A 49,541-nucleotide genomic window follows, 5' to 3' on the forward strand; every position below is an offset into this window, starting at 1 on the left:
GGGTAGGACGATTTAGATTAAAAGAGTTATACAGCATGGGCCGACTATTCCCGGAAACCAGGGCATTTGCCAGCACCCCATGCACCAGTTTTATCTCCGCATCTTCATGGCTATGAAAGGTATATTCCTGGTTAATATGGGAAACGACTATCTTCCTCCGGTAAAGTTCCGCAGTCTTGCCCTTCCGCTTGAGGCTCCACTTCCCTTCCGGATTCAGAGGAAAAGCAGGGCTGACCCATGCCAGGCGCACCTGCTTCCCCTTTTCCGCCTTTTCCGATACGGGCTCCACCACAGCCTCCACCACCTTTCCATGGCTGTTTTCAAAATAAAATGAGCAGGATTCTTCCCGGATACTCTCCTTGCCAGCGGGATACTGAACCAGCAGGCCTTCTCCGCGCTCCAGTTTTCCATAATCCCCCAGATTCAGGAAATATTCATCGTCTTTCAGAGCCACCGCTCCTTCCTTCACCAGCAAAACTTCTTTTCCGGGCAGCGGATTTCCCCCGGCAAGGGGCATCCCCGCGCACACCCCCAGAATACCAATGAAACAAGTAATAAAGGCAACATTCATCATAGTGACGGATAAAAGGAGCGCGGCATATACACCCCCATTTTCCTGTTGTCAAATGGAACCTTTGGTTTTTTATTTCCCTGGAATATAATATTGTATTTACGACGATTCACCTTTCCTTCCACAAAAAGGAAAGAAACAACTTAACGGAGCGCCTCTCAAAAACCGACGAACCAGCCTGGCAAAATTCCATAACTCCCTCGCCGATCCCTCTCTGCAAAACAACATGGAAGGCGGAAAGGAACGACTGCCGCCGCCCGGGAAAAAGAACCTGGAATCAGGCCATCATATCCATATTCGGATCTTTCCAGGCCGGATCATATCCCTTGGCGTAGCTGAACACATGCTTGTGCATGTATTCAAAATACTGCTCTTTCTGCATGGGGGTAAGCCGCTCCCAAATGGCCACATTCAGGGCGCGGCACACCTTCTGCATCATCTTCAAGGTCAGCTGCCGTCCCTGCCGGGCTTTTTGAACCTGCTTGTGGGTCAGCTGTTCCGGGGAAATTTCCACCAGGTCGTGATTGGTCAGATGCCAGCGCTTCATCAATTCATCCAAAGGCTGTTCTCCATGGTTTCGTCCGGGATCTGCGGCTTCCTCTTCCATACGCCTTTCTTCGTGCCCTATTTCGCGGAAATAGGCAATACATGATTGCCCCATCGGCACTTTTTTTGCATTTCCAGTTGCCCGGCGTCCGGATACATGGTTCAATCCCGCTCTGTTGCAATAAGATGATTAGCGAGAAAGAGGAATTACTGGAATGGCGCAAGCGCGCCACCGCACAGCCCACGGGACGGGTAGTCCTGGACCTGGAGGCAGACAGCCTGCACCGCTATCAGGAAAAAATTTGCCTGATCCAGTACGCGGATGAGACGGGTTCCTGCCTGATTGACCCTCTCTCCATCGAAGACATGGGGCCGTTTTACAACTGGCTGAAGGAAACGGAAGTCTGGATGCACGGGGCGGATTACGACATGTGCCTCTTCCAGAACGCCTGGGAAACGCTTCCCGCCATGATCTGGGACACGCAGACGGCGGCACGCCTGCTGGGCTTCCGCCAGTTCGGACTGGCCGCCCTGGTGAAACATTTCCACGGCGTCACCCTGAGCAAGTCTTCCCAGAAGGCGGACTGGGCGCGGCGCCCCCTTTCCCCAACCATGGTCACTTACGCCCTGAACGACGTCAATTACATGCTGGACATGGCGGACAAGCTGACCGCCGCCCTCCGGGAAAAGGGACGCATGGGCTGGTTTGAAGAAATTTGCAGGCACTCCATGGACCGCGCCCGGGAACGCCACCTGGCCGGCCATCAGGACCCCTGGCGCATCCAGGGCTGCGGCAAGCTGAACAGAAAAGGGCTGGCCGCCCTCCGGGAACTCTGGACATGGAGGGATTCGGAAGCCAGGGCCTGGGACAAGCCGGCGTTCATGGTCTGTTCCAACGCGGACCTCATCCAGTGGAGCCTGGCCCTTCAGGAACAGCGCACCGTAACGCCTCCGCCCCGCTTCCACTCCCACAGGCGCAACCGGTTCATGGACGCACTCCAGAAATTCTATCTTCTGGACGAAGACGACTATCCCTGCCGCCCACGCATCCAGCGCCGGCAGCATTCCGACCAGTTTGAAGCCAATCTGGCCCGTCTGTGCAAAATCAGGGATGAAAAGGCTGAAGAACTGGGCATGGAAGGCTCCTTCCTGATCACCAGGGCATCCCTGGAAGCCATTGCTGAAGATGAGGAAAAAGGCATTTCCACCCTGCTGAACTGGCAGAAGGAAGCCCTGGGTTTTTAACGGAGCCCCGTTTTCCCGGCGAGCCTCCGCGCACTGCCAGAGTTGGGCTCTTCCGCAGGAGGCATGTGCCGCCGGCAGTTTCATGACTCAAACGGGGCCATTTGTCTCTTTTCTTCCACAACCCTCCTCCTCTAGGATGGGAGCATACCCTTGTTGCACTCTTTGCCTACCTTACCAGCCATGTACCGCCCCCTCATCATCCTCGGCCTTCTGGGAGCCTTCACCGCCCAGGGCAGACAGGCAGGAACTGAAATGCTCCGTCCGGACCAGCCGGAACCTCCCGCCCATCTTCTGACAGACATCAATTTGCTGGGCGGCGAATACGGGGACGAGACGGCTCCCATCCCCAACGACTCCCTCACGCAGTCTCTGACCGGCCTGCATGCCAGGGCGCACCGCGCCGGACTGGAATTCCTGGTGGAAAACGCCTTTTCCTACAACTCCATCCACCATCCCGCGCCGGACAAACCCGGCACCCAGCTCTGGTACCTCCTTCACGCCCATGCCAATTACCGCCTCATCCAGGCGCCCTGGAACCGGGAAACGTGGCTGAAGCTGGAACTTTCAGGTTCCACCGCCCTGACCGGGAAAACGTGGAGAGGCGGCAACATGAATGACGCCATCGGCCTGACGGGAGACACCCACACGGACATCTTCGGGGAAAGAATCTTTTTCCTGCCGGAAATTGCGCTCCTGCAAACCTTCAACCGGGGAAAAAGCGCCCTAGTGGCGGGCATAGTGAACCAGACAAATTATTTTGACACCAACAGCTACGCCAACTCCTCCTTCGGCCAGTTCTGCGCCTCCCCCTTCGTCAACAACCAGGTGATTCCCATGGCGGACTCCAACCTGGGCCTCATCTTCCAGCACCAGTTTCATGACCAGTGGTACGCCATGCTGGGAGGCAATTTTACCGGCTGCCCCCAGAACGCCTCCCCGCTGAAACATACGGACGGCAAGAATTTCAATATCCTGGCGGAGCTGGCATGGGTGCATGATTCCGGAGCCGTCAAGCTCACCCCCTTCATGGCCCGCACTAATGAACTGCCGGACGGGGAAGAGAGGAAAAACCTCCACACCGTGGCCGGCATTGCCCTGAACGTGGAGCAGCAGCTGGGCGGCAGCCCGTGGAAAGCCTTCTGCCGCGCAGGCTGGAGCGATTCCACGCGGGACAACCTCTGCGGCGCCGCCGTCCAGTGGTCCGGCGGTTTCGTGTGCAGCCAGCCCCTCCAGCAGCTGGGCGTCTGCGAGGAGGGGGAAGCCAACCAGTTCGGCATTGCCCTGGCCGTGACGCGCCCGGACGACGGGAGCATGGCGGAGGGACGCGCCAGGAATAAGAAAGAAGTGGTGATGGAATGCCATTATAACATTTCCGTGACTCCCTGGTTCCTGATCCAGCCCTCCCTGCTGTGGATTTCCAACCCGGCGGGACGGGACGACACGGGGAACGCCAGCGTCTTCCGGCTGCAAACCATCCTGACGTTTTAAAAGATGCTGGGAAAGGCGGGAAGGAACGCTCCTACGGCGCGATGTTTTTACCTCCTTATTTATATTGAATAAGTTCCTGCTTTTTCTATCATGCAGGGCAATCCATCCCCGTTATGCCCTCCACCCGCCATTCATACGCCACCCTGACGGCCGTCATTGCCTGTGTGCTCGTCTTCTGCTGCTTTCTCTTCTGGCAGAATCGGCAGAAGAAAAATAAGATGGCCCAGCAGTACGCGGAACTCTCCGCGCCGGGCGCCGCACAAGAGATCGCTCCGGAGCAGCAGAAGGCTCTGCTTGAACTACTCAGCAGAAACAAGGAGGACATTTCTCCGGAAAACCTCCTCTCCTTCCGGGGCGTCCCTTACATCATGTTTACCCGGAGTTCTCCGCCATGCCCGGTTTCCGATGAATCGACAGAAACGTTCTGCCTGTTTCCGGATGGCCGCGTCCTGATCATTTCCCAGGATCAGGACGGGCTGGACGATTATTCCCTGTCTGTGAGCAGGGACGAGCACGGAAAGGCAACAGACGGTGTTTACTTCCACAAGCTTTTCTGGGTAGGCTCCTGGGGCTGGGAGGGAGTGCGGCCCCGCCGGCTGGTTATCCGGTTAGAGGACCAGGAAAGATTTAACGGCAGCCTCTGCGCAGATTCCGCCAGCGTGCCCACGCTGGAGGAAAACGTTCCTCCGGAAATCGAAGATGATCCGGAAATCGTGCATCCAACGCATCAATACAGGGCGCAACACATTCCCCCGGAAACGGAAAAACTCTGCCAGACCGTGGCCCCTCTCCTGGATGCGCCGGAAATCTACCTTCCGCTGGAACACGCTACCCTTGCCATACAGGCCATGGCGCAAAAACTCCACGTGGAGGAAGACTTCCTGACCCTTTGCCTGATTCTCGACGGCGACTACCCGCCCGGCCTTTATGTGTTTAAAGAGGACAAGCCAGACGTTCTTTACAGGTTAACGCGCCAGGAAACGAAAACGAAGGTGGAGGAGCTTTCCCGCTCTTCACGGCAGCCGGTTTCCACCCCATTCCTGCTGGATGTCAATTATTCCAAATTGAATTCCGTTGTCCAGGACATGGAACAAGCCCTTCACGGCCTGCCGGCGCCGGATAGGGGAAACACGTATAACATCGGCATCAAAGTTTTTGATCAGAATACGGTGGAAATAACCGCCATGGACTGCCTTGAGAGCATGAGCGGCTCCGTGACCACGTACATGTTCCAGCGCCTGGACGGCCGCTGGAAACTGATCGGCAAATCAGAGATGGACTGCTGAACCCTCTCTCCCGGAACGGAGGAAGCCACCTTCCCGGAGAATCCTGCCTCCACCATCGGGAAAAACACGGAAAAGCCTCCGGGCCGGGAGCCGAGAAAAAATCTTTTCCCCTCCGGCGGTGCATGCTAGGGTGGGAGGCGATGAATCATGCCGATTTAGACCAGTTGCTGATCCTTCAGGAAAAGGACGTGCGGATTTCCAAACTCCGGAAGGAGCTGGCCTCCCTGCCGGAACAGAGAACGCGCCTCCTGCGCCAGATGGAGGCCATCAAACAGAAGGCCGTAGCTGCCAAGCAGGAAGTTGCAAGCGTTGAAAAAAGCATCCAGGACGTGGAAGCCACCGTGGAGACCAAGCGCGCCTACATCGGCAAGATGAAAACCCTCCAGTCCAACACCCGGAAAAACGAGGAATACCAGATGTGCATTCAGGAGATGGAAAAAACGGAAGCCGCCATTGACGTCCTGGAAACCACTGAACTGGAATTGATGGAACGCCTGGAAACCGCAAAAACGGACATGGCGCAGAAAATCCAGCGGGCGCGGGACGCCCAGCGGGAGATGGAGGAAACGCTGGCCCGCTTTGACCGGACAGCGGAAACGGACAAGGAGCTTCTGGACCATTTAAACGCGGAACGCGCAGACCTGGCCGCCGCCGTTCCGGAGGATTCCCTGGGGGAATACGAACGCATGACCAAAAGCAAGGGGGTTCCGGTCATTGTGCCGATGGATGAAAAAGGCCACTGCGGCGGCTGCCACATGGTCATCACGGACAACGCCCGCATGAAGGTGCTGGGCGGTCATGAAACCGTTTACTGTGACAACTGCCACCGCATTCTCCACTGACGGAGTTTCCGGGTACGCCGCCGGCCTATCATGAAATCCAGATCGAAAGAGTTTGAAGAGTGGGGAACGGAAGTCATCTTCGGCCGGGCCAAGGGGTTCCGTGCCGCCATGATGCGCATCGTTCTGCGCGGAGCCTCCTGGCTGTTCAGGCTGGTGGTGCTGATACGGCTGTACCTGTTCCATTCCAGTATTGCCAGGCAGGCCAGGCTGGGAACGCTGGTGGTCAGCGTGGGCAACATCACCGTGGGCGGCACGGGAAAAACTCCGGTGGTGGAACTGCTGGCCCGCACCTTGACGCAGCGAGGCCGCAAGGTAGCCATCCTGACCCGCGGCTACAAGAGCGCGGACCTGGACAAGCCGCAGGAATGGAAGGATGAACACGGGCACCCCGTGGCGCACCTGCCCAAGATCGCCAGCGACGGCGAGACCCGCTACCTGGGCCCCCTGCATTCCGGGGACGAACCTTTCATGCTTGCCAAGAATCTGGACGGCGTGGCCGTGCTGGTGGACAAAAACCGCGTCAAGTCCGGCATCTTCGCCATTGAACACCTGGGGTGCGACACCCTTCTGCTGGATGACGGCATGCAGTATCTGAAACTGGCGCATGAGCTGGACATCGTGCTGGTGGACTGCGGCGCGCCCTTCGGCACGGGGGCCATGCTCCCGCGCGGCACCCTGCGGGAACCGAAAGGGAGCCTGGCCCGCGCCAGCTACATCATTCTGACCAAATGCGGCGGCAAGCCCCAGGATGAACTGATCGCCGCCATCAGGAAATACAATCCCGTGGCGGACATTATTGTAAGCGACCACGGCCCCAGGTACCTGGAAAACGTGTTTACGGGAGAACGGCTGCCCCTGGAGGCCCTGGAGGGGAAATGGGTGGCATGCCTCAGCGGCATCGCGCGCCCGGAAAGTTTTGAAGATTCCCTGCGCTCCCTGGGGGCCAACGTGGAAATCTGCCGCAGATTCCCGGACCACCACTGGTTTGAGCCATCGGAACTTCAAGAATTTTACGACCGCTGCGCAGACCGGGCCATGGACATGATCATAACCACGGAGAAGGACGCCGTGCGCCTGGAAAAACCGGAGGAGGATCCGGAAGTCCCCATTTACTTCCTGCGCATCGAAGTGGAAATCTACCAGGGCCGGGAAGCGTGGGAACGCTGCGTGGACCGCATTTGCGGGATTTCCAACCCGCGCCCGCGGGATGAATGGATACCTTCTTCATCCTTTTGAGATGGGTTCCGTTTCCGGAGGTTCTCCGGAAATTCGCTGCTTTTATGCAGGGAAGGCCGCTTGACTTGCCCTGGAAATCATGTGAAACAGAAGGGCAGTATTTTTTCATGAAGGCATTTACCATCACTTCCATTCTGGCCGCCGCGTGCTTCTTGTCGGTCCATTCACCGGCCTCAGCCGCAGCAGAAAACAAGACCGTGTCCGCAACCGCCGTCCAACCGGCCGCGGGCATTCCCAAACAGGACCCGCAGCTGATTAAAGGGCAGCTTCCCAATGGCCTGACTTACTTTATCCGGCCGAACGCGGAACCCAAGGGCCGTTTCAGCATCCGCCTGCGCGTCAACACGGGTTCCCTGAATGAGACGGATGACATCCAGGGCATTTCCCACTTCCTGGAACATATGGTCTTCAACGGCAGCACCCATTTCAAACGCGGGGAAATGATACCCGCCATGCAAAAGGAGGGCCTGGGCCTGGGCGGCGATGCGAACGCCTACACCGCCTTTGACGAAACCGTGTACACGATGGACGTGCCCAGCATGAAGGAATCCACTGTCAACCTGGCTTTCACCATTATGAGGGATTTTGCGGACGGAGCCCTGCTGGAAGAAAGCGCCATTAACGCGGAACGCGGCATCATTACCAGTGAATACAAGGTGCGCGATTCCGCCGGGTACCGGGTCATGAAGGAAGTCTTCTCCATCATGCTTGACGGCACCAGGATTCCCGACCGCTACCCCATCGGCACGCTGGAAGTGATCCGCACGGCGCCGCGGGAAAAATTTGTGGACTACTACAAAACCCACTACGTTCCCAGCCAGATGCAGCTCGTCATCGCCGGAGACATCACGCCGGAACAGGGAAAAGCCTGGGTGGAAAAATACTTCGGCTCCATGAAGAAGGACAACTATTCCTTCAAGACGGACCGCGGCGCCCTCAAGGCGGCCACGGAAACCACTACCCACTGGATCACCAACAAGGAAGCCACCAGCACGGAAGCCAGCATCAACATCGCCCGGCCCTATGTGAAGAAGCCGGACACGATTGCCAACCGCAACAAGGAGATTCCCCTGAACATGGCTTACGCCATGCTGAACCGCCGCCTGGAAAAGATGGCCAAGAATGCGGACTGCCCCTTCATCTCCGCGGAAGGCGGCCGCATGGACGTGATGGAAGTGGCGGAAGTGGACGCCATCCAGACCCAGGCGAACTACAAGAACTGGAAGCAGGCCCTGGCCACCATTGAACAGGAGCTGCGCCGGGCCATTGAATTCGGCTTTAACCAGGAAGAACTGGCGGAAGCCCGCAGCAACCTTACTGCCGAAGCGGAAAACGCCATCAAATCCTGGCCCACCGCCAAGTCGGAAGACCTCGCCTCCGCCATTGCCCAGAGCGCGGCTCAGGACAAGGTCTTCACCACTCCGAAGGAGGACTGGGCCATTTCCAGGGAAGTCGTGGAAAACCTGACTCCCGAACAATGCCAGGCCGCCCTGAAGGAAGCCTGGACCGGAGCCTTCCCCCGCGTGATCGTCACCTCCAACAAGGAAAACGCCCAGGGCGCCGCTGAAATCATGACGACGTACAAGGAAGCCCAGGCTTCCAAGGTGGAACCCTACCAGGCGGACGGACGGAAAGACTTCTCCTACAAGTTCGGAGAACCCGGCCGGGTGACGGCCCGCACGGAAACCGCCGACCTGGGCGTCACCCAGCTCACCCTTTCCAACGGCGTGCGCGTCAACCTGAAGCCTACGGAATTTGACAAGGATTCCATCAACATCACCTTTGCCGTGGACGGCGGCCAGCTGAGCAGGCCGGAAAAAGCCTCCGGGCTGGAAATCTTCGCGGGAGCCGTGATGAACGGCGGCGGCCTGAAGGACCATTCCAACGATGATCTGTCCGCCGTCATGGCAGGCAAAAAGGTCGGCGTGAACTTCTCCATGACGGACCGCTCCTTCCTGCTGTCCGGGAACACCAATAAGAAGGACCTGGAAACGCAGCTTCAGCTCCAGACGGCCTACCTGATGTATCCCGGCTACCGCCAGGACGGCGTCACCCTGCTGCGCCGCGCCATCCCCATGCTTTACAACAAGCTGAACCATGAGGTGCAGGGGGCCATGAAGACGCAGGTGCCGGCCATCCTGTACAAGAACAACCCCCGCTTCACCTTCCCCACGCAGGAACAACTTAATTCCTACCAGATCAAGGACGTGCAGGACTGGGTGGACGCCCCCCTGAAAAACAACTACATGGAAGTGACCGTGACGGGCGACTTCAAGACGGGAGACATCATCCCCCTCCTGGAACGCACCGTGGGGGCCGTGCCGAAGCGCGCGGAAACCCCGGCCAGGCTGGATGAAAAGCTGCGCCACCCGGCCATGGCGGACTTCAACTTCTCCAAGGACCTGACCTATGATTCGTCTATTGACAAAACACTGGTCTGCCTCTTCTGGAAAACGCCCGGCGGAGAAGACAAGAAGCTGAGCCGCAGGCTGAACATGCTCAAGGCCGTCTTCTATGACCGCGTGTTCAAGGGGCTGCGCGAAGACATGGGGGAAACCTATTCCCCCTCCACCGGCATCAACATCAGTGAAACCTATCCGGACGAAGGCTACATCGTCACCCTCAGCTCCGGAGTGATGCGCAACAAGGAAGCCGTGCGCAACGCCATCGCCAGAATTGCAGATGACCTCGGCAAGGGAAACGTCACTCAGGAAGAACTGGACCGTGCCCGCAACCCCATCCTCAATTCCATGAGCCGCGCCCAGCGCGACAACGGTTACTGGACGTCCCTGCTCAAGGACTCCCAGGCCAGACCGGAACGCCTCGCCCAGCAGAGGGAAAGCATTCCGGATGTGAAAGCCATCACGGTGGAAGAGATCAACAAACTTGCCCGGGACATCTTCGGCAAGGGAGAACATCTCAACCTGAACATCCTGCCGGACCATCCGGCCGCGGAAGCTCCGCCTGCTGAAAAGCAGGCGGACAAATCCGATGCTACCCAGGCCGCCGTCTCCACGGCGGCTTTTTGCATTCACGCCACAGCCGTCAAAACCGTCAGCAAGGACTCCGGTAAAAACGACTACGCCATCATCATTTCCGAGGAAACCGCCGCCATGCCGGAATGGAAAGCCGTGGCGGACAAGCTGGCTGAAAAGCACGGGGGCGCCATCGTCACCGTCAAAGACTCCATGTTCGCCAAGCTGGACACGCTCAAAAAAATGGCTCCCCGCTTCATGGCCGTGGTCGCCCGCCCGGAAGAGATAGACAGGGTACTGGTCAATGACCTGCACCGCCTGACCCGACGCCTGGATGACGATCCCTACGGGGACTGCATCTGGGGCATCATCACGGGCTACACCCCCCAGGACGCCATGAGAATAGCCGCTGAAACGCAGCCGCTCGTCATCAGCCGCTCCATGGGGACCACGAATGTGGACGCCTCCCGCTTCAGCGACAGCATGAGCATCACGGACTGGCAACCCTTCCAGTATCTGGAAAAACACGGCTCCGAAGGCAAGGTGACGCCGGCCTTTTATACGAAAGGCCTCAAAGAGCAGGACCAGGGAGACGACGCCACGCTGGGCGTAACGCCCAAGCTTGTGGAATACTGGAAACAATACGCTCCCCAACTCTTTGTCACGGCTTCCCATGCCACCCAGTTCAATCTGGAAATGCCTTTCGGGAAAGGGCTCATTATCTCCGGCAACAACCGGTTCCATGTGCTGAACAAAAAGCAGTTCAGGGAATTCACCACCTTTCTGCGCGGCGTACTTTTCAGCGGGAAGGAAAACGACCTGCTCTCCTTCATTGAGAGGATCAAGGCTCCGGTGATTGAAGCCAAGCCGGTTCCGGCCGTCTGGGTGGCGGCGGGAAACTGCCTGGTGGGGGACACCATGAGAACAAAAAACTCCATGGCCGTCACGGCGCTGAGCCACTACGGCTTCAATCAGCTGGTGGGCTACACCGTCCCCTCCTGGTACGGCAAGGGCGGCTGGGGAACCCTGGGGCTCCTGTTCAGCAATCATGACGCTTCCAGCCTGGCGGAAGCCTGGTACCTGAACAACCAGTTCATTCTGGACGAAACCATGACCCGCTTCCCCAAGCTCATGAACGTCAATTTCAACGCGCCGGACATCAGCGGCATCAAGGACGATCCGGACTTTGCCAAAGGCATGAACTCCGCCGGCTACGGCATGGGCAAGGACCAGATGGGCCTCATCCATGACCGGGATACCGTAGCCTTTTACGGAGACCCCGCCTGGACGGCGCGCCTGGATGAATCCCGCACTCCGTCCCCGTGGCATATTGACTGGAATGACCCCGCGGACGCCTCCAAGGGCTTCACCGTCACGGCCAACAAGGATGCCAAGGGACGCCTGGGCGTCTGGTTCCCCAACCGGATCAGCGCCAAAAAAGCTACCGTCACCATAGGAGAAACCTCCATTCCCGTGGAAAAAGCCGGTCTGCTGACCAATGACTTCCTGCTTCTCCGCGAACTGGATCTCAAGAAAGGGGAAAAAGCCGTCGTGGACATGAAATAGGCCCGGAGTGGGAACAGCGGCGCCCCTCCCTCCCCCGGAATCTCCGCCTCCCGTTTCTTTTTCCATAGACAAGAGGTCTGCAAAGATGGATAATTCTTCTAATCAATCTGCCCTATGACTGATTACTCCATTTTCTTTATCATCGCCCTCGTCGCTACTGGCGTGGGAGCCCTTCTGTTTCTTCTGTCCCTGTTCGGCCTGGGAGAACATGACCTGGACTTTGACGCGGACTCCGGCGGCGCGGACGTAGGGCTGCTGTCCATTAAATCAGGCATCGGCTTTTTCCTCGGCTTCGGCTGGGGCGGCGTGCTGGCCCAGGGACTGGGCTGGGGAATGGCCGCCTCCCTGGCGGGGGCCCTTTTCACAGGCGTGCTGATGTTCCTGATCATCGGCATCTCCATGCGCTTCATCATGAGCCTCAAATCTGACGGGACCCTGAACTATGAAACCCTCAAGGGCATGACCGGCTCCGTTTACATCAGCATCCCCGGCAAGCTTCAGCGCGGCGGCCAGGTAACGATCGCCCACCCCAGCCAGCTTCTGTACCTTCCCGCCATTCAGGAAGGGGAGGAACCCCTACCCGCCGGAACCCCGGTGGAAGTGGTTGCTGTCAACGCCGGAGTCGTTACCGTCAAACCTCTTCATTAACCAACAAACCCAATCATACCACCTCATCCAACCATGGACAAAATCATCCCTATCGCCATTCTCGTTCTCTTTGTCATCCTGACGGCTTCCTGGCTGTTCAGCCGGTACCGCATGTGCCCGCCGGACAAAATCCTCATCGTCTTCGGCAAGGTGGGCACGGGGCAGCCGGCCAAATGCTATCACGGCGGCTCCACCTTCGTGCTGCCGGTGCTCCAATCCTACAACTACCTGGACCTGAACCCCATCAACATTGACGTCCCCCTCCAGGGCGCCCTCTCCTCCCAGAACATCCGCGTGGACGTTCCCTCCTCCTTCATCGTGGGCATCTCCACCCTGCCGGAAATCATGCAAAACGCCGCGGCGCGCCTGCTGGGCCGCTCCCGGGAGGAAATCCGCAACCTGGCCGCAGAAATCATCATGGGCCAGATGCGCGTGGTGATCGCTTCCATGACCATTGAGGAAATCAACTCCGACCGAGAAAAACTCATCAAGGGCATCACGGAAGGCGTGGACGTGGAACTGCACAAGGTAGGCCTCCATCTCATCAACGCCAACATCACGGACATCCAGGACGCCTCCGGCTACATCAACGCCCTGGGCAAGGAAGCCGCCGCGCGCGCCATCAATGACGCCACCATCAAGGTTGCGGAAGAAACCCGCCGCGGGGAAATCGGCAAGGCGGAAGCGGAAAAGGACCAGACCGTCCAGGTGGCGAATGCCCGCGCCGTCGCCATCGAGGGGCAGAACGAAGCCCAGATCAAGATTGCTGAATCCGCCGCCAAGCTGCAAGTAAAGCAGGCGGAAGCCAAAAAGCTGGCGGAAGTGGCCCAGAAGGTGCAGGAAGCCAAAACCCTGGAAGAAGCCTACCAGGCGGAGAAGGAGGCGGAACTGAAGCGCGCGGAACGTGAACGCGCCACGCAGGAAGCCAATATCCTGGTATCCGCCCGTATTGAAAAGAGCCAGCGTGAAGTGCAGGCCCAGGCCACGGCGGAAGTGCTCAAACTGGAACAGGAAGGCAAGGCCCAGGCCCTGCTCATCCAGCGCAAGGCGGAGGCGGAAGCCATCCGCCAGCTGGCGGAAGGCGAGGCGCAGGCCACCCTGCTGAAGAAAAAGGCGGAAGGGGAAGGCATGGAAATGGTGGGCCGCGGTGAAGCCGCCGCCATTGAAGCCGTGCTGGCCGGGAAGGCCAGCGGGTTCCGCCAGATTGTGCAGGCAGCCGGTTCTTCCGACGCCGCCTCCAACCTCCTGGTGACGGAACAGCTCACCAAGATCGTTGAACTCCAGTCCGGCGCCATTCATGGCCTGAAATTTGACAAGGTGATCGTCATGGGCAACGGGGGAGATTCCTCCGTGGGCGGATTCGTGCAGAATCTGGTAAAGGATACCCTGCCTCTCCATGAGCTGGGCAAGAGCGTAGGGCTGGAACTGCCTTCCTTCCTGGGCAAATCCACGGAAGAGAAAAAGGCCCCTGCCGCCACTGCTCCCGCAGCCGTTACCCAGGAGGCGACTACCGCAACTACCGTCAAATTAAGCTGACCCGCACATGAATATGGAAGCCGTCATGGGCGTTTTGCTCGGTATCGGGCTGGGTGCGGCCTGCGGCTTCCGTATCTTTGTGCCCCTGCTGGTAGCCTCCATCGCCATCCGGGCAGGCTTCCTCACCGTAACGCCGGAATTCGAATGGCTGGGAGGCACGGCCGCGCTCGTTACCCTTTCCGTAGCCACGCTGCTGGAAATAGCGGCGTACTACATCCCGGTCATCGACCATACGCTGGACGTACTGGGAGCTCCCGCCGCCATCATTGCAGGAACCATGTTGGCCGCCGGCTTCATCGGAAGCATGGACCCCATGCTTAAATGGGGGCTGGCCGCCATTGCCGGAGGCGGAGCGGCAGGCATCATCCACGGAGGCATGGCCGCCATCCGGGGAGCGGCTTCCGCCGCTACGGGCGGACTGGGCAACTCTGTCGTCTCCACGGCGGAAACGGCTGCCTCCTCCATCGTCGCCGTGCTGGCCTGCGTGCTTCCCTTCCTGGCCGTTTTACTGGTGGCCGCAGCCATTTACTTCCTGATCCGCACGGGCCTGACGTTGAAAAGAAAGCTGAGCCGTTCACCAGGTGGTCCGGAGGGAGAAATTTAGCCAAGGGGAAAAAGCCCTTCTCCCGGCATCCACCCAGCATTCCCGCCTGGGAATGAAGGCCTCCCGGCCTTCATCAACAACCCTCCGCAGGACTCCGGCGAAGATTCTTTACATAACTTCCGGATCCGGGCACGGCACAGTCATTCCCTCCCCCACCGGAAAGCCCCCGTATCCGGAAAAAGAGGCATGCCGGAAAGCATGTACCTCATTGACAAGGAAACGGAAGAAGGATAGGATGCGGCTTTCAGCTTCTCTTCCATCATGAACATCAAACTCGCTCTTCTGACGCTCACCGCTTCTCTCGCCCTGGCCTCCTGCAACACCATCAGCGGAATCGGAAAAGACGTGGAAGCCATGGGCAGCAAGATTGACAGCGCTTCCCAGGCCACCAGCAAGTCCATGGAGTAAAGCGGAAGGAATATCGGGCCGCCACCCCTCTTGAACCATCTTTTTTAGAAAAAGAGGTAAAGGCTTGCCTTGTTCCCATCATTGCATTGATGGTGGCTGCCTTCCATGAAAAATCATACAAGCCTTCAGGATAAATCCCGAGAAAAACTTTCCTCGTGAAATAGTGCTGAAATCCCAGGAAATGCGGAATTTTCAGACTGGGATTGCCGGAAAGTTTCCCGACTCTCCCCCAGCTTCTGCCGGCACTCTTCCCGGATAGGAAAACCGGGTTCCACACTTATCTCCCTGTGCTCCCTGTGCTCCCTGTGGAATCCCTGATCATGGGAATCCCCGCCTTCCGCCTGGCGCCGCCTAAGCCTCCCAGCGGACTGGAAAATTCCAGCTTCTCCTCCCCCTGCCCTACGACGATTGCGGGAACCATGCAAATGCGACGGCATACCCCAGGAGAACGTACCCGTGAAAATGCGGGAGAATACCAGGCATTCGTAAAAGACGGCTGGATGGACGTCTCCCCGGTCAATGGAGTGCCGGAACCTGCCATCATCTCCTACCGGAGCAGGAACAACCCTTTACACCGGAAAAACGGTCCTCCTCCGGCATCAAAGAAGGCCCCTTCACCCGGCAAGGGTGAAGGGGCCCACGTCCATGGTTACCGCACAACTTTGTTACATGGATCTGCTGGTAGCACGGGCAGCGGAATTGATATCGCTGCCTACGGATTCCACATCCTTGCCCACCCCGCCGATCGTATGGCAGGAAACACAGCCCAGCAGGGTGACGACACTTAGAATAATCAATCTGTTTTTCATCATTTTATTGGAAGGTTCCGAGGAATCAGACTCCATTCCCCGGAGCTCCGTTCAAAGAACCCGGCATGATGCCGCACAGATATTCCTGTCATTCTCCGCTCTTGCCATGCCGCTGTGCAACGCTTAAATAACATGCGTCAACGGGAGAAAAATATCAGACGGGCATTTCGTCCCTCCCCTCCTGGAACCATACCATTTACCACCAAGATGATCAAAGTAGCCATCGTAGGATACGGCAACATCGGGAAATACGCCGTGGACGCCTTGCGCGCCGCCCCCGATATGGAACTGGCGGGCATTGTCCGCCGCCCCGGAAGCGAACCCGTGCACGGCATCAAAACCGTAAGCAGCATAGAGGACCTGGGCCATGTGGACGCAGCCCTGCTCTGCACCCCCACCCGCAGCGTGGAAGAAACGGCCCTCCCCCTCCTTGCCCGCGGCATCAACACCGTGGACAGTTTTGACATTCACGGGGAAATCGTGAACCTGCGCCGCTCCCTGGGAGCCCAGGCGATCAAGCACGACGCCGTCTCCATCATTTCCGCCGGCTGGGACCCCGGCACGGACTCCGTCATCCGCACCATGATGCTGGCCATGGCCCCCAAAGGCATCACGTACACCAACTTCGGCCCCGGCATGAGCATGGGCCACAGCGTAGTAGCGCGCTCCAAGGAAGGCGTGGAAGACGCCCTCTCCCTCACCATCCCCACGGGCTCCGGCGTACACCGCCGCATGGTTTACGTGGTGCTGAAGGAAGGCGCCAAGTTCTCCGACGTGGAGTTCGCCATCAAGTCCGATTCCTATTTCAGCCATGACGATACCCGCGTGCAGCAGGTTCCCGACATCGACGTGCTGAAGGACATGGGCCACGGCGTGCTGATGGAGCGCAAGGGCGTTTCCGGCTCCACGCAGAACCAGATGTTCACGTTTGAAATGCGCATCAACAATCCCGCCCTGACCGCCCAGGTGATGGTAGCTTCCGCCCGCGCCAGCATGAAACTGGCCGCTGGCTGCTATACCCTGCCGGAAATCGCCCCCATGGACTTCCTGCCGGGCGACCGTGAAGAACTGATCTCCCAGCTGGTATAAGAACGTTTCAGCGCATCTTGCCCGGACGCCCGGCATCAGGAACGCCCCTGACATCCTTGCTCCCCGGCCACCTTCATCCTCCGGTCCATGACCGGGGGATTTTTATTGCTCCACGACGATCAGCCTGCCATCCACGGCATTCACACGGGCCGGAGAGTGGGTCCGCTCCGTCCACTCCCATGCGCGGGCCAAATCCGCCCAAAAAGCGGCATGGGGGGAATTCTTCTCCTTCCACAAACGGGCCGGAGTAGGCACAAAAGGATAAATCTGCACGGGAACGCTCTGCTGCCCGTGAAGCAGGGCCTGTTCCACCATGGTATAAATTTCCTCAATTCCAGGATCCGTCATTGCCAGGCAGCCAATGGAAACGTCCCTCCCATGCACCATGATCAAGCTTCCCGTCCGGTTCAGGGACCGGTCATAGGCATTCGGATAACCGATGTTGAAGGCCAGATGGTAGTTGCTGCGGGGGTTCAGCCCTGACGGCTCCACTTCATAAAAACCTTCCGGCGTTTGCTTGTCCCCTTCCTTTTCCTTGGGTCCCAGCTTTCCGGACCAGGCGGCAATCGGATAGCGTTTGGCCAGCACATAGCGTTCCGCATGGCCCGGCTTCACCCACAATTCCAGGATGGAATCCTCCTTAACGGCCCGCAAGAAGACAGGGTCTCCCACCCTGGCGCCGCAGAGGCCCAGGAAGGAATTCAGCACGGGCGTCACCCGTTCCCGGGCATCGTCCGCCCGGTTGACGGAATCCTCTGCACAAGCCATTTTAAGAATCACTGCCACGGAGGCCAGCAGAACCAACCCCAGCCCGGCCAGCAACGCGCTTTTCTTCATCAGTCATGTATAATGGAGGCATTCTTTTTGACAAGGAGAAAACCGCCGGCCTTTGCCGGAGGTGAAGAAACATGCCCTAAGGAAAAAAAGCCGCCGGAAACAGGTTTTCCGGTTTTTAGGAGGAAGGGGAAATTCCCCTTTCCGGCAAAGACTCCGCAGACCGGAAAACGCACCTGTGCTGGAAATACAGGTTCCGGGAAGGTATCATCACTCCGCAAGCCGCGCCCATGCCGTCATTCCCACCTCAACGGAATGCCATTCCGCAAAACGGCATCCGCGCCATCCGTCTTTCCGCTCCCCCTCCGCAGAAATGCGCGGCACCCACAGAACCGTCATGGAAATAACCCGTCTTCTCCCCATCACCACACGGGAGGAATTAAGAACATGGCTGGAACAGCACCACCGTTCTTCCTCCTGCTGCTGGGTTCCCACCACCAGAAAGCCCTCTCTCCAAGCCATCCTGTATCTGGATGCGGTTGAGGAAGCCCTGTGCTTTGGATGGATTGACAGCACCCGCAAAAAGACAGCTTCCGGCTTTCTGGCGCAGCGCCTTTCCCCCCGCGCCAGGGGAAGCAAATGGTCCGAGCTGAACAAGGAACGCGTGCGCCGCCTGGACAGACTGGGGCTGATGACGCCCCACGGAAAAAAATGCCTTCCGGAGATGGACCCGGAGGCCTTCCGGATTGACCCGGATATTTTGAAAGCCCTTCAACAGGACCCGCGCACCTACGCCAACTTCCTGGCCTTTCCCCGCCTGTACCGCCATGTGCGTCTTGACACCATCCAGATTAAGAAAAACCAGCCGGAACTATTCCGCAGCCGCCTGGAAAAATTCCTGGAGAATACCCGTGAAAACCGAATGTATGGGGAATGGAACGACGGAGGGCGGTTACTGGAAAAATGAAAGCGGAACTGCCCGGATTATAGGAGGCAACGGAAAAGGATGGAATGTTTTCTTACTACCTTCATATCTTCCCAACGCTCGCTCCACAACGCAACAGGGCCACTCCGGGATAACCCCGGAACGGCCCTGAAGAATGACAGTGCGAAGCTCCTTTCAGCTCCACTCTGTTCTCTTAACTCTCAACTCTCCTAGAAGTTATAGCGGTAGCCCACGCTTCCGTTAATGGAGTTGGCCCCGTTGCGGAAATCGGCGTTGCCGTCCACAAAGATCATTCCCTGCGTTCCCACAGGGACGCTCAACCCCACTCCGATTTGCAATGCCGTCATACCCACCTTGGCACCCCTCACCGTCTGCGTGTAGGCGGGATTGGCCAGCAGGCCTACATTGGCCTGTCCGCGGCGGTCGCCCATGTCCTGGGCCGCGTTGATGCGGAACTCCGCCAGCGCTTCACGTCCAAAGACGTTGCTGCCTACCAGCCCCATCCACCGGCCGCCCAGTGCTACCGTTCCCGTCGTCCATTCCTGCTTGCCTACATTCAGCCCCGCATTTCCGGCTCCCGTTTCCGTGTAGCCGTCCATGCTCGTTTTCACGATGGAGGCGTTGAACAAAGGCTGCAGCACACTGCTCTTGTCTTCGTTGAGGTAGATGTCATAGGTCAGCTCATACATCGCTCCGAATCCCCACCCGTTGGTGTCTCCCTGCGTGCTGTAGCTGCCTTCCCCGTAGTTGACCGTACGGTTGAGTTTGGCGTCGTTCCAGCCTCCCGTCAGGATCAGCGTGTGCGCCCAGCGCTTGCTCTGGTAGCGCCCGAAGAGGTTGGCGTAGTAGCTGTCCAGGTGGCCGTCGGCGGAGTCCGCCGCGCTGGCCGTCAGGTCACCGTAGTTGGCCGTGAAGGCCGCTCCCATGGTGAAGTGGTTGCTGATGTCCACATCCATGCCCACGGTACCGCCCCAGGTAGTGAGCTGGTAGCCGCTTTCATCCCCCTTGGTGTCCAGCTTGGCGTAGGACCCCGTGCCTTCCATCCACATGTGGAAGTAGGGCATGTCTTCGTTGACGTAGGAGGGGTTGACGCCCATCTGGTTGGTGCGGTTGCGGATCCAGTTCATCTGTTCGCGCAGGGCGTCGCGCTGGGCGATGGAAAGACTGGTCACCGTGCTGCCCGCCGCCGCAGCCAGAGAACGCCTGGCGGCGGAAGGATTATTCAGCATGTCGTCATTGAGGGCTCCCAGAAAATCCGTCAGAGCCTGGTCCACCACGCCGTGCCGCGCGGCATCCCACAGCAGGTTGGCGCCCGCCAGGGAATTGGCCGTATCGGCTACGTCGGCATAAATATTGTCCGTTTGCTCTTCCGCCTTGAGAACGACTTTATCCCCCTCCTGCACCAGATGGGCATTCTTGTAGTAGGTAAGGAAAAGACCGCCCATGGTCAGCGTGTTGTTCCCCAGCGTGATGTCTCCTGTTCCGGTGAGTTCCATCAGCGTGAGTTCCATGGGGTTGCCCGCTTTCCAGGTGATATTGATTCCCGGCAGAGTAGTCACATGGAAGGAAGCGCCGTTTTCAATGACGATATTGCCTGAGGACTGGATGAAACTGGAAGTCATGTCGGCGTCCGAGTTCAGGACAAACGTGGTGGTGGAACCGCTTCCGAAGGAGGCGCTGTCAACGCTCAGGGTTGTGTTGACAGCCGTCAGGGCGTTGTCACTGGCCTGGATGGTCAGATGGCCGTTATTCACCAAGGCACCATAGGCAAGATGCGCGCCGTCCGTCTCCGCCTTTCCCTGAAGAACCAGATTGCCGCCGCTGACGGTCAGATCCGTATCCGCGCCGGAACTGCGCAGAACCTGCGTCCCCGCGCCGGAAACATCCAGCGTTCCGGCCCCCAGCGTTCCTTCATACGTATGCGTTTGGCCGGAAGCCGCCTGAATATGCAGGGTCCGCCCGTTCAGCTCCAGGTCCCCGGAGCCATTCAGGCCACCGGCAGAGCCGTCCGCCGCCATGCTCAGGGAGCCGTCCAGGTCCAGCACCACACCGGAAAGCGTGCTATCCACCGCCAGCCCCAGGGAAGCGCCTTCCGCAATGTTCAGCGTTCCCGTTCCGCCGATTTCCGTGTGGGAAAGGCCAGCGGTAGCTCCCGTCAGGGTCAGTGTTCCGGAAGAACCGATATCCAGCTTCCCGCCGTTGGCGCCGGCCTCCAGCGTCTGGGCCGTCGTACGGCCTCCCACGCCAATCACCGCAAGGGAGCCCGCGTCCGTGGAATCAAGGCGCAGGGCTTCCACATTAGCCGTGCCATTGATCTGAAGCGTTCCCTGTTCCGCAATGATGTCCCCGGCCAGCGTCACATTCCCGGACAAGGTGAGCTTGTTGGCTCCCGTCTTGACCAGGTCCGTATTGGCTGCCGCACCGTCCACGCCGCTGATGTTTCCGGCAAAGGAGGTATCCACCCCCGTCCCTTCATGCACAAGGCTGTTTTGCAGCTCTATGCTGCCCTTGTTGTCCGCCGTGTTAGTGACGATGAGGTTGCCCGTGCCTGTCTGTCCCGGATCGGTGCCCGGCGCAGTCAGGTTCTTGATCACCATGGAGCCGTCCGACTGGACATAGAGATCCTTGTCCACGATCACGGCCTGATAGAAGTTGAGAGACTGGTTCGTGACGGGATCTTCCGCACTGCCCGAACCGTCCACAGAAGATACGTAAACCAGGCTGGTGTCACCAGACAGGACAATGTTTCCCCCATTGACGTCCACAACGCCGAAACCCAGGGCGGCAAAAAGAGGACTGGCCGTGATATGGCTCTTAAGTACGTCCAGACTTTGGGTAAAGCCGCCGTTGGTAAGCAGGATTTCCAGATTGCCGCCCGCCGTTTTCATGGCTTCCATGACGCTGGCAAGGTCCAGCGTGAGCGTGGAACCGTCTCCAAAGGAAATACTGCCCAGGTTGCCACCCGTTCCGTCAAATTGAATGAGGGCGTCAGCGCCCGCAAACGGGTCTCCGGAAATGTTGTCCGCACTCAGGGCCAGATTGTTGCCGGTTCCGCTGACAGTCCAGACAGATCCCTGTTTGAGGCCGGTAAGCTGTGTTCCCGCCGTGGTGGTGGCGACCGTTCCCAGCTTGGAGGCGTCCAACCCGCCCAGGGCGATCTTGCCCGAATTGGCAGCCGCATTGACATGGACCCTGTTCGCGTCCGTTCCCGCGTAGTTCCCGGCATTCGCCAGAGAACCGGATTGAATGAGAATGTTGGTGGTAGCGGCGGCATCGGAGAGATCCAGCGTTCCCTTGGCCAGCGTCAGCGTTCCCGTCAATCCGTTGGCCCGGTCTCCCACGGCAAAGGTTCCGGTGGTGCTGACGAGCAGGCTGCCCGCTCCCGTAATGGTTCCGGCCCAGGAGGCATTGTCCCCCGCGCCGTTGCCGAGCTGGACGGAGGAATTCTGCCCAATGCTCATTTCCCCCGTGCCGGTATTGGTGCCGGTCAGCACCAGCTTGTCCGTACCCTGCACGTTCAGCTTGGCCGTGTCAATGACGTTGCCGGCATAGAGAAGGTCCTTGCCCGTGCCGCTGTAGTTGACCCGGAAGGTGCCCGCTCCTCCCAGGGAGGCGGCCTTGAGGAATTCTCCGCTTGCCAGCGTGGTGGCCGCACCGCCGCTGCCGAAAGCCATCACGGCGTTTCCCTGCCCGGAATTCAGCGTTCCTTCAAAGCCGGTGAGGTTGCCCGTGAAAATAGCCGTCAGCGAGGGATCTCCCGCCAGCGTCACGCCCAGGTTGGCTCCCAGCCCGCCCGTCAGGGTTCCTCCAAACGTGACCGTCTGGTTGGAGTTGCCGTTAAGCCAGCTCCCGGCAGCCGCCACATGGATATTGGCATTGATAGGGTTGGCGGAATCGCTTACATAAAAACCGCGGCCGTCCAGTTCCAGGCTGGCGCCCCCGATTGCGGCAGCATTGGCAAAGCCCACTTCATTCCACGCGGCGTTGGTCCCGGCTCCCACCAGCTTGATGGTGCCCGTAAAACCGCTGTTGTCCCCGGTGACGGAGTAGCGGCCGCCTCCCGGATTGGAACCTCCTTCCTTGTGCCCCAACACCAGGGTGCCGGTCCCGGAAATACGGCCGGACAGCGTATCCGTCAGTATACTGTTATGAGCCCGGTAATCCCTGATCTGGAGGGTGGCATCCTGTGCAATGCTGATATCCCCGCTCCACGTACGGGTGCCGCTGTTGGCTCCGATGTCATAAAACAGGGTTCCTCCGCTGACGGAGATGTCCCCGGTAAAAGTTCCTCCCTGTATGGTGGAAATGGTCAGCATGCCTCCGCCGAGCTTGACGATGTCGCTGTTGCCCAGTTCCTGGGTGTAGGTGCCCCAGGAAACGTTGTTTCCATTGGTATCCACCCGGACGGCGGCCGTACTGGCGGTGGCGTCAATGAGGCCGGAGACATCCTGGGCGGCGCCTGTGCCGTAAACGAATGTGCCCCCTCCAAAGATGAGGCTGTTGGTCGCCACCAGCCCTGTCGTGCCGGCCGTGGTTCCGGTGGTGTTGAGCACCAGCCATCCACCGTTGAGGGTGACGGTGCCCGTGCCAAGTCCCTGGGCGGTGTTGAGGTTGATGGTGCCTTCCACAAGAGTCGTGCCTCCGGAGAAGGTGTTGGTTCCTGTGTTTTCAATGGTCAGCTCGCCCGTTCCTCTCTTGACCAGGCTCGTTGTTCCCGCCTTGTCCACAATGGCCCCGCCGCCCGAGAAAGTGTAGGCGGTGCCTTCTTCTCCTGCCGTGTTATTGACTGTGATGCGCGGCGAACTGACGTCTCCGCTGATGGTGACCGTGGAGGAGGCCACCCCCGTCAGGTTTTCAAAGCTGGCCGCCTTCGTGTCGTCATAGGCCACGGCTGTTCCGTCTTTGTTCTCCCAGATGGTGCCTCCCCCCGTGGCCACCCACGTACCCGCCGCTCCTCCGTTCCAGTTGAGGGCTTCCCCCAGCGCCTTGACGCGCAGGTAAAGGGTGTTTCCGGTCAATTCCAGGGCGTAAGTGTAATCGCCGGAAAGGCCGCTGGGATCAAAGGAGAAGTTGTTTGCTGTCAGCGTGCCGAAGCCAGCGGCTGTAATCAGCTTGTAGTCGTTTTCCACCGTCTGGTCCACGCCGCTGATGGTCAGGGTCAGGGTTCCCTCCGCATTGAAGGAAAGCGTGCCGCCGGACTGGATAATGGCGGCGTTGGAGGAATTCATTCCCGTCAGATCCAGCGTCAGCCCGGAAGCCGGGGACAACGTCATGTTGCCCGTAGAGGTCAGGCGCGCTCCTGAACCCATCGTGATGGAATTGCCGAAGGTTACGCCGCCGGCCAGACCGAAGCTGAGCTCTCCGCCGGATACCGTCAGTGCATTGGCAAAGCCGGTGGCGGCACTGAGCGTGAGCTTGCCCGTGCCGCTTTTGGTAAAGGCATTCCGCCCATCCAGTACCGTGGCGTTGGCAATGATTGCATCCGTGCCCGCTCCGGCGGATATTTCGTCAAACCCGGTAATGGTCGCGTTGGCAAACATGTCCGCTTTCGTCACGCCATTCAGGTTCAGCACGCTTTTTGTGACCACATCCCCGCGTCCCTGCCCGGAAAGAGTTGTCGTCCCGGTGAAGACGGCATCATTCCCTGTAATGGTCACATTAGCCTGAGCCGTGGTCAGAGAAGTGCCGTTGACCTTCTGGCCGCCCGCGTAAATGGCGGCGTTGTTGAATGTTCCGCCGCTGATGGAAAGGTTGGCTTCCCCAATCGTTAATGCGGAACTGGTGTTATTGCGTTCCACATAAGTGCCCAGGGATATTTGCGCCCCATCGAATGTACCCCCGGTAATCGTAATATTAGTGGAACCAATATTTCCGGCGATGGTAGCGGTAGCGTTTCCGTTAATGTAGGAGCCGCCCCAAATCTGGCCTGTATACGTGCCGGATTTGAAAGTCAGATTGGTTGAATCAGTAATATTGACGGTGCATGCTCCGGTTTCCACCCACGTGCCGCCCGCTATCATAGACGCTATGGAGCCAGTGCCCATATCCAACGTCATATTGGTGGAAGCCAGATTATGGTTGGACGTGCTGGTGACGGAACCTCCAAACAGCTTCTTCCCTTCCGCAAACGTGCCGCCTGAAATAGTAGTGGTAGCCCCCTGCGCAAATACGTTTTCATTAAAGGTGCCTCCGCTGATACCCAGAAAGACCGTGGCGTTCTGCTTGACGGAAATCTCATTACCCTTCCCCAGCCCCAGTACATTGGCATTGAAGATACCTCCGCTGATGCTCAGCCTTCCCTCATAATTTTTCCCCTCTTCCGTATCGCCGTAATTTACCTTTCCCATGCCCAGCAGGGATACATTGCTGCTGAATGTGCCTCCTGTAACGGTCAGGCTAACGTCGCCCAGAATGGTGGATGCGTCCACATAGCCGCGGGCAGACCCCGCTGAAACAGTCCCGGTAAAGGTACCTCCATTGATGGTGAAATTGACATCGCCGGTATGCTGGAATCCTTCCAGGCCCAAGGCAAAAGAGATAGTTTCTGCCGGAGCGCCAGTTGTCCAGCCTGTCCACTCTCCCCCATTGATGGTAGCGGTAACAGTACCTGTTGTAGTATACCTGACTCCGGCGCCTCCTGCATTTCCGTCACCCAGCAAGGTCATTCCCACCAGAGAACCTGCGTTTTCGTCTACATTCAGGGTAATGTCGGCTGTCACCGTACGCATCTGGTTTGCCCAGAACATGAAATGGAATCCTGAAGTCAGGGCAACACCCGCACCTATGTTGATTGTAAATTTGTTGTCTCCATTGAGCGTAGTTGCTCCGGTATCCCCCGCAACGTTCCATAATTTGACACTGGAGTATGTCCCTCCTTCCAGGGTCAGCGTGCGGTCATATCCCCCCTCGTAAGTACCGGCCGCCGTAATGTCCGTCAAATAAATGTCTCCGGGAGAATCAGCCTGTCCGGCAGAAGAACCGCCGGGGCTCGTGATCGTGTATTGTTCATCGGCAAAGGAAATGGTCGTTTCTCCATTGTCCGTTAACGTGTAAGCAGACCATGCCGGTGAAATAAAACAGACCAGAAGAGCGGATAAAAGAGGAAGAGGCAAATGAGGGCGCATAATAATATAACACGTTAACTGTTAATAATAAACAATATATAGACTATATCCCTAATAATTAACGGATTTGAAATCCGGAAATGTTTCTCAATAGATCCAGATAATAAATAACATATTGATAGTAGATGTATTTGACAATAACCTCCGGTTTTTGGTCATCTTCTCCTCTTACTCCATTCGGATATGTTAAAGCGCTTGGTACCAAAAATTATCATTGACTTCGGATTTCAAATCCGTGCAAGTATTTTACTTCTTTCCCCAACAGGCGGCGCATACATGAAAAAATGATTTCTTGTCTTGCATTACCTAGGGAGTGACTGTATAAGCCTCCACGTCCCCGCTGCAAAGCATGGACATCACTTCAAGGTCAAGGAGCGGTAGCTCAGTTCGGTTAGAGCGCCAGCCTGTCACGCTGGAGGTCGCGGGTTCGAGCCCCGTCCGCTTCGCCACCTTGTTGAAAGGAAACAACCGCCTCCGGGCGGTTTTTTTGTACCCGGAAAGCCTGATGCCCCGGATAACAGGCAGGCAGCCTGCGATGTTTTACTGGAAAAGGAGCGCGGGCTTGCTAGAATGCCTCCAGCATTACAATCATGAGCATACTTTCGGACCGTCTTTCCGAGGAAATACTGCAAGCCCGCCAGCGAGTCTATACCGTCGGCGAACCGACTCCTCTTCAACGATTGAATTTGCCGGGCATCCAGGCCCCGGTTTACGCCAAAAGGGAGGACCTGGGACCCATCCGGGCCTATAAATGGCGCGGGGCCTTCAACTGCATGGCGGCACTGAGCCAGGAAGAGAGGGACAAGGGCATTGTGGCCGCCTCCGCCGGCAACCATGCGCAGGGCGTCGCCCTGGCGGCCAGCGTCCTGAATTGCCAGGCCACCATCTTCATGCCCCGCTCCACGCCGGAAGTGAAACAGACGGAAGTGCGCCGCCACGGCGGCAAGCACGTGCAGATCATCCTCCATGGCGATTGTTATGACGAGACCGCCTCCGCCGCCCACGAGTATGCGGAAGCCCATGGAAGCACCTTCGTGCATCCCTATGACGACCTGGTGACCATGGGCGGCCAGGGAACGCTGGCGGATGAAGTGGTCATGAGCGGAGAAGGCCCGTTTGACCGCGCCTATGTAGCCATCGGCGGCGGCGGCCTGGCCGCATCCGTAGCCTGCTGGCTGAAAAAATTCTGGCCGCATATCAAGGTCATCGGCGTAGAGGGAGTGGACCAGGCCTCCATGAAAACCTCCATAGAACAAGGCCACCGGGTGAACCTGGACTACGTGGACGTGTTCTGCGACGGCACAGCCGTCCATATCCCCGGGGAACTGACCTATCCCCTCTGCCGGGAGCTGATGGACGAATTCGTGACCGTCACCAACAACGAGGTGTGCCAGGCTATCCGCGCCATGTGGGAATCCTCCCGCGTAGTCCCGGAACCTTCCGGAGCCATGAGCCTGGCGGGATTTTTGAAACAATGGAACCAGGGACAGGTGAAGCCTGATGAAAAAAGCTTCGTCGTCATCTCCGGGGCCAACATGGATTTCACCCACCTCACCCAGATCGCCCGCCAGGCGGGCATCGGCAACCATGAAACGCGCTATCTGCGCATCTCCATGGATTCCAAACGCGGGCAGGTGCTCAAGTACCTGCGCCACATTCCGCAGGATACCACGCTGGTGGACGTGCAATACGGCAAGACGGAAGGGGAGACCCAGTACCCCGTGTTCGGCATCGCCGCCTCCGATGAAGACCTGGACACCATCCGTACCACCCTGAAGAAAAAGGGAATTGAGTTTGAGGACATCAGCGAGGACGACGACGTGCGCTTCCGTATGATTCATTACCAGGCGGAACTGTGCGAGCACCCCCTCTTCGTCCACATTGAATTCCCGGAACGCGCCGGCGCCTTCCTGGATTTCATGGAACGTATCGCGGACCTGGCTTCCCTCTGCTATTTCAACTATACCTATACAGGGGAACGGGTGGGCCGCGCCCTGGTGGGCATGGAGTTTGAATCCGCTGAGGACCGGGAAACCATCCGGAAACGCATGGCCGCCTTTTCCAAGAATATCATCCGCTCCATCCGGGAGATTTCCCCGGAAGCGTTCCACCGCATTATGGGAAGTAAATAGTTAATAATTAATAGTGAAGAGTTAATATTCTCTAATCACTATTACCTTTTAATGATTAACTCTCTCCATGCTTCCCCCCGTCATCCTTGCCTCCCAGTCTCCCCGGCGGCGTGAGCTGCTGGCGAAAGCCGGCGTGTCTTTCTCCATCGTCGTACGCGATACGGAGGAGCTGAAGGACGCCGCCATGCCGCCGCAGGAACTCTGCCTGCACAATGCCCGGGCCAAGGCGGAAGCCGTTTTCCGGGAATATCCGGACGCCACCGTCATCGGCGCGGACACGCTCGTCTTTCTGGACGGACGCCCTCTGGGCAAGCCCCGGGACGAAGAAGAAGCACGCTCCATGCTCCGCATGCTTTCCGGGCGCATGCACCATGTCTGCACGGCGGTCTCCATCCTGTCCCCGCTGGGAATGAAAGATATCGCCGTTCTGACGGAAGTCACGTTCCGGACCCTGGAAGAAAAGGACATCCGCCGTTACATGGAACTGGTGGACGTCATGGACAAGGCCGGTTCCTACGCGTTCCAGGAACACGGGGAGATGATCATTTCCTCCGTCCGCGGAGACACGGACAACGTGATCGGACTGCCGGTCAGGGACGTCATGGAGTGCCTGCGCGGGTGGGGCTACTGATCCTTCATCAAAAAAGGGGCGGTTTCCTCTGAACGGTATGGCTATTTTCCGGAATCCACCCTGCGCAGCTTCCAACCAGTTGTCGACTCAATTTCATAATTGGAAAGCATTTTGAGCGTCCCGACGCATTTTCCCTTGCCGTTCACCAATTCAACGGCATTCGCTATCTCCGGAGAGACCCTGAATGATTTGTACCCCAGCCAGGCAACCTCTTTTCCATCCTTGGTGAGAAAGGCGGAATAATCATCATTCAAGTAAAGAAATTCATTCACGGAAGGCGCATTTCCCTTAACCGATCTCCATTTTCCGACAAACGCGGCCATGGTGCGAAGTGAGGATATCTCCTTTTGAATCTGCAGGGCTTCATTCATCTTTTTCAAATTTCCGTACTTTTTCTGAATTTTAAGCAGGCTGTCCAAGTACACCTTATCCATTTTTTTCCTCTCTTTCATCTTTTTCCCTGCCACTTCATCCTGAAGCGCCTTCATCTGCTTGACCACCTCCGGAGAAACCTTCTCCATCCGGAGCAGTTCGTCCCTGGCTTTAAATTCCTTGTCGGACAGGTGGGCCTCCAGATCCGTCACGACCTTCTGCAGTTCTGCCGCTGCCGCAAAATTATTCTGCGCGGCATATTTGTTCATGGCACCGCGGTAAGCTTCCAATTTGGACACCATGTATTTCCGATCCATCAATGAAACGAGGCCTTCATATTGTTCCTTCAGTTTTTGAGCATCCGGAGGCAGGGTTTGCCCCTCCACCGTGCACCACGACATCACCCCAAGCAAAACAATACACCATAACTTACTTATCATAATATTATTTATAATATATCCAACATATAGAATTCAAGAAGAAAGGAGGAATTCCTTTCAGATGACTGCATAGTTTCCTTGCAAGAGGCAGCAGATCAATCCTTCGCCAGAAACTGGCTGATCTTATTATAGAACGCCACAGGAAGCACGGCTTCCATCAGAGTGCCTTCCTCCACATACTCCGTGGAGAGAACCTTCCCTTCACTGTGCATGGCGGCCACCAAGTCACTCCGGGTATAGGGAATCAGGAACCGGGCACGCCTGACACGGCTTTCCAGCATTTTCACACACGCGTTCAACAGGTCTTCCGCGCCCTGCCCCTCCTGCACGGACATGGGCACCACCCTGCCGTTGAAGTGTGGTTGCAGCAGGGTTTCCAGTGTGTGGCGCTTTTCTTCCGGGACAAGGTCCACCTTGTTCAGAACCACGATCATGGGCTTGTCCCCCGCTCCCAGCTCGCCCAGCACTTCCAGGGTGGTTTCGTAATGGCGCACGGCTTCCGCATCGGAAGCATCCACCACCTGGATCAGAAAATCCGCCAGCACGGCTTCCTCCAGCGTTGACTTGAAGGCTTCCACCAGACGGTGGGGAAGGTTGCGGATAAAACCCACGGTATCCGTCAGCAGAAGAGGCTGACCGTGGGGAAGCTCTATTTTCCGGGTCGTCGTGTCCAGGGTGGCAAAAAGCATATCCTTCGCCATGACTTCCGAACCGGACACCAGGGAAAGCAGGGAAGATTTCCCCGCGTTGGTGTATCCCACAATGGCGGCGGTGGCAATCGCCTGGCGCTCCCGTTCCTTGCGCTGCGTGGCGCGCTGCCTGATGACCAGGGCCAGCTCTTTCTGGATGGCCTCAATCCTGGCACGTGCCAGGCGGCGGTCCACCTCAATCTGTTTTTCACCCTCTCCCCTGGCGGCTCCGCCGCCGCCCTTCCCGCCTCCGGAACCGCCACCCTGGCGGTCCAGGTGGTTCCACATGCGGGCCATGCGGGGCAGCGAGTACTGCATGCGGGCCAATTCCACCTGGAGGGTGGCTTCTCGCGTGCGGGCGCGCCGGGCAAAAATGTCCAGAATGACTTCTTCCCGGTCAATCACGCATTCGTCAATCAGCCGTTCCCATTCGCGCTGCTGGGAGGGGGAGAGCATGTTGTCAAACACCACGCAATCCGCACGGCAGTCCAGCGCCAGCTGCTTCACCTCCTGGGCCTTACCGGTGCCGCACAGGAATTTGGCGTGCACGTCACGGGATTTGACGAGATGTTTGCCCACAATGCCGATGCCGAGGTTGGAGACCAGGTCTTCCAGTTCGTCCAGCATGGCCTGCTTTTCCTCGGCCTCGGAAGGATCGAAATAAATGGAAACGAGCATCGCCCGTTCCACCATTTCCGGCTTTTCACGGATTTCAAACATAGGAAACGGTTAACGGAACTGCTTGCTGGAGGTGGGATTATAGTCCTTCAGCGCAAAGTCCGCGTGTTTATGGCAGTCACACCCGCAGGAAGAGAGGAAGCCAGCTACACATGCCAGCGTCAGAAAGCTGATCAGTTTCATGCAGTCATGAGACCTGCACAAGACTCCGGAAGCAAGTAAATTTTACTTCATACGCGGTGCTTTCCCTGCCGGATCGGGATCAGGAGGCCCTTCCAGGGAAGCTTTCCCTACGGTCATCACGGCTTTCCTCCCGGCCTCCGGCCAGGGCTGCCTGATATTAATGGAGAAAGGTACGTACAGATCATAATGCATATCGCCCAAGGTGCCTGATTCCCGGGCCGTTCCCAAGACTTTTCCATCTTCCAGTTTCAACGCGCTGCGCTGCACCACGCAATGCCCGATATAATCGTCTGGCCCCGGCTCAGGAAACTCGGCATCTATCGTGTCCAGAAGAACGGACATGTCAATGTCCACGGTGCGATTGGTTTCCAAGTCACACATTTTTAATGCAAAAGTGGCACCGTCCATCTGAATGCCCATGACCACGCGTCCGGAAATTTTATCCACGACGATCGCGCCGCGAGAATTACCGGAAGGCACTTTGAAACGGGCCACTTCCCGGTCTTTCCGGCAGAATACAACCTCATCCGTGGAATCCACCAGCTGGGAACCGAAAAAAGAAACGGTCCAGCCTCCGGGCAACACGTGGGAATAGTAGGGTTGCGGCGGTCCGGAAGTCTCAACGGACCAGGCGGACGGCCAAAGAAGCGAAAAAAGCGCGGTAAAAATAAGGATTTTTTTCATGATAGACAGGGTGGTTTCATAAGGATGCACGATCTCGGCCAAACAGAGGGGAAGGTTAAAGGAATTGCTTACTGGAAGTGGGCTTGCAGTCCTTCAGCGCGAAGTCCGCGTGTTTATGGCCGTTGCACCCGCAGGAGGAAAGGAAGCCGGCCGTCCAAACCAGCGTTAGAAAGCCAATCAGTTTCATACGGCTGTGAGACCCGTCCAAAGTATCTTAGGCAAGCAAGTTTTACTTCATTGCGGCGACTTTCCTGCAAAATCGGCATAGGGCTCTTTTTCCAGCCGGGACTTTCCCACCGTCAGCACGGCCTTTCCGCCCTCCTCCGGCCAGGGCTGTCTGAGATCCATGGAAAACGTTATGTAAAGCGTATACTGGAAGTCGCCCAGCCTTCCCGCATGATAAGGCGTCCCGGTCGCGAAGCCCGGTTTCTTTTCTTCCGCTTTCCACATGCCGCCCTGCCAGATCCAATGCCCAATGAACTCGTCCGTCCGCTGCGGTTTAGGCCAGTCGGAATCTATTCTGTTTTCCAAAGGCGACACGTCAACATCCACGGCTTTCCCGGTCTTGAGGTCAAATAACTTGGTCAACACGGTGGCGCTGTCCGTTTGAATGCCTACCAAGGCGCGGCCGGAAGCGTCATCCACTACAATTTTTCCGCAGGGATTGGCGTTAGGCACTTTGAACCGGACAGGCTCATGACCGTCTTTGCTGAACACGGCATCTGAACCGCGGAAAGTTACCGTCCAGCCGCCGGGCGCCGCATACTTTATCCATTCATCTCCACTATATGATACGAGGCCGGTTTCATTATCACAAGCCAAGGTGATTCCGAAAGCATCTATCCTATACTCCGCTTCCCAATAGCCGTCCTTCCAGAAGGAAAACCGCACCCGGCCTCCAAGGATGTCATATCCGGTTTCCCGGACAGGGCCGTCGGCATCAAAGGACCAGCCGGTTATGGGAAAAAGAGAAAGGCACGCGGCAAGAATAAAAAACGCTTTCATCAGCATCAATTCATTGCTTTCCGCGTACTACATTCCCTACCGGAAATCAAATTGATTTTTCACCATCTTCCGGCTGTTCCTCCGCCTTCTCCAGCGCCCCCATCCACAGGTTCCATTTTTCAATGAAGGCACGGTCCATCTGGAGCAGCACGTTTTCCTTCTGGGTGGGGGAAATGGTCTCCGTCAGACTGCCGAAAATAAGCAGGGGCTTGGAATACGTATCCGAGAGGGGGACAAAATCCGCAGGCTGCTTCTGGCGGCACTCCCGCGCCAGCGCATACAGGGAATTAAACGGCAGTTCATCCCAGCTGACCTGGTACGCGCCGCTGCCTTCCCGGCTGTCCTGCGGCTCCACCGTCAGCAGATGATCCTTTATTCCCGTCAGGCGTACCTTGGTGCCGTCTTTCAGCGCCAGGGGCTTTCCGGGCTTCTTTTCCAGCAGCCCCGGCAGAATTTTTTCCATGCGGGTGAACAGCGGCAGCATCTGGTCCGTCATTTCCCGCCGCACGGTCAGCCTGGCCTTGACGGCGGGAGAAGCAATGACCTGCTCCGCCGCGCCATAAGCAGCGGAAACCTTCTCATAATCACCGGTTTTCTTCATGACGGCGTCCGCTTCCCGGCAAACGTCTTCGTAGCTTCTGGATTGCTGGGCCAGCAGGGCTTCCCTCTTCTCTTCCTCCTCCCGTGCTTTTTTCCTTTCCTCCTCCTCCCTTATTTTGGCCATCCTTGCGGCTTCTTCAGCCTCCCAGTCCCGCGCCGTCTGATACTGCATCCTCAAATGGTCCAGCATTCCCTCCAGCGCAGCGTAGGCCGGAGGCATGGAGGCAACTTCCCCAGTCATCATCTGTTCCCGCAGAAAATCAACGGCGGAGCGTTTGGCCACCACCTCCGCCACCGTCTTTTCCGGCATGTCCTGGAGACGTTTCAGGCGTTCGTATTGAGCCGTGTATTCTTTCAGATTGCTAAGCCACGCGGAAGCCAGCTCACGAATATTCTTCTCCTGGTCGTCAGCGGCGCCAGAGGCCACCTGCTCCAGAAAAGCGCCGTATTCCGGCCATTTTCCGGCAAAGTACCAGGATTTCAACGCCATGCCCACATAGTAATGAATGGCTAAATCGGAGTTGGAACGCAGACCCGGCATTCTGGAAGACCAGTCCCCGGAGCTCAGATACATGACCAGGTTGCCTACGTCCCGGGAGCGTTCCAATTCCGCAGGATCCTTGCAGCCTTCCACTTTTTTGCCCAGTTTTTCCAGCCGTTCCACTCCTTCCGGGAACTGGCCGCGCACCCACATGCACAGGACCTGGTTCAAACCGGCCCAGAGAGAAGTGGAAAGAGGGCAGTCCGGCTGGTCCGCCAGATCACCGAACATGGCGGCGGCCCTCACCAGATCCCCCCGGTTCAGGGATTCCTGGGCTTCATTAAACAGGTTGCCGAAGCGGATGCTGCGCTCCAGCCGGGATTCCGCCGCATCCATGTCCTCCACGGTCGTTCCCTTTCCCGCGGTGGGAGGAAGCGCCGGAGGGGGCGTTCCCCTGGAGCCGCCCTTTCCCTGCTGCCATGCGGCCCAGCCCCAGATACCAAGCCCCAGCACGACAACGGAGGCAACAGAGGAAGCAACGATGATGCGGCATTTCCTGCGCCGGGTGCGGCGCATTTCCGCAGCGCGCCGTTCCGCCCAGGTGAGGCCGTCCTGCATGGCCCGGACATCTTCCTCCAAGGCCTGCTCCACGGCATCCATCAATTCAGGATAAGAGGAAAACCTGTCCTCCTTGTGGAAAGCCATCAGCTTGTCCACGATGAAGCAGGTCATCGGGGAAATGTCGTTCACCACCTGCTCCAGGGGAGGAAGATTTTTCTTGGTTTCCAGGAGGACATCGGAGGACTGGGAAGCGTCCACGCGCGGAGGAGCGCCCACCAGCAAATGGTACATGGTGGCTCCCAGTGCATACATGTCCGTCCGGAAATCCTCCTCTCCCCGCAGCAGCGTTTCCGGAGCGGCATAATAGGGGGTAACCCATATTTCCCGCTCCACGTCGGATTCACTTTGCAGCAGGGACAGGCCGAAGTCCACGATCTTGGCGACTCCGTCGGGAGACTGGAGAATGTTGGCAGGCTTGATGTCCCGGTGCATGAGGCCCGCATTCCACGCGGCATCCAGCCCGCGCACAATATCCAGCGTCAGGCGCAGCACCTTGTCTTCCGGCACGCGTTCCTCTGCGGTAATCAGGGAATCCAGGCCAGCGCCCTCCACCAGCTCCATGGCGATGTAAAAAAGGCCCTGGTCCCTCCCCACGGCATAAATCTGCACCAGGTTTTCATGAGAAACCCGGGCCATGATTTGGGCTTCCCGTTCAAAGCGTTCACTGCGCAGGGCATCCCCGGCGTAGGTGTCATTCAGCACCTTCAGGGCCACTTCACGCCCCAGCACGGTGTCTTCCGCCCGGTACACCACGCTCATGCCCCCCTTCCCCAGCTTGCCGGTGATCCGGTAGGGGCCCATGCGCGTCTTCACGCGCGTCAGCGCCTGGCAGCCGGGGCAGATGGCATTGGCATACGGCGGCAGCTGGGAGACGTCCATGGGCTGCCCGCATTCCGGGCAATCAATGATTTGGTCTTGCTGGGGATTCATGAACGCAGGAGGAGCGGAAAGGAAAAGAAGGGAGAAGGAAATCCGGCGCCGGAAAAATCCTTCGGCGCATCCGGTAACAAGCTCCCTCCGGATAAGAGCAAGGAGGGACCCCGGACAGGGCCCCTCCCGCAAATTTCATTCCGCCTGTCAGGCAAGGGCCGGCAGAGAAGCGGCCGCTACGGCCTGGCCGTGGCGCTTGGTCTTTTCATCCGGCACGCGAAGCTGGATTTTCAGCTCGGGGAATTCGGTGCGCAGCACTTCTTCCGCCTTGTCAATGATGATCTGACCGCCGTCTCCGGAAGCCACCCGGCCCAGGAAGAGCAGGTTGCGGATGTCATAAAACCTGGCGTAGTGGGCGATGGCATAGCCAAAGTGCACGCCGATGGTTTCATAAATCTTGCGGGCGCGTTCGTCGCCTTCCGCCATGGCGGCCTGAACCTTCTTGAGCTGTTCCGGGAAGGGCATGCCTTCAAACTGGAACCCGGCGCGGGGAGCCAGGCGGGCCACGGCCTGCTGGGAGAAGTAAAGGGCGCCTACGCCCATATCCTTGGACCATTCGTCCACGCCGCCTTCTTCGGAATAATCCACGGGAGCGAAAGCCAGTTCGTTCAGCCAGGGCTTGATGTGGCCTTCCGGGTCCACGTAGCCGGCGGCTTCGGAAGTGCCCATGGCCACGCCCAGTACGGCGTTGTCATTCATGCCCATGGCTCCGGCAAGAGCGGTCACTTCACCGTCATTCACCACTTCAAAGGGAATGTTATTCCACTTTTCCTTCTGGAGGGTGCGGAATACCTTGCCGAGGGTTTTTTCAATGTCTTCCTGGCTGACGCCGCGGAACAGGGAAGAGGTGCGCACTTCGCTGTTGATGATCACGCCGGCGGAGGAACCGCCGATGGCGTCTACGCGGGGAAGATGGGCGGCGGCGCGCTCCAGGGAGTCCTGGATGCCTTCAATATGGTACTGGGGGTCCTTCTGGAAGTAGGGGTCCCAGACCACTTCTTCGGAATACACCACTTCTCCGTTCACCACAGCGGCGCACTTGCGGTCGGAACCGCCCAGGTCAAAGCCGATGCGGTAGCCGTCCAGATTGCGGCCCAGGGTCATGGAGCCGGAGTATTCCTCAGGCAGTTCTTCCACGGACACCTTCTTCACTTCAATCGGGGAGCCGTAAATCTTCTTGCCGATGAAGTCCCAGTCAAATTCGCGGGCGCCGCCCTTGCAGTAGCGGGAGGCCAGCATGTCCGCAATGGCGTCATCCCCGGCGACAAGGATGATATTGCCGCCCTTCTGCCACAGCAGGAATTTCACGATTCGTTCCACATAGGTCTCATTCAGGGCAACATTTTCCCCGGTATGGGGAAGAAGCTTGCCGGACCAGCGGAAGCAGGTCCCGTCATTGCGGGTCAGGGCGATGTCCACTTGATGGGAAGAGGGATCGGCGGCGGCTTTGGCTTCAAAGGCTTGATTCCAAAGAACGGCCGGCACGAAGCCGGGATCCAGTATAGGCGTGATTTTGGGTTGAATATTCATGGCAATAATCCGTTGGAAACGTAGCATGCCTGCCTTTCCTTGAAAAGTATTCATTCCCTCTCTCCATGATTTTTTTTGGCGCTCGCGGGCCGATATCTCACTTTCTGCTGGAAAATTACCGTGTTTTCACTAAAGAAGCAGGAGCCCTTTTTCCGGCGTGGCGATCCGGAAGAGCACCTTATTCCACGCATACATGTTCCATGAATGAATTAACGGACCAGCTGATTACCCTGTTCTCTTCCGCCCTGATTGCCGCCATGTTCACCGCCGTGGCAATAGGCATTTTCCGCCAGGCACACGCGCCGGATATCCGGCGCCCCGTCAAATGGCGCATTCCCGTGGACCATCTGGACATGCTGGACCTCGCCATGTGCGGCATCATCGTCCTGTACTTCAGCATGGGAGCCCTGATGGCGGCGGCCACGCCTCCCGGGGCTTCCGCCCCCCCCACTACCACCAACATGGAGCTGGACGGCTACAAGATTTTCAACGGCACCTGCCTGAATCTCATCCTGGCCTTTGTCCTGCTGGTGCGCATGTTCCATACGGGCAGGATGGAGGCCCTCCAGCTGAAAAAACATTCCCTGAAAGCCCTGCTTTACGCCCCTGCCGCGGGCTATCTGCTGGTGCTGGTCATCCACTTCCTCCTGGACAGGGCGGGCCTGTTCCAGTGGATTGAACAAATCACGCACGCCCCGGCGGAGCAATCCATCGTCTCCGTGCTGCGGCATTCCAGCGATCTTCCCCTGATTACGGTCATCTGCTTCAGCGCCGCCATCGCGGCCCCGCTGGTGGAGGAGCTTATCTTCCGCGGCTACCTGTATCCCATCATGAAAAAGTACACGGGAGCCTGGTTCGCCCTCATCACCACATCCCTGCTCTTCGGCATCATCCACGTCAGCCTCGTGCCGTTCATTCCCCTGGCGGTCTTCGGCGCCATGCTGGTGCTGCTGTACGAATACACGGGCACCATCTGGACGCCCATCATCGCCCACTGCATTTTTAACACCGCCACCCTTATCAACATCCTGTATCCCGGCGTTCTTCTCCCTTATGGCTCCTGATCCCACCATCCGGCAGACGGGGGAGGACGCACTGGTGGCGCGGCTCCGGCCCCTCATGCCCTCCAACGCCGCCCTGGTTACGGGACCGGGGGACGACTGCGCCGTGGCGCGGAGCTCCGGCAACCACCAGCTGCTCCTGAAAACGGACTGCGTGGTGGAAGGCCTGCACTTCCTGCCCGGCACGGACCCCGAATTGATCGGCAGAAAAGCCCTGGCGCGGGCCGTTTCCGACATAGGGGCCATGGGGGGCACGCCCCTCCACGCACTGGTAACCCTGCTGGTGCATGCAGACCGCCCCGTCTCCCAGGTGGAAGGAATTTACCGGGGCATGGGACGGCTGGCGCAGCAGTTCGGCATCAGCATCGCAGGCGGGGAAAGCTCCGGACTGCCTGAAGACGGCCTGATCATCAGCGTGGCCCTGACCGGGGAGGTTCCGGAAGGAAAAGCCATCCTGCGCAGCACGGCACGCCCGGGGGACCTGGTAGCCGTCACAGGCGTCCTTGGCGGGAGTTTCCCCACCGGGCACCACCTTTCCTTCATTCCCCGCGTCAGGGAAGGCGGCATTCTGGCCGCCTCCGGCCTGGTTACCGCCATGATGGACCTCTCCGACGGGCTGGGAACCGACCTTCCACGTCTGGCGTCCGCTTCCGGACTGGGATTCCGCATTCAAGAAGAACTCCTTCCCATACGGCAAGGATTCACTGCGGCGCAGGCAGTGGGAGACGGGGAGGATTACGAATTGCTGATGACCTTCCGCCCCGGTGACCGCGACCGGGTTGCACAACTGGCGGCGGAACATTTTCCGGAAACGCCTCTGACCGTCATCGGGGAAATGACTGCGGAAACCTCCTCCGCCCTTCCGGCGGGCTACAGGCATTTCAACTAGCCGGAGGCGGAAAACCGCGGGAGGGAATCCGGTAAAAGGCGCCTGCTGAATTATTTCTCCGCTTTCTCCGCCTCCCTCTCCTGCTGCATGTAAGGCAGAAGCTGTTCATACGTGTCCTTGCCCAGGTAGCGCTTGATGGAGCGTTCCGGAGATTTGAAAATATCCACCAGGATCAGGCAGTCCAGCACATCGCCAAAATGCTTGTCCACGCTGAAAGACAGGATTTTTCCGTTCAGCTTGAGGTACTGGCGCAAAAGCACGGGAATTCCCTTGCCGTCCTCTTCAATGTCCGCCACCAGCTGGGAAAGCCCCTGGGCGTCCGTCAGGCCGATGGGCAGGATGCAGGATTCCGACCTCTTCAGGTCCGCCTTGCGGGGCGGATTGTAAGCCTTCACCTCATGCACCAGCTCGCGGTCCATTTCATGCGCTTTCAGGTAGGAAACAATGAGGGCGCGGGAAAGATTGGTGTAATCGCGGGAAATGCTCACCGTTCCGAACAGGTAGCGGTAATGGTGGTTGCGGGCCATGAACTGGCCGATGCCCTCCCAGATGAACCCGAGGGCCAGCGGCCTTTTCTGGTACTCCGGCACGATGAAGGCGCGCCCCATTTCCAGCGAACGGTTCAGCACCCGCAGGGCGGCCGGGGTAAAGGAGAAATATTCCCCGTTATACAGTCCTTTCACACCGTAGCGGGCCAGGATCTTATCCGTCTCCCCCATGCGGTAGGCGCCCACAAGCTTCCGGTGGGTTCTGTCCCACAGGAACAGGTGCTTGTAATGGTTGTCATACACGTCCAGGTCGCACGCTTTGCCGGAGCCTTCCCCCACCTGGCGGAAGGTGTATTCCCGCAGGCGCCCTATTTCAATCAGGATATGGGGGATTTGCAGGGCGTCCGCCACGTACACGTCCCAGTCCCCGTTTTCCTGGCGAGCGTGCAGGCACTCCGGGGGCAGCGCGTCAATCTCCTCCTGCATGTCCTGCACGGACACGGGGGGGATCAATGCAGACATCTTCCCTTTCCGGTCTTTTTTATGCACATGGGGCCGGCGGCTCTTTTCATAACTCTTGCCCAGCAGGTAGGTGCGCAGGCGCAGATGGGAAACCAAGGCTTCGTCGGAATCATACTGCCCCAGCTGGCTGAACGGGATGGGCTTGCCCACCACGATGCGGTGCGTACGGCGGCCGTCCCGGCCTACTTCACGGGGGAGGAAGGCCACACGGGCCTTGCGGTTAATCAGGGAAACGCCCTGGAACAGCAGGCTGTTGCGTCCCGGGAAATGCACGGGAACCACCGTCGCCTTCGTCATGCGGATAATGGCGGCGATGTTCGTGTTCCAGGGATCGTCCGTCACCCTCTTGTGGGCCAGGGAAAAGCTGGAGGCCGTTCCGGCGGGGAAAATACCAAGCACGCCGCCTTTCCGCAGCCAGGCAATCATCTTGCGCAGACCGGAAAGATTCTTGCGCTTGGCATTCTCATCCTCGTACACGTCCACCTTGATCAGCCAGGGTTCCAGTTCCCGGCACAGAGAAAGCTGTTCGTTGGCCAGAATGCGGACGTCATCCCTCACGCGGGTAAGCAGTTCCCCGAACATAATGCCGTCCGACAAGCCATGCGGATGATTGGCGACCACAACCACCGGCCCCTTCTTGGGAATATTTTCCAAGTCCCCCGGGCGCAGCTGCAGCTTGAGATTCAAGTGCCTGGCGGCCAGCTGGAAGAAATTTTCCGGAGAGCCGGATTCCTTGTCCCGCACGATCTTGTCGTACGCCTTATTCAGGCGTTCCAGGCCCAGCAGCTTTTCAGCGGACGCCGCCACCAGCGAAGGCAGGCGCGTGTTTTCATCCAAAATGTCTCTGATATCCACCATCTTCGGGTGTTTGAGCTGGGCCATGTCCGGCTGTATAACGGATTTACAGGAAAAAGTGAATCTCTTTTTGCAGTGCCGTCCGGAACGCAGTCTTGATTTCCACGGGCCGCAAAGCTACAATTCAAGCGGCTTTAGCCTCCATTTCCAACACAGAAGACACTCATGCATCCAGCCATCGCCATTGACGGCCCCGCCGCATCCGGAAAATCCACTGTCGCCAGGCTCATCGCGGACCGCCTCGGCTACACGTTCATCAACACCGGAGCCATGTACCGGGCCGTGACCTGGTACATGCTGGAACAGGGCATTGACCCTGAAGACACGGCAGCCGTGCTGGAAGCCCTGCCCTCCGTTCCTCTCTCCTTCGGCAAGGACGGCAGCCGCTCCGTGGTCCTGTGCCGGGAACACGTGCTGGGAGAAGAGCTCACCCGCCAGCAGGTCAACGACCACGTCTCCACCATCGCGGCCATTCCGGAAGTCCGCTCCCTGCTGGTGGAACGGCAGCGGGAATACAACCGCCGGGAACCCGTAGTGATGGAAGGCAGGGACATTGGCACCGTGGTCTTTCCGGACACGCCGTTCAAGTACTTCGTCACCGCCTCCGAGGAAGTGAGGGCCGCCCGCCGCGCCGCGGAAGGCCTGACGGACTCCATCGCGGAGCGGGACCGCAAGGATTCCTCCCGCGCCACCGCCCCGCTGGCCCAGGCTCCGGACGCCCTGCTGGTGGATACGTCAGATATGACGATCGACCAGGTCGTCCGTTTCATCACCGATAACATTCAACAAAAACTCGCCGCCAGATGAACTCCTTCTACTGGGTTTTCTACACGCTCTTCAAAAGCATCTCCAAAGCGTTCTTCTCCTGGAAAGTCGTCAACCGGGAAAAGCTCATTGAAGACGGTCCCGTGCTGATCGTCAGCAACCACCAGAGCTTCCTGGACCCTCCCATGCTGGGCATCTCCTATGAAGAGGGCATCTATTTCTTCGCCCGCAAGACCCTGTTCCAGGGTATCTTCAAATGGGCCCTTCCCCTCTGCCAGGCCATCCCGATCGACCAGGAAAACCCGGACGCCGCCAGCCTCAAGCACGTTATCCGCCTGCTGAAATCCGGCAAGCGCGTGCTCGTGTTCCCGGAAGGCTCCCGTACGCCTGACGGTGAAATCCACGACGGCATGGGGGGCATCGGCCTTATTCTGAGCAAGACAAAAGTTCCCGTGCAGCCCCTGCGCATCAGCGGGGCCTATGAGGCCTTCCCCATCGGCGCCCGGTTCCCCAAGCTCCGTCCCGTCACGGTCACGGTCGGGGATCCCATTCCCTTCACCCCGGCGGAACTCAATGCCAGGGGAAAAGAGGCGTACCAGCATTTGACGGACAGGATCATGGACGCCATCCGCGCCCTGCCTGCCGAATAATTCCCTTTCTCCGGCCCCATGATCTCCAGGCTGAAATTAATGGACTTCCGCTGTTACGGAAGCTTCTCCTGGCAGATTCCTCAGCAGGGGGCCATCATCCTGGGAAACAATGCCCAGGGAAAAACCAGCCTGCTGGAGGCCGTCTGCTTCCTGCTGCGCCTGCAATCCCCGCGCACTGCACGCCCCGGGCCCCTGGCGGCCCATGGAAAACCGGCCTTCGGCATCCGCGGAGAGCTGCCGGGACAGGTCCGGCGCATCCTGTGGTCCCCGGACGCACCGGACCTCCGCGTCAACGGGGAACCGCGCAAGGACCAGCGCAGCTACCTGGCGGACAGCTATCCCGTGGTCTGGATGGGCAATGACGATCTTTCCCTGGTGCAGGCCGGAGCGGACGCGCGCCGGAAATACATGGACTTTCTAGGCAGCCAGTGGCACCCCGGCTACAGGCTGGCCCTGTTCAGCTACCGGAAAGCGCTGAAAACGCGTAATTACCTGCTCAAGCACCGGCACCGGGACAAGCTCCAGCTGGACGCCTACACCCGCCAGCTGGCCCTGCACGGAACGGAACTGAGGAACCTGCGCGCCAGCCTGCTGACGCTTCTGGCCCCCCATATCACCCTGGCCTACCGCAGCATCGGCGGACGGGATGAACAAGCCGCCATCACCTACCGCGCCTCGGAGGAAGGCGACCTGTATGAACGCCTGTCCGCCGCGGTAGACAGGGACATCAGATATGGCCAAACGCAGAACGGGCCCCACCGGGACGATCTGGACATCACGCTGAACGGCAGGAGCGCCGCACAGTTCGCCTCGGAAGGGCAGCAGCGCACCATCGCCATTTCCATGAAGCTGGCCCAGTCATCCCTGCTTACGGAAGAGACGGGGCATACGCCCATCCACCTGATTGACGACGTTTTCGGGGAGCTGGACCCTACGCGCCGCGTAGCCTTCCTGCGCGCGCTTCCGGCGGACGCCCAAAGCCTCATCACCACCACCCACCTGGATTGGCTGCACGATACCCCGTGCCCCCTCCCGGCCTTCCGGCTGGAAGATTCCACGCTCAAGCCGGTCTGAACACGGCTGAAGACAGCCCTGTCTGGACGGAACCTATCCCCGCGGCATTTCCCCGCGCGCTATTCCTTCACCCAGGCGTTCAGAATCTCCACAATGTACATTTTGTGGAAATCCGCCGCCGCGTACCATTCCGGCACAATGGTCTTGTCCAAAAAGGCCTCCGGACGGAGGGCTTCCGCGTACAGCTTGCGGCATTCCAGCACCAGCCGTGCTTCCATAAAACTCACGTTGCCGTTCTCCGTCACATAGGGGGTCAGCCCGGAGGCGGCCACCTTGTCCGTATCCCGGCCGCTCGTGGTGCCGCAAACAGTCAACGCCTTATGATATTCATGACCAAAGAAGGAAAGCGTGAATTCCTCCCCGGCCTCAATGAAGCCGAAGGTATGGCGCTGGGGCCGGATGACCACGAAGGCCACAGGCTTCTTCCACATAAAGCCCAGGCCTCCCCAGCTGGCCGTCATCATATTGAAATGCTCCGGCGTTCCCGCCGTCACCAGCATCCAGTCGTGCCCGATCAATTGCACGGCGTTATCACGAATCTCCTTTGGATCAATCTTTTTCATGGTGTTCCTCAACGTTTCTTCGTGAACCATCCTACACCTCTCCGGCCATATGTCAAAGCCGCTGCACGGCTGGAATGACGCGAGGAAGCCCGCCTCCTTTCTGCCGGAAACGACCTCCGTTTGGAGTTGATTTTCCAGCACGGCGGCCCTAGCATTTCCGGGATGAACTACACCGCGCTGGAAGACAAACTGGGGTACCGTTTCAAAAATCCGAACCTGCTTGTGCAAGCCCTCACCCATCCCAGCACGGACAGCAAGCCGGAAACGCGCCGGACGTATGAACGGCTGGAATTCCTGGGAGACGCCATCCTCCAGCTGGCCGTCACCCAATACCTCTACCACCACATGCCCCAGTCTCCGGAAGGGGAGCTGACGCAGTTGCGCGCCCGCACCGTCAGCCGCGCCAATCTGGGCAAATACGGCTTCATCCTGGGCCTGGATTTGTACATTTCCCTGGGAAAGGGGGAGGAAAAAGCCGGAGGAAGAAGCAAAAACTCCATCATTGCCAACACGTTTGAATCCGTCTTCGGGGCCATGTCCCTGGATTCCGACTATGAAACGGCCAAGGCCGTCGCCCTTCGCGTCCTGCACGAGGCGCTGGACTCCGCCGCCAGCCACCCCAAGGAAATCAATCCCAAAGGGGAACTCCAGGCCATTCTCCAGGACCTTCTGCCCGAAACTCCCTCCTATGAAACGGAGGAAAAAGGACAGAAGGATTCCGAGAACCGTTTTGAATCCCGCGTTTTCTGGCATGGGCAGGCCATCGGTTCCGGCCGCGGTTCCAGCAAACGGAAGGCGGAAGTAAGCGCCGCCGCGGATGCCCTGGAAGCCAGGGCATGGCTCCGCATTCCCTTGTAAAATCTTCCATGGGCGGCGTGGCTATTTTGTCACCCTTAAGCCTTGGACAGCCCTGTGGCTGGTTTGATAGACAGAACACGTCTCCGTGAGGAACCACTTCCCCGGAAGACCTTCTCACAGACAACACCAACCATAGAAAATATATGAAAACCTATACCCTCCCCGTCATCGGCATCATGACCCTCGGAGCCGCCGCCTTTGCCAGTACGACGCCCTCCACGGCCTCCACCGGAGACGTCCTGCTGCCCCGCGACAGTTTTTCCACCTGCAAGTGGCTCGGCGACCGCTTCAAGTGGTTCAATGCAGAACGGGACCATAAAAATCCCTACATCCAGGAATTCAACGTCTCCCTGCGCATGCAGTACGGCCTGGACTGGATTGACCCGAACGGCGAAGGGCGCGTGATGGGTGAAAAGGAAGGCAATGGCCGCCGCTTCAACGATGAATGGCGCCGCTTCCGCGCCGGGTTCAACATGAAGTTCCTGAACAACTTCAAACTCAACAACGTCTGGAACATCGGCGGCATGGACGGTCTGGAAAGCTACAACGCGAAGACCAACACCTGGGACACCTCCGACCTGACCTATTCCCTGTATGAATTGAATCTGGAATACAAGGGAGGCCCCGTCACCTACGCCCTCGGCAAGATAAAGCCGCGCATCACGGGGGAATACCGCACCTCCTCCTCCGCCATCCTGACCATTGAACGCTCCATGCTGGTCAACCAGCTCCGCTCGGAAACCAACTACGGCTTCCAGATGAACAATTCCGACAAGAACGACAAGCTTGGCTGGGCTGCGGGCATCTGGATGAACGGCAACGGAGGCACCGGAACCGGAACGTTCAACAACCGCATTGAACCCGCCTTCAACTCCCAGGACAACTGCTTTGTCACCGGCACGCTGAGCTATGATACGTCGAACGACGTTTTCCTGAAAAAAAGCCGTCTGTGGCTGGATTACGCCCACAACTTCACCAAGTGGGGGGACGACGCCCAGAACAAGGCGTATGAAAAGCTGCATGACTACGGCTTCAAGTCCAAGTACCAGGGCACGGGCGCCAAGGACGTGGTGGCCCTGACGTGGGAAGGATCCCAGGGGGACTTCTCCCTGATGACGGAAGTGATGGCGGGCTTCAACGTCATCGGCATGAAAGCCGGGGCTGAAAACGTCTTCGGCGTGACCGTCATGCCGTCCTATAAATTCACGCCCAACTGGGAAGGCGTCCTCCGCTACCAGATGGCGGCGGGCAGCAACGCCGTGAAGTGGGAAAAGCGCTACACGCAGAACTCCACCTATTCCGGCACGTCCGATTGCATGCAGGCCCTGTACCTGGGAGTCAATTACTACATTTTCGAATGCAACCCGAACATGGCCAAAATCATGGCGGGCATCGAATACGCCCACTCCAACGGTACGGACGCCAGCAAGCAGAAAGGCTTCACCGGCTGGAGCTACAACATCGCCTTCCGCACCAACTTCTAAACCACCGGAAGACACTATCCCGTCAATACATGGCCGTCCTAGTCAAGGATGGCCATTTTTTATGGAGGAAAAACTCATTTGACGGCCCCTCCGGAAAGCGACCACCGTCACTTCTGTGATGCCATCCCCATTCAATAAATCGGAAAAGGCGTATCCCATTTCCATTTGAAGTACATGGGAATTCCTGATGGAGTAATTGGCAGACGTATGCCTTAAAACATATCAGGGCCACTCCTTTTCTTCTCTGTCCCATCCGACTAGATATTTCACCGCTCTCCATTCTCCGGGCCAGTTCATGAAAAATACGAGCTCCTCCACAAACTTCATGGCCGCGACTCTTTCCAACTGGATTCCCAAAACCGGAATGATCGTTATGATGCCAATCCTTCTATCTTGCGGTCCCACCTTTTAAAGGGACCTTCTTCCGGAGATTGATCTGCCCCATATCCAGGTATTTCACCTCCTCCAAGAGAATACCCAATACTACATGAATCCTACTGTGATCAAACACAGCTCATTGGCATATTCCTCCGTCACCAACAACCGATACATTTCTCTCAAGAATAGCACAGACATGGTACTTTCCTTTAACCTCAGCGGCTCCACATACACCACCAGTTTTTCTTGTGCCAATTCCATTTCACGGCTGTCCTGAAAACGCCGCCTATACCAACTTCGCCTTACATCTCTGCAGACGAGTGGCAATGACTCTTTCAGCTAGCTCCGACATCCCTAGGCTATAATAAAGCGGACGGGTCTCTGAATGATTTCCGAACAACGCCTTAACAATCGCCGGGTTATATAATAAAAATCATCTTTGGTTGTTTTCTTCTGTCCTCCTAGAGCTTCCATGATCACATCCACTTCCTCTCTTGAACGTACCCGTCTTTCTTCTACAGCGGGATGTCTTTTCTCGCCTGTTTTTGCCTTTTACCACGCTTCCTGCTGGCCTGCAACAATTCTTGTACCCGCTGAACGGCCTCCACCACACCCAAAACTGTTTTTCTGAAAAATCGCCAGCACTGCATGATCCAGTGATAGAATTCCATCTTTCATTCCTCATTTTGCAATGAGATCCAAATCTTCCGTCCATTTTGCAAGATCATACTGAAAATAACATGCCTGGGCACTCTTATTTCATCAATTGCAGCTCCGAATTTAGAATCCGGAGTCAACGAAATTTTCTAACAGAGAACATTTTAAACACCTTAAAAGAACTTTGAAAAAGCACAACTTAAGGAAATATGGAGAAAGCAATCAACATTTAACCACATTATTGCCAGACAATTATATATATTTTTACCATTCCTGAAGAAATCTGTCGAATTCTAAATCCGCATAAATAACCCTATATGTTCACAAAACCCATCAGCACAGCATGCGCAGTCATCCTGACTCTTGTGTCAACATCCTGTCAGAAAAGTCCCACAGAGCAGTTCCTGGACACGCAGGAAGACATGATCACGGAAATGGAAAGCGTCAAGGACCAATCCAGCGCCAATAAAGCAGCAGCGAAGATTACCAAACTCCGAGCAGAATCAAAAAAACTTGAAGAATCTATGTCCCAAGAAGAGAAAAAGAAAATGTGGGATACAGAGAAGTATGGAAAACTTCTATTTAAAAAAGAACCCGTAAAAAGGCAGCTATTCCAGAAAGATTACTATGGTTCCTACGAACTAAGACAAGCGATGTTCGGAATGTAACCATTCGGAGGGAGACAATATTCGTAACAGGTCATATTATGTTCAGATTTCCCATTTCATTAAAACAGTGCTGCATTTTATCAGTTGCTACGGCTGCTCTGTTTTCGGTCTCCTGCTCTCCCATCGTGGCGGAATATACCTACCGGGGAACGGTCTCCGGCATAAGCGGCAGGCAGGCACGCGAATTGACCCTGAAAGAATATCAGGACGGAACTGTTTCAGGTAAATTGAGCATCCCATCATCCTCAATCATGGAACCGTCCTCCTGTGGAAGCATTGGCGGAAGAATCGACGGCAGGCGGATTGAGTTCCAGCTTACCTCACTGGGACAATCCTACCTAAGTGCCAAAATGGCCTCTATGAGTAATGCAGGTACTATCGTTGCCTATAGAGGGAATATTTCCGGAAATCGCCATAGTATCAGCGGTAAATGGCATGCAGCCAATGACCAGCGCTCCTATCTTCGGGGTGGCTCTTTTTCCTTTTATTTGACCAAGAAAAACGGTCGATCCGTCCACAAGAATGCTAAAACTGGAAAATCCAGTACAGTCAGTCCCGTTCCAGAGAACGACGGAATGCCAAGCTTCAGCGTGGAATCTGCAGGAAACAACAACTCTCCCAATATACAGCAACCTGTTGGTTTTACAGTAGAATAACAATTTCTTTCCAAGGAAAAATACTCTTCAACACCAAGAATTCTCAACCATTACTATTATCTCTTATGATGAAATCCATTGCATACCCATTCCTGACTCCTCTCCTGTTAGGAACCTTTCTCCTTACTTCATGCAGAAAGGACAAGGAAACCAAATTTGTGGAAGAAAAAATATCCATTCTTGAATCCGTTGTAGATGAGGAAAGCGCAGATGATGCAGCCTTAAAACTAATGGATGTCGACCTCAATAAAGCTAAATACGAAAAAGACAACTTCCAAACAAAAGTCAAATCCAGAAAACTCCTCAAAACGTTACAAGAAAAAAACTATTATAACTCCGAGAAATTAAAGGAAGCCCTTCAGAATTAACATATACTCCACCTCATAACCATCACGTGATGAAAAATAATATCTATATTATGGGAATAGGCATGGCGTCTCTTAGTGTCCTAATGACTTCCTGCGAACAAAAAGGCCCTAGAATGAAATTGCAGGAGGAAATCGTCAGTGCTCTGGAAAAAGTGGACGACAAATCCAGTGCGGATGAAGCCGCCCAAGACATTAATGAAGCTCTTAGAGAATATAAAAAAGAAAAGATCGACATGGATCAGAATGAAAAACGTCTCAGAGAGTTGCAGAAACAGATCTCTGAAAAAAAATACTATAACTCGGAAGCGTTAAAAATGGTTCTTTAGCAGATTAATCTCTTTTCCTGTCAAAATAGTCCTCATCCTGATGATCATTTTTAAGGACTTTTCTTTATTCCCAGCTGTGAAAGAGACGACAGAAAAATATAACCACAAGTCCTTTAAACAGATTGGATGGCTTAATAAATTTGAAATACCCAACAGGAAAAGGAAAGCAAACCATCTCAAAGAGGAACTTTGGGCCTACTGAAAAAACACTTCTGTACACTTATCAGCAACTATTAATCCATTATTCGAAATGTTCAGAAACAGCAACCAAGTTAGAAGAGGTCCAGCATATCCAGACTGTCTGCCGGAACACTACCATTACCTCCTACGACTCTCACTTAAAGAAAGAGAATGAACACAGGATGGAAGGCGGATGATACCTGTCAAACAGAACATCATACTCATTGACATGGCTGAAACGAACTGCCGGATTCAGAAAGAACTTTATACAATAATCGGGAATAACGCTCCTTACGTACCATAACCGCATCACTATGAATATTGATCCTTCCCAAACAGAACACCGGGGAGACCAACCCCAACAGGATTGGCAACAGGAGCCCCAGCAGGACTGGCAACAGCAGCCTCAGCAGGATTGGCAACAGCAGCC

The 49,541-nt window shown here is 57.2% G+C and carries 40 protein-coding genes and 1 tRNA gene; 26 read left to right on the forward strand and 15 right to left on the reverse strand.

What is annotated here, in order from left to right:
* On the reverse strand, nt 1-574 hold a 574-nt coding region (locus LIO64_RS04390), incomplete at its 3' end, for a hypothetical protein (RefSeq protein WP_290548233.1).
* Between the two features lie 274 nt (nt 575-848).
* Complete coding sequence (locus LIO64_RS04395; protein WP_290548234.1) at nt 849-1,178, reverse strand: hypothetical protein; 330 nt, start codon at nt 1,176-1,178, stop codon at nt 849-851.
* A 125-nt stretch (nt 1,179-1,303) separates the two neighbouring features.
* Between LIO64_RS04395 and LIO64_RS04400 the strand changes: the two genes are divergently transcribed.
* The 10 genes from LIO64_RS04400 (at nt 1,304) to LIO64_RS04445 (ending at nt 14,951) form a co-directional block, all read left to right on the forward strand.
* The gene (locus LIO64_RS04400) at nt 1,304-2,362 is read left to right on the forward strand and encodes a ribonuclease D (protein ID WP_290548235.1); all 1,059 of its coding nucleotides are present in this window, start codon (nt 1,304-1,306) and stop codon (nt 2,360-2,362) included.
* Between the two features lie 162 nt (nt 2,363-2,524).
* The gene (locus tag LIO64_RS04405; protein WP_290548236.1) at nt 2,525-3,850 is read left to right on the forward strand and encodes a carbohydrate porin; all 1,326 of its coding nucleotides are present in this window, start codon (nt 2,525-2,527) and stop codon (nt 3,848-3,850) included.
* 113 nt (nt 3,851-3,963) lie between these two features.
* On the forward strand, nt 3,964-5,136 hold the full coding sequence (locus tag LIO64_RS04410; protein WP_290548237.1) for a hypothetical protein: 1,173 nt from the start codon (nt 3,964-3,966) through the stop codon (nt 5,134-5,136).
* A 140-nt stretch (nt 5,137-5,276) separates the two neighbouring features.
* Nucleotides 5,277-5,978, forward strand: coding sequence for a C4-type zinc ribbon domain-containing protein (locus LIO64_RS04415; RefSeq protein WP_290548238.1), 702 nt, complete (start codon nt 5,277-5,279; stop codon nt 5,976-5,978).
* A gap of 30 nt (nt 5,979-6,008) precedes the next feature.
* Entirely contained in the window at nt 6,009-7,214 is a 1,206-nt protein-coding gene (lpxK, locus tag LIO64_RS04420) for a tetraacyldisaccharide 4'-kinase (RefSeq protein WP_290548239.1), read from the forward strand.
* A gap of 107 nt (nt 7,215-7,321) precedes the next feature.
* A complete protein-coding gene (locus LIO64_RS04425) occupies nt 7,322-11,755 on the forward strand; it encodes a M16 family metallopeptidase (RefSeq protein WP_290548240.1) in 4,434 nt (1,477 codons plus the stop codon).
* A 114-nt stretch (nt 11,756-11,869) separates the two neighbouring features.
* A complete protein-coding gene (locus LIO64_RS04430) occupies nt 11,870-12,403 on the forward strand; it encodes an NfeD family protein (protein ID WP_290548241.1) in 534 nt (177 codons plus the stop codon).
* Nucleotides 12,404-12,436: 33 nt separating this feature from the next.
* Nucleotides 12,437-13,939 (forward strand): flotillin family protein, encoded by a 1,503-nt coding sequence (locus LIO64_RS04435; protein WP_290548242.1) that lies wholly within the window; start codon nt 12,437-12,439, stop codon nt 13,937-13,939.
* 7 nt (nt 13,940-13,946) lie between these two features.
* Nucleotides 13,947-14,543, forward strand: coding sequence for a DUF4126 domain-containing protein (locus LIO64_RS04440; protein ID WP_290548243.1), 597 nt, complete (start codon nt 13,947-13,949; stop codon nt 14,541-14,543).
* Between the two features lie 261 nt (nt 14,544-14,804).
* Nucleotides 14,805-14,951, forward strand: a complete 147-nt coding sequence (locus LIO64_RS04445; RefSeq protein WP_290548244.1) for an entericidin — start codon at nt 14,805-14,807, stop codon at nt 14,949-14,951.
* Nucleotides 14,952-15,616: 665 nt separating this feature from the next.
* Here the strand turns inward: LIO64_RS04445 and LIO64_RS04450 are convergent.
* Nucleotides 15,617-15,763 carry an entericidin gene (locus LIO64_RS04450; protein WP_290548245.1) on the reverse strand — a complete coding sequence of 49 codons (147 nt, stop codon included), beginning with the start codon at nt 15,761-15,763 and terminating at the stop codon, nt 15,617-15,619.
* Between the two features lie 204 nt (nt 15,764-15,967).
* Here LIO64_RS04450 and LIO64_RS04455 point away from each other — a divergent pair, with 204 nt between their 5' ends.
* On the forward strand, nt 15,968-16,849 hold the full coding sequence (locus tag LIO64_RS04455; RefSeq protein ID WP_290548246.1) for a diaminopimelate dehydrogenase: 882 nt from the start codon (nt 15,968-15,970) through the stop codon (nt 16,847-16,849).
* A 102-nt stretch (nt 16,850-16,951) separates the two neighbouring features.
* Here the strand turns inward: LIO64_RS04455 and LIO64_RS04460 are convergent, their stop codons facing one another.
* Nucleotides 16,952-17,686: a murein L,D-transpeptidase family protein gene (locus tag LIO64_RS04460; protein ID WP_290548247.1), complete on the reverse strand. Its 735-nt coding sequence runs from the start codon at nt 17,684-17,686 to the stop codon at nt 16,952-16,954.
* A gap of 334 nt (nt 17,687-18,020) precedes the next feature.
* On the opposite strand from LIO64_RS04460, the gene LIO64_RS04465 reads away from it, so the two are divergent.
* Nucleotides 18,021-18,590, forward strand: a complete 570-nt coding sequence (locus LIO64_RS04465; protein WP_290548248.1) for a YdeI/OmpD-associated family protein — start codon at nt 18,021-18,023, stop codon at nt 18,588-18,590.
* Nucleotides 18,591-18,778: 188 nt separating this feature from the next.
* Here LIO64_RS04465 and LIO64_RS04470 read toward each other — a convergent pair whose 3' ends face one another.
* A complete protein-coding gene (locus tag LIO64_RS04470) occupies nt 18,779-25,693 on the reverse strand; it encodes an autotransporter-associated beta strand repeat-containing protein (protein ID WP_290548249.1) in 6,915 nt (2,304 codons plus the stop codon).
* Nucleotides 25,694-26,064: 371 nt separating this feature from the next.
* Between LIO64_RS04470 and LIO64_RS04475 the strand changes: the two genes are divergently transcribed.
* The 3 genes from LIO64_RS04475 to LIO64_RS04485 all read left to right on the forward strand — a co-directional run bounded on the left by LIO64_RS04475 (nt 26,065) and on the right by LIO64_RS04485 (nt 28,456).
* Nucleotides 26,065-26,142 (forward strand) — tRNA-Asp (locus tag LIO64_RS04475).
* A 141-nt stretch (nt 26,143-26,283) separates the two neighbouring features.
* Nucleotides 26,284-27,825, forward strand: a complete 1,542-nt coding sequence (locus LIO64_RS04480; RefSeq protein WP_290548250.1) for a pyridoxal-phosphate dependent enzyme — start codon at nt 26,284-26,286, stop codon at nt 27,823-27,825.
* 67 nt (nt 27,826-27,892) lie between these two features.
* Nucleotides 27,893-28,456, forward strand: a complete 564-nt coding sequence (locus tag LIO64_RS04485) for a Maf family protein (protein ID WP_290548251.1) — start codon at nt 27,893-27,895, stop codon at nt 28,454-28,456.
* 41 nt (nt 28,457-28,497) lie between these two features.
* Here LIO64_RS04485 and LIO64_RS04490 read toward each other — a convergent pair whose 3' ends face one another.
* The 7 genes from LIO64_RS04490 to LIO64_RS04520 form a co-directional block, all read right to left on the reverse strand.
* A complete protein-coding gene (locus tag LIO64_RS04490; RefSeq protein ID WP_290548252.1) occupies nt 28,498-29,268 on the reverse strand; it encodes a hypothetical protein in 771 nt (256 codons plus the stop codon).
* Nucleotides 29,269-29,363: 95 nt separating this feature from the next.
* On the reverse strand, nt 29,364-30,677 hold the full coding sequence (hflX, locus tag LIO64_RS04495; protein WP_290548253.1) for a GTPase HflX: 1,314 nt from the start codon (nt 30,675-30,677) through the stop codon (nt 29,364-29,366).
* A 9-nt stretch (nt 30,678-30,686) separates the two neighbouring features.
* Entirely contained in the window at nt 30,687-30,818 is a 132-nt protein-coding gene (locus tag LIO64_RS04500; protein ID WP_290548254.1) for a hypothetical protein, read from the reverse strand.
* A 42-nt stretch (nt 30,819-30,860) separates the two neighbouring features.
* Complete coding sequence (locus LIO64_RS04505; RefSeq protein WP_290548255.1) at nt 30,861-31,502, reverse strand: hypothetical protein; 642 nt, start codon at nt 31,500-31,502, stop codon at nt 30,861-30,863.
* 234 nt (nt 31,503-31,736) lie between these two features.
* Nucleotides 31,737-32,507 (reverse strand): hypothetical protein, encoded by a 771-nt coding sequence (locus LIO64_RS04510; RefSeq protein ID WP_290548256.1) that lies wholly within the window; start codon nt 32,505-32,507, stop codon nt 31,737-31,739.
* A 46-nt stretch (nt 32,508-32,553) separates the two neighbouring features.
* Nucleotides 32,554-35,139 (reverse strand): serine/threonine-protein kinase, encoded by a 2,586-nt coding sequence (locus LIO64_RS04515; RefSeq protein ID WP_290548257.1) that lies wholly within the window; start codon nt 35,137-35,139, stop codon nt 32,554-32,556.
* Nucleotides 35,140-35,286: 147 nt separating this feature from the next.
* Nucleotides 35,287-36,669, reverse strand: coding sequence for an ROK family protein (locus LIO64_RS04520; protein ID WP_290548258.1), 1,383 nt, complete (start codon nt 36,667-36,669; stop codon nt 35,287-35,289).
* Nucleotides 36,670-36,869: 200 nt separating this feature from the next.
* Between LIO64_RS04520 and LIO64_RS04525 the strand changes: the two genes are divergently transcribed.
* Both LIO64_RS04525 and thiL read left to right on the forward strand, forming a co-directional pair.
* The gene (locus LIO64_RS04525; protein ID WP_290548259.1) at nt 36,870-37,733 is read left to right on the forward strand and encodes a type II CAAX endopeptidase family protein; all 864 of its coding nucleotides are present in this window, start codon (nt 36,870-36,872) and stop codon (nt 37,731-37,733) included.
* A complete protein-coding gene (gene thiL / locus LIO64_RS04530; protein WP_290548260.1) occupies nt 37,723-38,619 on the forward strand; it encodes a thiamine-phosphate kinase in 897 nt (298 codons plus the stop codon). The genes LIO64_RS04525 and thiL overlap by 11 nt, the downstream gene beginning before the upstream one ends.
* A 50-nt stretch (nt 38,620-38,669) precedes the next feature.
* On the opposite strand, the gene LIO64_RS04535 is transcribed toward thiL, so the two are convergent.
* On the reverse strand, nt 38,670-40,511 hold the full coding sequence (locus LIO64_RS04535) for a lysophospholipid acyltransferase family protein (protein ID WP_290548261.1): 1,842 nt from the start codon (nt 40,509-40,511) through the stop codon (nt 38,670-38,672).
* A gap of 138 nt (nt 40,512-40,649) precedes the next feature.
* On the opposite strand from LIO64_RS04535, the gene cmk reads away from it, so the two are divergent.
* The 3 genes from cmk to recF are packed head-to-tail and all read left to right on the forward strand — an operon-like array spanning nt 40,650 to nt 42,973.
* Nucleotides 40,650-41,291 carry a (d)CMP kinase gene (gene cmk / locus LIO64_RS04540; protein WP_290548262.1) on the forward strand — a complete coding sequence of 214 codons (642 nt, stop codon included), beginning with the start codon at nt 40,650-40,652 and terminating at the stop codon, nt 41,289-41,291.
* Nucleotides 41,288-41,899 carry a lysophospholipid acyltransferase family protein gene (locus LIO64_RS04545; RefSeq protein ID WP_290548263.1) on the forward strand — a complete coding sequence of 204 codons (612 nt, stop codon included), beginning with the start codon at nt 41,288-41,290 and terminating at the stop codon, nt 41,897-41,899. The genes cmk and LIO64_RS04545 overlap by 4 nt, the downstream gene beginning before the upstream one ends.
* Nucleotides 41,900-41,917: 18 nt before the next feature.
* Complete coding sequence (gene recF, locus LIO64_RS04550) at nt 41,918-42,973, forward strand: DNA replication and repair protein RecF (RefSeq protein WP_290548264.1); 1,056 nt, start codon at nt 41,918-41,920, stop codon at nt 42,971-42,973.
* Nucleotides 42,974-43,032: 59 nt separating this feature from the next.
* On the opposite strand, the gene LIO64_RS04555 is transcribed toward recF, so the two are convergent.
* A complete protein-coding gene (locus LIO64_RS04555; RefSeq protein ID WP_290548265.1) occupies nt 43,033-43,536 on the reverse strand; it encodes a flavin reductase in 504 nt (167 codons plus the stop codon).
* Nucleotides 43,537-43,698: 162 nt separating this feature from the next.
* On the opposite strand from LIO64_RS04555, the gene rnc reads away from it, so the two are divergent.
* The 6 genes from rnc to LIO64_RS04585 all read left to right on the forward strand — a co-directional run bounded on the left by rnc (nt 43,699) and on the right by LIO64_RS04585 (nt 48,931).
* Entirely contained in the window at nt 43,699-44,394 is a 696-nt protein-coding gene (gene rnc / locus LIO64_RS04560) for a ribonuclease III (RefSeq protein ID WP_290548266.1), read from the forward strand.
* A 143-nt stretch (nt 44,395-44,537) separates the two neighbouring features.
* Nucleotides 44,538-45,878 (forward strand): hypothetical protein, encoded by a 1,341-nt coding sequence (locus tag LIO64_RS04565; protein ID WP_290548267.1) that lies wholly within the window; start codon nt 44,538-44,540, stop codon nt 45,876-45,878.
* Between the two features lie 1,352 nt (nt 45,879-47,230).
* The gene (locus LIO64_RS04570; protein WP_290548268.1) at nt 47,231-47,581 is read left to right on the forward strand and encodes a hypothetical protein; all 351 of its coding nucleotides are present in this window, start codon (nt 47,231-47,233) and stop codon (nt 47,579-47,581) included.
* Between the two features lie 38 nt (nt 47,582-47,619).
* A complete protein-coding gene (locus tag LIO64_RS04575) occupies nt 47,620-48,237 on the forward strand; it encodes a hypothetical protein (RefSeq protein ID WP_290548269.1) in 618 nt (205 codons plus the stop codon).
* A gap of 65 nt (nt 48,238-48,302) precedes the next feature.
* Nucleotides 48,303-48,605, forward strand: coding sequence for a hypothetical protein (locus tag LIO64_RS04580; RefSeq protein WP_290548270.1), 303 nt, complete (start codon nt 48,303-48,305; stop codon nt 48,603-48,605).
* Nucleotides 48,606-48,631: 26 nt separating this feature from the next.
* On the forward strand, nt 48,632-48,931 hold the full coding sequence (locus LIO64_RS04585) for a hypothetical protein (protein ID WP_290548271.1): 300 nt from the start codon (nt 48,632-48,634) through the stop codon (nt 48,929-48,931).
* Nucleotides 48,932-49,332: 401 nt separating this feature from the next.
* Here the strand turns inward: LIO64_RS04585 and LIO64_RS04590 are convergent.
* Nucleotides 49,333-49,541 (reverse strand): hypothetical protein (locus LIO64_RS04590; RefSeq protein ID WP_290548272.1); only part of this gene is annotated, 209 nt, incomplete at its 5' end.

Source organism: Akkermansia sp. (assembly GCF_020860705.1).
In the GTDB taxonomy this organism is placed as follows: Bacteria; Verrucomicrobiota; Verrucomicrobiia; order Verrucomicrobiales; family Akkermansiaceae; genus Akkermansia.

Coding starts and splice junctions, on each gene's coding strand:
- LIO64_RS04525 (WP_290548259.1), top strand. CDS start 36,870: ATGAATGAATTAACGGACCAGCTGATTACCCTGTTCTCTTCCGCCCTG.
- LIO64_RS04565 (WP_290548267.1), top strand. CDS start 44,538: ATGAAAACCTATACCCTCCCCGTCATCGGCATCATGACCCTCGGAGCC.
- LIO64_RS04510 (WP_290548256.1), bottom strand. CDS start 32,507: ATGAAAGCGTTTTTTATTCTTGCCGCGTGCCTTTCTCTTTTTCCCATA.
- rnc (WP_290548266.1), top strand. CDS start 43,699: ATGAACTACACCGCGCTGGAAGACAAACTGGGGTACCGTTTCAAAAAT.
- LIO64_RS04425 (WP_290548240.1), top strand. CDS start 7,322: ATGAAGGCATTTACCATCACTTCCATTCTGGCCGCCGCGTGCTTCTTG.
- LIO64_RS04520 (WP_290548258.1), bottom strand. CDS start 36,669: ATGAATATTCAACCCAAAATCACGCCTATACTGGATCCCGGCTTCGTG.
- LIO64_RS04575 (WP_290548269.1), top strand. CDS start 47,620: ATGTTCAGATTTCCCATTTCATTAAAACAGTGCTGCATTTTATCAGTT.
- LIO64_RS04430 (WP_290548241.1), top strand. CDS start 11,870: ATGACTGATTACTCCATTTTCTTTATCATCGCCCTCGTCGCTACTGGC.
- recF (WP_290548264.1), top strand. CDS start 41,918: ATGATCTCCAGGCTGAAATTAATGGACTTCCGCTGTTACGGAAGCTTC.
- LIO64_RS04465 (WP_290548248.1), top strand. CDS start 18,021: ATGGAAATAACCCGTCTTCTCCCCATCACCACACGGGAGGAATTAAGA.
- LIO64_RS04450 (WP_290548245.1), bottom strand. CDS start 15,763: ATGATGAAAAACAGATTGATTATTCTAAGTGTCGTCACCCTGCTGGGC.
- LIO64_RS04505 (WP_290548255.1), bottom strand. CDS start 31,502: ATGAAAAAAATCCTTATTTTTACCGCGCTTTTTTCGCTTCTTTGGCCG.
- thiL (WP_290548260.1), top strand. CDS start 37,723: ATGGCTCCTGATCCCACCATCCGGCAGACGGGGGAGGACGCACTGGTG.
- LIO64_RS04500 (WP_290548254.1), bottom strand. CDS start 30,818: ATGAAACTGATCAGCTTTCTGACGCTGGCATGTGTAGCTGGCTTCCTC.
- LIO64_RS04535 (WP_290548261.1), bottom strand. CDS start 40,511: ATGGCCCAGCTCAAACACCCGAAGATGGTGGATATCAGAGACATTTTG.
- LIO64_RS04435 (WP_290548242.1), top strand. CDS start 12,437: ATGGACAAAATCATCCCTATCGCCATTCTCGTTCTCTTTGTCATCCTG.
- LIO64_RS04460 (WP_290548247.1), bottom strand. CDS start 17,686: ATGAAGAAAAGCGCGTTGCTGGCCGGGCTGGGGTTGGTTCTGCTGGCC.
- hflX (WP_290548253.1), bottom strand. CDS start 30,677: ATGTTTGAAATCCGTGAAAAGCCGGAAATGGTGGAACGGGCGATGCTC.
- LIO64_RS04445 (WP_290548244.1), top strand. CDS start 14,805: ATGAACATCAAACTCGCTCTTCTGACGCTCACCGCTTCTCTCGCCCTG.
- LIO64_RS04480 (WP_290548250.1), top strand. CDS start 26,284: ATGAGCATACTTTCGGACCGTCTTTCCGAGGAAATACTGCAAGCCCGC.
- LIO64_RS04485 (WP_290548251.1), top strand. CDS start 27,893: ATGCTTCCCCCCGTCATCCTTGCCTCCCAGTCTCCCCGGCGGCGTGAG.
- LIO64_RS04580 (WP_290548270.1), top strand. CDS start 48,303: ATGATGAAATCCATTGCATACCCATTCCTGACTCCTCTCCTGTTAGGA.
- LIO64_RS04470 (WP_290548249.1), bottom strand. CDS start 25,693: ATGCGCCCTCATTTGCCTCTTCCTCTTTTATCCGCTCTTCTGGTCTGT.
- LIO64_RS04440 (WP_290548243.1), top strand. CDS start 13,947: ATGAATATGGAAGCCGTCATGGGCGTTTTGCTCGGTATCGGGCTGGGT.
- LIO64_RS04570 (WP_290548268.1), top strand. CDS start 47,231: ATGTTCACAAAACCCATCAGCACAGCATGCGCAGTCATCCTGACTCTT.
- LIO64_RS04400 (WP_290548235.1), top strand. CDS start 1,304: ATGATTAGCGAGAAAGAGGAATTACTGGAATGGCGCAAGCGCGCCACC.
- LIO64_RS04415 (WP_290548238.1), top strand. CDS start 5,277: ATGAATCATGCCGATTTAGACCAGTTGCTGATCCTTCAGGAAAAGGAC.
- LIO64_RS04455 (WP_290548246.1), top strand. CDS start 15,968: ATGATCAAAGTAGCCATCGTAGGATACGGCAACATCGGGAAATACGCC.
- LIO64_RS04490 (WP_290548252.1), bottom strand. CDS start 29,268: ATGATAAGTAAGTTATGGTGTATTGTTTTGCTTGGGGTGATGTCGTGG.
- LIO64_RS04395 (WP_290548234.1), bottom strand. CDS start 1,178: ATGGAAGAGGAAGCCGCAGATCCCGGACGAAACCATGGAGAACAGCCT.
- LIO64_RS04410 (WP_290548237.1), top strand. CDS start 3,964: ATGCCCTCCACCCGCCATTCATACGCCACCCTGACGGCCGTCATTGCC.
- LIO64_RS04555 (WP_290548265.1), bottom strand. CDS start 43,536: ATGAAAAAGATTGATCCAAAGGAGATTCGTGATAACGCCGTGCAATTG.
- cmk (WP_290548262.1), top strand. CDS start 40,650: ATGCATCCAGCCATCGCCATTGACGGCCCCGCCGCATCCGGAAAATCC.
- LIO64_RS04545 (WP_290548263.1), top strand. CDS start 41,288: ATGAACTCCTTCTACTGGGTTTTCTACACGCTCTTCAAAAGCATCTCC.
- lpxK (WP_290548239.1), top strand. CDS start 6,009: ATGAAATCCAGATCGAAAGAGTTTGAAGAGTGGGGAACGGAAGTCATC.
- LIO64_RS04515 (WP_290548257.1), bottom strand. CDS start 35,139: ATGAATCCCCAGCAAGACCAAATCATTGATTGCCCGGAATGCGGGCAG.